The organism is Epilithonimonas hungarica (assembly GCF_900102265.1).
GTDB lineage: Bacteria > Bacteroidota > Bacteroidia > Flavobacteriales > Weeksellaceae > Epilithonimonas > Epilithonimonas hungarica.
In genome coordinates this window covers 1498996-1556666 of sequence record NZ_FNBH01000001.1, presented here as the reverse complement: position 1 = coordinate 1556666, position 57671 = coordinate 1498996, and the positions used below count along the sequence as shown (strand labels likewise).

Genomic DNA, 57671 nt, shown 5'->3' with positions numbered 1-57671 from the left:
GAAATCACTCCATCGGAATCAGTACGGTCGGAGGAATGTTTACCGGAGTTGTATTCGGGATCTTCATTATTCCGGTGATGTATGTGATCTTCCAATATCTGCACGAGCAAATGCCAAGCAAAAAGAAACGTAAGCTGAAAAAAGAAAAAGCAGCCTTGAACCTGATTTAAATTTTAAACGCAAAGGTGCAAAGTTTAAAAATCTTCGATTTTTTTTTGCGACTTGAAGAGAAGCTTATTAAGGATAAATTTTGCGTCTTTGCGATAAAAACTACATCAAAAAATCAAATTAATGACATTGTTTTGGAACAGCGAATCGCACGCAGCCCGACTTGAGCGGAAATCCTTTTTGCTTTTTTGCTAAAAAGTAAAAAGATTGCGAGCGGAAGGCGGAAATAGCTGCCCAAAAACAATAAGTAAAAAAGAACAATAAATGAATATAATAACTAAGATAAAAGAGATCTTGGTCTCAACGGTGGTCATAGCAAGTGCGGTTTCCTGTATGCCCAAATTAGCTTTGGACAAAGTGAGCCCGGAACTTCCGGAAACGTTCCAATACACGGCAACAGCCGATACAGCGAGCGTGGCAAACCTGGAATGGCGACAATTTTTCAACGACCCGATCTTGCAAGGCCTGATCGAAAAAGGAATCAAAAATAATTATGACCTGCAAATCGCCCTGAAACAGGTTGCTTCTTCGCAAGAACGATTGAAACAGGCCAAGTATATGCAATATCCGGAAGTTGGTTTTGGCGTTACTGGTCAGATCACAAGACCTTCCGACAATAGTCTGAACGGACAAAGCATAAACTTATTCCTGGGAAAAAGTTATGTTGAAGATTATAATGCAACGTTCAATTTGTCATGGGAAGCCGACATCTGGGGAAAGATCAAGAATCAGCAGGAAGTTTCCAAAATGCAGTATCTGCAGACCTATGAAGCGACAAAAGCAATCCAAACCCAGGTTGTTGCAGCAATTGCCCAAGGCTATTACAATCTCTTGATGCTCGATAAACAATTGGAAATCGCCAAATCGAATTTAGAATTAAGTAATAATACACTTAATATCACAGAAAAGATCTGGCAAAGCGGCGATGCAACGTCACTTGGTGTTCAACAATCAAAAGCGCAGAAGGAATATACCGAACTTCTGATCACACAACTTGAACAGAATATCAAAATCCAGGAAAATGCGTTGAGTATTTTGATCGGTGAAAATCCGGCCAAAATCAACAGAACGATCGAAATGTCCGACACTTCCCTACCTAAAAATCTATCTGCGGGACTTCCTGCAGCAATGGTAAGCCGTCGTCCGGATGTTCGTCAGCAGGAACTGGTCTTGTTGGAGTCCAATGCTTTGATCGGAATTGCCCAGGCTAATATGTACCCTTCTTTGAAAATCACGGCCAATGGTGGTGTGAATTCTTTCAAAATTGATAATTGGTTTCAGATCCCAGCATCGTTATTCGGCTCTGCATTAGGCGGAATCACGCAACCCATTTTCCAGAAAAGACAATTGAAAACAGACCTGAATGTCGCAAAAATCCAAAGAGAGAAAAATGTTCTGGCTTTCCGTCAATCTGTTCTGAATGCCGTTGGTGAAGTTTCCGATGCTTTGGTTTCCAATGAAAGCCTGAAAGTTCAGGAAGAAAAAGCGAGCGAGCAAGTGACAACCTTGAAATCAGGAATCCAAAGTGCAGAAAAACTTTATAAAAGTGGCCTGGTAAACTATCTGGAAGTCATTACAGCCCAGGGAAATTCTCTCCAAGCCGAATTGAATCTTGCCTCCATCAAAAGACAACGGCTCAGCAGTATTGTTGATCTGTACCGTGCACTTGGTGGCGGTTGGAAATAATAAATTTAAGTTATTTTTTGTTTGATAGATGTGGTCTTTCGGGACCGCATCTATTGTTTTATATTCTAAAATAATTAAAAAAGAGATTTAATTTGTATTATTAAATTTTCCAAATACTATTTTTGTACAATGAATCAGGATACAATTTGCGCATTAGCGACAGCCAACGGAATTGGAGCAATAGGAATTATCAGAGTTTCCGGTAATGAATCTTTTGAGATCGCCAACAAAATATTCGAAGGAAAAAATCTTGAAAAGGCCGAATCCCATACAGTGCATTACGGTTTCATAAAGGATGAAAACGAAACGATAGATGAAGTCATGATCTCTGTTTTTCATGCTCCAAAGACCTTCACGACAGAAAATTCCGTTGAGATTTCTTTTCACGGTTCGCCTTATATCGGAAAAAAAATCCTTGAAGTTCTGATCAAAAACGGAGCAAGAATGGCAAAGGCCGGAGAATTTACGATGCGAGCGTTCATGAATGGAAGAATAGACCTTTCCCAGGCCGAATCTATTGCTGACCTGATCGCATCCGAAAATGAGGCCTCCCGAAAGGTGGCGCTTAACCAATTGAAAGGCGGCATCTCCAACGAAATCTCATTCCTGCGAAATGACCTATTAAATTTCACTTCGTTAATTGAACTCGAACTTGATTTTGCGGAAGAAGATGTGGAATTTGCCGACCGGAGCGCTCTTAAATCCTTACTTCATAAAATCGAAGATAAATTAAGCTCCCTTATCGAAAGTTTCCAATACGGAAATGCCATTAAAAATGGAACGGCGGTCGCCATTATTGGTAAGCCAAATGCCGGAAAATCCACCCTTCTGAATGCTCTATTAAAAGAAGAAAGAGCAATTGTGAGCAATATTGCCGGAACAACAAGAGATACAATCGAGGAAATCCTTCATATCAAAGGTCACGCTTTCCGATTGATCGATACGGCCGGTCTACGTGAAACTGTAGACGAAATTGAAGCAATTGGTGTAAAAAAAGCCAAAGAAAAAGTTGAAAATGCCGAGATCCTGGTCTATCTCGCAGATGCCGGAACAGAGGATCTCTCGGAAGATATCGAAATGATAAAGTCTCTATTGAGAGAAGATCTGAAACTGATCATCTGTGCTACAAAAATAGATGAAGTGATCCCGACTCAATATGAAAAGTTAGAACAGATCTTCAGAAATGCAATCTCAACTGATTTTGATTTTATAAAAATATCAGCGGTTGAAAACCAAAACCTTCAGGACCTGAAAAATGAGTTGTCTTCATACATAGAACATCTGAAATCTGAAGAAGGCAATGTCGTGATCACCAACCAACGTCATTACGAGGCTTTACAGAAATCCCTCGATTCGGTTAATCGAGTCGATGAGGCCGTGAGTTCACAAATCACGACCGAGCTTTTGGCCTATGAGCTTAGAAATGCTTTAGAATATCTTGGGGAAATATCCGGAGAGTTCAGCAATGATGAAGTTTTGGGGAATATTTTTAGCAAGTTTTGTATCGGGAAGTAAAGTTGATAAATAACATCCAAATAAAATATAATAAAACACTATTAATCAGTTTGTTATTCGATTGTAAAGTTTTCTTTGTTTTGATGTTTTTTGCTACAAAACAAAAATTTTTGCGACATATTTGCGTTTGTTTATATATTTGTAGCAAATTGTAGCAAAAATGAAAGTCCATATCAGAAAACGCTCAAATTCAGCAGGAGACAAATATAATTTAGCATTGGAGGTTTACTCAGGATATTCTGTGAATGAAAACGGAAACTCGAAGCCTAAGCGAATTACAACTAAATTAGAATATTATCTCTATACAAATCCTAGAACACCTCAGCAAAGAACCCACAACAAAGAGGTGGAGAAAAAGGTGGAAATTATCCGGGCTGAGAAAGAAAAAGAGTATCTGAATAATAAATACGGTTTTAAATCTGAAACAAAAGTAAAAGCTAATTTCATTGATTACTTTGCCAGGCTCACAGAGGAGCGTATGGAGAGTATGGGGAACTACGGAAATTGGGATAGTGTGTTAAAGCATTTGAAGAAATATTCCGGAGAGAATGTCTCCTTTGATGATGTTGATGTTGCTTACTGCGAAGGTTTTAAAAATTACCTTCAAAAAATTGCAAAGACAAAATCCGGTCAGTCCCTCTCTGGGAATTCTGTAAGTTCATATTTTACAAAAATGAGAGCCGCTCTTAATCAGGCGGTAGATGACGGAATTATTCTAACAAACCCTTCCCATAAAGTTTCAACACCAAAGCCAGTTGAGAATGAACGTGAATTTTTGACTTTAGAAGAAGTTCAGGCATTATTCAAAACAGAGTGCAGATATGATGTGCTGAAACGAGCATTTTTATTTTCCTGCCTTACAGGAATGCGTTGGTCAGACGTAAATAATCTGGAATGGAAACAGGTTCAAAAAGAGAGCGAAAACTGGAAAATTAATTTTCATCAGCAAAAGACGAAAGGCTTACAATATCATTACATCAATGAGCAGGCGAGAGAATTGATGGGTAAAGAGCAGGATGGAGAGGAAAGAGTTTTCGTAGGACTTCGTTATTCTGCATATATGAATACAGCTTTGCTACAATGGTGTATGAAGGCAGGAATCTCAAAGCATATTACATTCCACTGTGGAAGACATACATACGCAACCTTACAACTTAGTTTAGGGACGGATTTGTTTACGGTTTCAAAACTTTTGGGACACAGTGAAATCCGTACAACCCAGATTTATGCTAAAGTGATCGACAAAAAGAAGATTGAGGCGGTAAATACTATTCCAAAATTTGACATTTAAAAATATGAGCAAGAATAAAAAATTAAAACTTGGGACATATTCCAATGACGGTTTAGGAATGGGTTTAGCAGATATCCAGTTCTCTGATGAAGAATTGAAAGCAGCAAATAAAATCATTAATGAAGATTTAGAGAAAATAAAAATGGATTTTACAGAACAGCTATCAAGGCTTGATGGTTTTATAAAAAATGAAATTGGAGCAATACCTCGAGCAGAGGATTTTGTGCTTTGGTTTTTTGATAAAAAGAGAATTCGAGAAACAGGAAATTACTTATCAAAGATTACTGATGAAGAGATTATTGATTATGCTAGAGAATATGTTGAATATTTGAACAATTATATATTTTCTTCTAGTGAAAAAGAGGTATTTTTGAAACTAAATTATGGTTCAAAAAATATGGAAATAATTAACTTACTATATGATAATTTGAATCCTGAAAAAATTGATGTAAACTTTTCTGACTTTAGAAATATTTTTTCATCGCAAGAAGTAATTAAAAAAATTAGATGGAAAGGGACAGAAGTACAATTCGTAAATCTCTTTACTCAGATAAAATTTGAAAATTTGAATATATACCCATTACTGTCAATGTTCTTTCTAAATTGTAAAAGTAAGTCTTTTTCTCCTGAACAGCTGTCAGTTTCTAAATCTAAAGAGACAGAGTATAGAGGTAAATCCTATGTAGAGAATATTCTAATCAAAGTAAGAGAGATTGCGAAAAGTTAAGGTAGGTATTCTTAACTATTACTAACTTTTAATTATTGACTTTCATTATACTTTTGTTTTCATAATAAAGATAATCAATATGGAAACGCAAAGTATTGAACAAAGACTTGACAAAATTGAGCAACTTCTTACAGCTCAATCCTTACAAAACAAAATCGTTCTAAACATAGATGAGGTAGCCCAATTTACAGGACTTTCTAAACTTTACCTCTACAAACTGACTTCTAAAAACGAAATCCCGCATTCCAAACCTAATGGGAAAAATGTATTCTTCAACAAAGTTGAAATTGAAAACTGGTTGTTGCGAAACCCTCAAGCTACCATTGAAGAATTAAGAAAGGAGGCAATAAATTATTCCTTGAATAAACTTAAAAATTAAGCCAAAACTCACGCAAAGATTTTCAAAATCTAATTTGCCTCCATCTATGAAGTTAATATATACCACCATACCCGTGGAAGTGTGTCAATATGCTTTAGTTAATCGTAAGGTTAACCATTTATTGATATACGTTTATCTCAAGCATATTTCAAGTGGTCATATAAAGTATGATTCTTCATTATATGGAGCGTGGGCTGTAGATTTAGGCCTTAATGGAAAAACAGTTAGGAGTTGTGTGAAGTGGCTCATTAAAAAGAAATGGATAACCGTTAATAATAAGATTCAATCATTACGAATAATAGGATATAAACAACTATGTAAAAAGCTGAAGTTTAAATCTCAATCGGCTGTAAGATATGAACCAGAAGATTTTTTAAATTTCAAAGATTTCTGTTGTGCATCTGTAGTTATTTATTATTTGTTGAAGAAACGCTTTGTAGATAGAAAACGATGGTCGGGGTCAAAAATGGGAGATTCCAGTACGAGCCATTATTCTTATCCGAAAGGCTATTATACTTTGCCTGTAAGTTATCTGGCTAAGTGTTTAGGTGTAAGTTTTTCAACAGCTAATAATTATAAGAAGAGAGCAGAAAAAGCAAGCTTAATTACAGTCAAGAAAAATCAACCATATTTTTATGATGAGAAGGGCAATAAACTCACCAATAGACATCTGATGATATATAGATATCAATATCCGGAAGAAAATATTGGGAGATTAAGAAAGGGAAAAAAATACCTTAAAAAAGTGGAGGCGGATTTTATAAAGCCTGAATTTTCAACTATGAGAAAACATTTTAAATAAGGGAAAAAATGTGAAGGTAATTAATGGGATAATTAATTAAATAGAAGATGAATCAGCAAAAGAGAGACCGAGCAGACAGGTCAGAGATAGCAATACGGATAGGCGAGATAGTCACTCTACTCTTAAAGGGCGAAAATAGAGAAGATATATTGCGTTTTAGTGCGGAAAAATTCCAAATAAAAAAGAGGATGGCTGAGAATTATCTCTCTAAAGCACAATTTCTGATTGAGAAATCAGTAGAGAAAAATATAAATTATGACTATGCCAAAGCTATCAGAAGATACGAGGAGCTTTATCAAAAATCACTAAAGGAGGGAGATTATCGTCTGGCAGTTTCAATCAACAAAGAACTTGCAAACCTGCAAGGCTTGCATAAAGTACAGATTGAACATAGTGGAGAGGTAAAATTCATTTGTAACGTGCCGGATTAAAGTAGCTTTTATTATGATTATTGATTTTTCAAAATATTACGTTCCTAAAGCAAAGCAAGAAGAAGCTCACAAATGCCGAGCTAAATATTTATTATTTGGAGGAAGTTTTGGAGCAGGCAAATCGTGGTTTCTAACTTCCGAAGCTATAAAAAATGCAATGATGTTCAAGGGTAACAGATTGGTCATTGTCAGGAAAGAATTGTCAGTTTTGAGAAGAACTACTTTAGTAACTTTTCTATCCATTTGTCCACCGGAAATAATAAAAAGCTTCAATCAAACAAGTTTAGAAGTTACTTTTATCAATGACTCTGTTTTGATTTTCATAGATGCAAATATTGCAAAAGATCCACTTTTGCAAAAAATTAAAGGGTTAGAGATTGGATGGTTCGGTATTGAAGAAGCAAATGAGGTCTCTCTTGATGTTTATAATCTTCTCAAAACTCGATTACGTTGGGTTCTTCCTAATGGAGAGAAACCTAGATATGAAGGAAGGTTGACATCAAACCCGGAGGCTTGTTGGTTAATCCCTACTTTCATTCAGTCAAAGAATATTGATGAAGTTTATATCCAAAGTGTAACGACCGATAATTATGATGAAAACAGTGAGTACGTTCAGAATTTAAAAGCTACTTTTAAAGACAATCCGAAATTACTTAGAAAATACCTGTATGGCGATTGGAGTGTAGTGGATTCAATCAATCAGCTAATACCTAGCGAAGCCATTTTAAAAAGTGCGTATGAAATTTCAGGTACAGAGGTAACTTCGCTGGGTGTGGATGTTGCCAGATATGGAGATGACAGAACAGTTTTTACTATTCTTAAAAACGGAAACATAGAATTGATAGAGAGTTACCTACAAACAGCCATTACGGAAGTTGTGACAAGAACTATTCAATTAATCAATGATTATCAGATTGACCCTAATTATGTAGGTATCGATAGCGTTGGTGTAGGTGCTGGAGTGATAGATAGTTTAAAACAACAAGGTTACAACGTTATTGAGATTTCAGGAGGAGCAAAACCAGAGGAGAACTTTCAAGAAGAGACATTCAAACCTCATAATCTGCGCTCTCAAGTTTATTGGCAACTCAGGAATGATTTTGTGAATGGAAACATCGGAAACCTCAACAATGAAGGCTTAAAACTTGAATTACAATCAATCACTTACGAGATTTATTCTGATAAGACTGTGAAGATAATAGGCAAAGATGCTATAAAAAGAATATTAGGCAAAAGTCCTGATTTAGCAGACAGCTTGGCTTATGCAAACTGGGTAAGAGAATATAGAGGAATGCCTATTTTGGCTATACCTCCTAGTGCAGGACGTTAAAATTAAAGTAACTTTAGTTTTCGTGAATTTTATATATTTGTCGTACAATTAAAAAACAAAACTATAAGACTAAAAGGTTGTAAATAACATATAGATATTGCGTTAGCAGTTCGTTTTCTTTGCTCAAATACTGGTAATATTTTAAACTAAGGAAAAATGGAATGTGAAGACGCCCCAGTCTGGGGTGTGTTCTCTTCATTTCTTTAGTGGGTTATACCAGTAACCAGAGCAAAGGATGTAAGTTGATTCACACCCTTTCTTGTTTCTAAAACTAAAATCTAATCTATATGTCAACTCTTAATTCAAAAAAAGCTTCAGCAAGGCTAATTCTAAATTTTTTCAAAGTAATATTTGGAATATCTTTCATCATTGCAGGATTAATTACAATTTTCAAAAATTCCTTTCTTGGTGGTCTGCTTATCATTCTTGTGGGCGTTTTACTATTTCCTCCGGTTTCGGAAAAATTGAAACAAAATCTTTCATTCTGGAAGCACAGACCTACAAGAATTATTTCTTTAATGGGAGTTTTTTTTCTTGCAATTATAATTTCGGCAATTCAAAGCCAAGGAAAATTACAAGCTGAAAAAAATAGTGATGCAATTAGTAAATACATAGAAGCCAACAAGAATAAGCCTTATCTTAACAATCTAAAGTTACTTGAAAAGTGGGATGATATTTTTGAATCAAAAATTACATTAGATAAATCTTATTATTATTTTGATGACTATTCCAAAGATTATAAACCTTTAGATACTTTGAAAGACGGCTCAATTACTTATGGTTTATTCCTTGAAAACAATAAAAACAAAATTTTATCTACAGAAAAATATATTAAGCCTATAAAAGAGTATGGACAACTGAAAAAATATTTTATCAAGTTTACTGTAAATAAAAAATTTGAGGTTACAAAATCTGTAGCTGTGTTTGAGAATGATAAAAAAAATGTTCAGGAAATTTCTGATCCAAACTTTGATTTGTCACAGTATGCCAATTTAAACCTCATCAAAATACAGACAGAAATGTATGAGAAAACTTTGGCAGATACACAGAAAAAACAAGATGAGGTAAGATATGCACAGGAACTAACCAACAAAAAAGCTAATTGGGAAAAAGAATGTATCAGTGGTTATGATGGTTCTTGTAAAAATTTAGTGAGATTTGTTAAACCTAATTTGCCAGACCCAAGCAGTTTTGAGCATATTGATACGGCTTTCAAAAGAATGGATGATTATGTTCTGGTAATAATGAAATATCGTACTAAAAATACTTATGGAGCATTAGTGATTGGAGTTGTTACCGCTAAAGTAAGTTATGATTGTGAAGTGTTGGAAATTAATCAATAGCATGTGACAAAGGAAATTTATGACTCTACCTCTTTTTTATAAAAAAATATTAGCTAAATGTAAGAAATATTCATTTGATATTTGAAAACTTTAAAACACAATAATTATATTAAAGAATTGATTTTAATTTCTTGGTAATCAATTAATTAAAAATTGTTAGACAAATATGCTTAAATCATTATATTTTGTATTTTTGTAAAATGGCAGATATACATTCTAAAGAGGTTAGGACTTATAATATGAGCCGGATTAGGGGAAAAGATACAAAACCGGAACTTCTGGTAAGGAAATTTTTGTTTGCCAACGGTCTGCGTTACAGGTTACATGATAAAAAATTACCGGGGAAGCCAGATATAATTTTGCCCAGATTTAAAACAGTCATTTTTGTAAACGGGTGTTTCTGGCACGGACACGAAAATTGTAAATATTTTGTTATACCAAAAACTCGGACAGAATTCTGGACAGATAAGATTGAAGGAAATAAAAAAAGAGATGAAAAAAATATCACTCAGTTAAAAAATGATGGTTGGAATGTAATAATAGTTTATGAATGTCAACTGAAAAAAGGAAGACAAGAGATAACATTAAATAATATTTTAGAAAACATACAAAAGCCGGTTATTAATTGATAAAGTATGGAAGAATTGAACTACATAGATTTATTCGCAGGAGCAGGTGGACTTTCGGAAGGATTTATCCGTGCCGGATTTAATCCAATTGCTCACGTAGAAATGAATAAAGATGCTTGTGATACTGTAAAAACAAGAACTGCTTACCATTGGTTAAAAGAAAACAAAAAAGCAAAAATATATCACGACTATCTAAAATCTGAAACAAAAAATAAAGAAGAACTTTGGAAAAAAGTACCTGAAAATCTTATAAATTCTGTTATCAATAAAGAAATTTCAAAAGAAACTTTAGATGAGATTTTTGATAAGATTGACAACGAATTAAACGGCAGAAATGTAGATTTAATTATAGGTGGGCCACCTTGTCAAGCATATTCTGTCGCTGGAAGAGCAAGAGATCCACACGGAATGAAAAGAGACCAGAGAAATTTCTTGTACAAATATTATGTTGAATTTTTAAAAAGATACCAACCCGATATGTTTGTATTTGAAAACGTACCGGGAATATTGTCTGCAAAAAATGGTGTTCATTTAGAAAATATATTCAAAGCCGTAAGAAGTGCTGGCTATGAATTAGCCTTACCTAAAAACAGGTACAAAGTGCTTAATGCAAAAAACTTTGGTGTTTTGCAGGATAGGAAACGTGTAATTATCATCGGTTGGAAAAAAGAATTAGGTTTTACTTATCCGAATTTTGATGAAACTGAACCCAAATATGAAGTTCTAAAAGATTTATTCTCTGACTTACAACCTCTGAAAAACGGAGAAGGAACTTTAAATGCAGTCGAATATTATAAACCAGCAAATGAATATTTAAAACAATCAGGTATAAGAAACGGCTTGGAGATAGTAACTCAACACATTGCCAGACCAAACAACGAAAATGACTTGGAAATTTACCGCATTGCTGTTGATGAATGGAATAACGGTAAGCGTTTGAACTATGCAAACCTACCAACACGATTAATAAAACATAATAACGTACAATCATTTACAAACCGTTTTCAGGTTGTAAACGGAAAAGGCGTTTCGCATACAGTAGTTGCACACATCGCAATGGACGGTCATTATTATATTCACCCTGATAAAAAACAAAACCGTTCTATAACTGTAAGAGAAGCCGCAAGAATACAGTCTTTTCCTGATGATTATTTCTTTGAAGGAAGTCGGACAGCAGCTTTAAAACAAATCGGTAATGCAGTTCCACCTTTGATGGCTGAAAAAATAGCTGAAAAAATAAAAAGTATGCTGACTAGATGATAAAATTTCAGTATTTCCCAAAAAGTAAAGCAATACCAGACCATCTGCAAAACGTCGTCAGTATATTTTCTCAGAAGCTTGAGAAAATTAATTCTGGTAATTTTCAGCACAGCAGTAATGATGTCCTGAATGAAGTTGCATCAGGATTGGAAAACTTGGGATTTACTATAGAAAAAAGTAAAAAAAATGCTGATAAAATTAAAGTTCCTGTTTTATTCGGAATTAATGGAAAGCTGGAAAAATATTTTGATGCAGATGGGTTTAATCCTATTACAAGAACAGTTATTGAAGTTGAGGCAGGTAGGGCTGTAACGAATTATCAGTTTCTGAAAGATTTATTTCAGGCTTGTATGATGACTGATGTTGACTATTTGGTTATTGCAGTAAGAGTTACTTATAGGAAGAATCCGGATTTCCAGAATGTAATCACATTTTTTGACACGCTTTTTGTGTCAGGAAGACTCAAACTGCCATTAAAAGGTATTCTGATAATTGGATATTAGCTATGACTGAAATTGACTATTCCCAATATAAAACTGTTCCTGCTGTACCCGAAGCTTCATCAATGATTGAAACCTTTCGGGCAATTGGATATAATATTGAAACAGCTATCGCAGATATTATCGACAACTCGATTTCTGCAAATTCAAAAAATATTTGGGTAAATTTTGAATGGTTAGGTTCTAAAACTTGGCTTTCTATCAAAGATGATGGTTTTGGGATGAATGATCCTGAATTAATTCAGGCAATGAGACCAGGAAGTAAAAATCCATTACAGGACAGAGAAAGTAAAGATTTAGGAAGATTTGGTTTAGGTTTAAAAACGGCTTCTTTTTCGCAAGCAAGAAAACTAACTGTTATAAGTAAAAAATCAGATTATAATTCCGTTTACTGGACTTGGGATTTAGACTTTGTAAATCAAACAGGAAAATGGGAGTTAATCAAATATCGACCTGATGAAAAATTTGAAAAAGATTTATCTGATTTAGTTTCAGGAACCATTGTAATTTGGAATGATATTGACAGAGTTGTCAAAAACTTTAAACAAGATGACAATAAGGCTCTTGATAAATTTCTATTGATTATGGAGCTAGTGAAAAAGCATTTATCAATGGTTTTTCATAAGTTTATGGAAAGTGGAAAAATCAATATCTATTTTCAAGGCCATAAAATAGAACCCTGGAATCCTTTTTTACTTGATGAGCCATCAACCCAAATATTTCCAGAAGAAAAAATACAAAACGGACTGGTAAAAATAGAAGGTTATGTTTTACCTCATAAAACTAAAATTTCTGAAGAAAAATACAAACAAGCTGAGGGGGCGAAAGGCTGGAATGAACAGCAAGGTTTTTATATCTACCGAAACGAAAGACTTTTGTTAGCAGGAGATTGGTTAGGGCTTTTCAGAAAGGAAGAACATTACAAACTGACAAGAATACAGATTGAACTACCTAACACATTAGATGCCGAATGGCAGATTGATATTAAAAAATCAGTAGCAAGACCACCTTTGATTTTTCGTGAGCTGATAAAGGCTTATGCTATGAAAGTCAGAGCCCAAGCCGTAGAAGTTTACAGGCATAAAGGCAAAAATGTAAAACCAATTGTCGGGCAAAAATTTGTGCCTTTATGGATTGACCACAAACGAGGAGATAAATGGTTTTATAAAATTAATCGGGAACATCCTGTTATTGAAAAAGTAAAAGAAGAAGCTCGAAATGAACCGAATAAAGCAATTGAAATGCTTATAAAGTTTATTGAAGAAACAATACCGACCAAATCAATTTTTATTAAAGAAAGTGAAGTTCCGGAATTGCAAGGCAAACCTTTTGAGGGGATTGACCATGAAATAATAAGAAATACAATGCAGGCAATGTATTCAAACCTTATTGGACAAGGAAAAATTGATGAACAAGCAAAAGCAATCATTGCAAATATAGAGCCTTTCAACAATTTTGTTCACTTTCTTGAATTTTTAAATTAAAGTAAATGGTACAACAAGTCATAAAAACAATCAGAACCTTATTACCCTCAACTGGTTCTATAACAAAACAACAGATTGAGCAAGCTGTTGATAGTGCTTTAATGATTCCTGTATATAAGGAGATTGAAAGAGATTTTCTGGTTCGTGAAGTTGAATCTTTATATAACATCAGAATGGACGACTTCCGAATTATTGAAGCAGAAGAAAGAAGGAAACCGTGGATAGGAGATGTAAAAGCGGGTATAAAATGGAATTTTTGGAACAGATACAGAGATTATTTACAAGTTGAAAAAAATTATTCTGATGTAGTTTTAAATCAGATTGATAAACTTACAGACAGAACTTTAGACGGGCTTTTTAACCCTACAGAAAACATAATAGTCAGTAAACGAGGTTTAGTCGTTGGACAGGTTCAGTCTGGAAAAACATCAAACTACACAGGATTAATTTGTAAAGCTGCTGATGCTGGTTACAAATTGATTATTGTTTTGGCTGGTATTCATAACAATTTGAGAAGTCAAACACAACTTCGTTTAGATGAAGGGTTTCTGGGTTTTGACACGCAACATCAAAGAGCATTTGACAAAAACGGTGTAACTATTGGAGTTGGAAAATTAGACCAAATTGGCATTGCTCACTCTCTTACATCAAGTTTGGATAAAGGAGATTTTACAGCTGGTGCCGCAAATTCAATGGGTATCAATTTCAACACTTCTGAACCTATAATTGCTGTTGTTAAGAAAAATTCCAAAGTTCTTGAAAGGCTTTATTTATGGCTAAATGCACAAACAGAAGACTTGCCTGATGGCAGAAAAGTTATCAGAAACAAATCGTTATTACTTATTGATGATGAGGCAGATAATGCTTCTATCAATACCAACAAAGATGATGACAGAGCTACGAGAATCAACGAACACATCAGAAACATACTAAATCTCTTTGACCGTAGTGGTTACGTTGGCTATACTGCTACGCCATTTGCCAATATATTTATCCCAATTGTGGAAGATGATTTATTTCCGAGGGATTTTATCATCAATATTCCTGCACCAACAAATTATGTTGGACCTGAAAAAGTGTTTGGAATTAAAGTTTTGGAAGATGAAGACGAATCCGAGACAGTTTTACCAATAGTAAATCGTGTTGATGATTATAAAGAATTGATACCAAATCGACACAGAGCTTTAAGAAAGAATGAAAAATATGAGCAATTATCAGAAGATAACAAAAGATTGGTAAGGCTTCCAGGCGAACTTCCTGAGTCATTACGTACAGCAATTAAGTGTTTTATTCTTACCTGTACGATAAGAAGATTGAGAGGTCAAATCAACGTACATAATTCAATGCTTGTTCACGTTAGTAGATATACTGTTTGGCAAGCTCATATTAAGACACTTGTCGAAAATACTTTTGATTTCTATCGCAGAGGAATTGAAATGAAGATTCCGTCAGTCTTGGACGAAATCCGTAAAACATTTGAGGAAGATAAAGAGTACTCTTACGAATACAAAGGGGAAACAATTACCGAAACTTACAAAAGTTATAAAACAGTTTCTCAAACCATTTCCGATACAATGCCTGATGTTGATACTTTGGTAAGTGTTCACGATTGGAAAGATGTTTTGCCACATTTACACAATGCTGTGGCAAAAATTGAAGTAAAAGAAATTAACGGAGGTTCAGGAGATGCGTTAAATTATTTTGACCATAAAAATGGACTTTCTGTAATTGCAATCGGAGGAGATAAACTATCAAGAGGTTTGACTTTAGAAGGCTTGTCCGTTAGTTATTACTTACGTGCTTCAAGAATGTACGATACTTTAATGCAAATGGGTCGCTGGTTTGGTTATAGACCGGGATATGTTGATTTATGCAGATTGTTTACAAGCCGAGAACTGAACGAATGGTTTTGTCATATAACATTGGCTTCCGAAGAATTAAGAAGTGAATTTGATTATATGTCGGAAGTGGCTGGAAGTACACCCGAACAATATGCTTTACGAGTAAGAACACATCCAGGCGTTTTGCAAATTTCTGCTTCAAATAAAATCCGAAGAGCCGTAAATATTGATGTTTCTTGGTCTGGCAGGTTGGTAGAATCTTATCAATTACAGAAAAATCCAGTTATAATTAGTGCTAATTTAAACGTTACTAAAAATCTCATCAATTCACTTTCAGAATCATTTGAAACAAGACACAACCATTTTTTATGGAGAAATGTCCCTGTAGATTTGGTAAGACCATTTTTCCAGCGTTTCAAAGTTTCTGAAAACCTGAAAAAAACAGAGCCGTCCAAATTATTGGATTATATTGATATTTCGGTAAAAAGCAACGAACTGACCAATTGGAGTGTGGCATTAGTAACTAAAAGTAATGCAAATTCTTCTTATGATTTCAATGCTTCAAATGGAATTAATCAGGTTGGTTGCGTAATTCGTTCTAACGACAAAAATAAGAATGATGAACACAATTTACATATCATAAAAAATCACATAATAAGACCAAAAGATGAATTTTTTGATTTGAGTAAAGAGGATTACGACAGAGCATTGGAAAGAACAAAAGCCTATTTCAGAAATCAAAATAGTGAATACAAAAATGATTTTCCGAAAGGAGAAATTGTAAGAAACGAGTTCAGAAGTCCTAAAAATCCATTATTGCTTTTGTATTTAATTGATGCAGAAAATGCAAGGATGCCAGCAGGAAGTGAACCGATTGTTGGTTTTGCTGTTAGTTTTCCGAAAAGTCAATACAGCCATTCTGTTTCGTATGCGGTACATCAGCAGTTACTACCATTATTTGATATTGATGACAACTTAGATGATATTGAAGATGACGAAGATTAATCAGATATGGGAAGAATTAGCCAATGATAAATCTTTCACTAAAGGTTTATTGCTTCGCAGATATTCAGGTTCAGTTTTGCCTGATGTATATGTTGCTATGCAACACCCTGAAAAATTATTGTGTATTTGTGTTTCGATAAGTGATGCTATTGAAGTAAATATTTCTAATTTCTCAAACTTACAGGAAATAGAAGTTGATTTATATCCCTCGCCTACTGAAACAGCAAAGAATGTATTGGTTTTTAAGCTACTCAATTTTCAGCACAAAGATATTTTCACAGTTTTGTGTGAGGACTTGATTAATAGTATTGCTAATGAAACCAACGAAAGAAAGTTAGTCAAAGAAATACTGAACCGGTTTGAAAAATGGAAATCTTTATTCAGTAAAATTGGATTACAGGGATTAACAGCAGAAGAACAAAGAGGTTTATACGGAGAACTTTATTTTTTGAGAAAGTTTTTGCAGTCAAAAAATAATCATCTTGCAGTTGTCAATACTTGGATTGGTACAGAAATGCAGGTAAGAGATTTTCAAAGTCAGAACTGGGCAGTTGAAGTAAAAACCACACACGGAAACAATCATCAGAAAGTACATATCAGCAGTGAAAGACAGTTAGATACAACCAACATAGGAAGTTTGTTTCTATATCATATTTCACTGGAAAGAATGCAGAATTCGGGAGAAACCCTGAACAATATTGTAGATTCCATCAGTGAAATACTACAATCAGAAATCATTGCCCTGAATAAATTCAAAAGCAAACTTTACGAAACAGGATATTTCGATTTACAAAGAAACCTCTATAACGAAATCGGTTATTTTATTCGTCAGGATGTTTTCTACAAAGTAGAAAATGATTTTCCAAGAATTGAAGAAAACGACATCAGAATTGGTGTTGGAGATGTGAAATACTCTATTATCCTATCGCAATGCACTTCGTTTACAATTGATGAAGATTTAGTTTTTAATACCACAGAGCCCTAAACTATGAGTACAGTTTCGGAAAATATAGAACTTTTAAAATTCTATCAAAATCTTGTTCAGGATATAAGAGCAACTCAACTAAGTGAAGAAGACGGAGGAAATACCGAGCAGATTTTCACACAAATAGCTGTTGATTTATTAGCTTCTGCCGGAGAAACTGAAAATGTACGCTTGGCTTACGATAAAAAGGGAATCGGAACTAAAAACCAACACCAGATAAATGCTTATTCTATTTCTGATAATTACGAAACACTTGATTTGTTTATCACGGTTTTAAAGGGAACAGAAGAACCTGCAAGAACTACCTCAGCTGAAGTTGAAACTGCACAAAAAAGAATCCTGAATTTTTTCAGAAAAGGTATTTACAAAGATTATGTAAACGAAATTGAAGAATCATCAGACATTTTCCAATTAGCAAACGAGCTGGCATCAAGTCAGGAATTGAGAGAAAACCTTGTAAGGGTAAATGCAATTATTCTTACAGATGGAACTTTTCCCAATGATGCACCCATGTCAGATTCAATCAGTAGTTTTTCTGTTTATACGAGAATTGTAGATTTGAATTATCTCTACAACATTACTGAAAAATCTCACATCCCTATTGAACTGGATTTTAAAGCTGATGGTTTTGAAATCCCTTGTATTGAATCGCCTTCTGAAAATGAAGATTACAAATCATATCTGGCTATAATGCCAGGAACAGCCCTGGCAAATATTTATGAACGCTTTGGTTCACGTTTGTTAGAGCAAAATGTGCGTTCATTTTTACAGTTTGCAGGAAAAATCAATAAAGGAATCCGAACAACGATATTAAAAGAACCTCAAATGTTTCTTGCTTTCAATAACGGAATTGCCGCAACAGCAAACCATATTGAACTCGAAAAAGACAGTCAGGGAAAAGGGTTGATTATTTCAAAAGTAAGTGATTTACAGATTGTAAACGGAGGTCAAACGACGGCTTCTATTTATCACACATTCAAAAAAGATAAAGCCGACGTTTCCAATATCTTTGTACAGGTTAAACTTTCTGTTGTCAAAAACAAAGAAAACTTCGGAGAAATAGTATCACGGATTGCGGAATATGCTAATACCCAAAATAAAGTTTCTGTTGCAGACCTGAGCAGTAACAGACCTTTCCATATTCACTTCGAGAAACTGTCGAGAACTATCGTAACACCGCATTCCGAAAAGAACCCGACACAAACAAAATGGTTCTATGAAAGAGCAAGAGGACAATATAAAAATGCAAGGCTGAAAGACGGTTTTACAAGAGCACGACAAAAAGCATTTGACTTGAAACACCCAAGACATCAGATGTTTACTAAAGAACAGTTGGCAAAATATATTAATGCTTATCAAGAAGTTTACGATGGCAAAAGATTAGTTGTAGCACCTCATTTTGTAATCAAGAATGTCAAAAACTATAACCAGTTTATTTTGCACAACACCAATGCAAAAATTGAAAACAATAACATCTATTATGAAGATGCTATTGCAAAAGCTATTATTTACAAAACCTGTGAAAAGTTATATGGAGTAAAACCTAATGCAATCGGAGATTTGAGGTTTATTACAGTACCTTATGCAATTACATATCTTGGTTTTAAAATTGATTATAAACTTGACCTATACAAAATCTGGAAAAATCAGAGTGTTTCCGATGAACTGAATGCTTTCTTGTATAATTTAATGATAAAAATGGACGATTTCCTAAAAACAAACAGTTCTGAATCATTGATTGAAATGTGGGCAAGAAAAGAAGTCTGCTGGGAAATGGTAAAACAACAGGATTTTGATTTAGATTATGATTCTATAAAAGATGATTTCGTTAATGAAAAAACATCTGTAAAAAGAAACTTAATTTCATCAGACGAAGCCGAACAACAAGAAAAAGAAGAAAACCTCGAAAAAATCAAATCCATTCCTTACGAAATTTGGAAAAAGATTGAAAATTGGGGAAGTGAAACACAGAATTTGTCTGCCAATATGCAGAATGTAGTCTTTACAATCGCAGGTAGAATCAGAAGTAACAATAAACTTTTGGACAATGAAATTGCAAATGGTCTGAAAATAATAGATGTTGTAATTGACAAAGCACCTGAAATTTTATTTGATATAGACAATCTTCCTGAAACACCTAAAAAGCAAGAAAGTCAAGCAGAAATAACACTTGAACTTATTCGGAAAATAGTTCAGTGGGATAAACGAAACAAACGACTGAAAGGTTTTGAATATACGTTTATGAATGAACTTGCAGAAGAACGCAAACCACTAACAGACAGAAACAAAGCGATTGCAAAACTGAATTTGGGAAAAGTAAAAAAATATGGATTTTCCGAAAAATAACATTCATCAGTTTAGAAATTCCTTTAATGAAGTTTATACTTTAATCGGTTCTTCTGAAACTTTGCCTGATAATTTACCCAATGTAAGGGTTTGCAGATTTTGTGGGAAAAATGAAAACGAAGTTTATTTTAAAAAAATTGCTCACGCCTGTCCTGAATTGTTAGGGCAAAATAATCTTGTTATCTATGATGAATGTGATTCGTGTAATGAAAAATTCAGCAAGTATGAAAGCCATTTATCTAAATTCTTCCTGCCATATTTATCAGTTGTAGGAGTAAAAGGCAAAAAGAAAATCCCTGATTTTCAATCAAGGAAAGATAATGAAGATGAAAATACAAGAACGTCTCTAAAATATACAGATGACGGAAAAATCATCCTTTATCTAAATTCTTTGGATGATTATAAAGTAGATGTAGAAAACAAAACTATGTCTATACGTTTCAGAAATCCTGCAATAAAACCGATATATGTATATAAAGCATTACTCAAAATAGCTCTTTCTTTCCTTCCTCAGTGTAAGGTACAGAAATATCAATTGTTATTTGATTGGTTACAAAATGAAAATACTGAAATTGTGTTTTTCTCAACATTGTTTATTACAAAATTAACACGTAAAAAATTTGGTAAGCCCTCTGTTCAGTTGTATGAAGCAAATAAAATCTTTACAGATAAGGACTTTCATCCTGAATTAACTTTGGTTGTAAATTTTGCTAATATTGTAGCTCAGATCTATTTGCCTTTATCCGAGTCTTTTGATTATCCTAAATCAGATGGAAAGTCCCCAATTCTTGAATTATACCCTGCGTTTATTTATAATGTTGATTCTGAAAAACACAAAGGCTCAGACAGGCCAATAACAGTGAACTATAGGTTTGAAAGCATTGATTTACATTCCGAAAGGAGTAGTATTAGAGATGAGGTTATAAATTTTACTTTTGAATCAGGCAGTTTTAATATTAGTAAATCGAATTAATATAAAGTATTTTCCTATATTTGATACTATCAAATGATACTATCATAAATGAAGCCACCTTATACAATTACCGACAATATTATAACGTTAATAGCTTCTATCTCTGAAAAGATAGGAGAGATTAATGCTAATCATTTATACAAACCAACTACCGAATTAAGAAAGAAAAATAGAATTAAAACGATTCAATCCTCTTTAGAAATTGAAGGTAACACAATGACGGAGGAACAGATTAGTGCACTTTTAGAACATAAAAGAGTAATCGCTCCACAAAAGGATATTATTGAGGTTCAAAATGCAATTCAAGTGTATGAACATTTGAGACAATTTAATCCATATCAGATTAAAGATTTAGAAAAGGCTCACGGAATATTAATGCAGAATTTGATAGATAATGCAGGTAAATTGAGAACATCCAATGTCGGTATCGTAAAAGGCTCAAAAATTGAACATCTCGCTCCAAGCGGAACAATGGTCAACGGATTGATGAAAGACCTATTTAAGTATCTTAAAAATGATGGGGATTTAATTCTGATTAAAAGTTGCGTTTTCCATTATGAATTTGAATTCATTCATCCGTTTGTGGATGGAAACGGAAGAATGGGCAGATTATGGCAGACATTGATTTTAATGCAGCAATATCCTGTATTTGAATTTCTCCCAGTTGAAAGTCTGATAAAACAAAATCAGAAAGAGTATTATACCAGACTTTCGGAATCTGATAAAAGCGGAAATTCAACTCCATTCATCACTTTTATGTTGAGGCTTATTTTAGAGGCTTTAGAGCAACTTTTGCAATCTCAGAACAAAATACTCAATACGGAAGAAAGAGTTGCTTTATTTAAAGAAAAAGTGGGTAATTCAAGATTCGGTAGAAAGGAATATTTGCAGAACTTTAAAAATATTTCTGCGCCTACTGCAAGCCGGGATTTGAAGTGGGCGGTTGATAATGAAATTTTGCTTAAATTTGGGGAACAAAGACTTACCGAGTACCAATTCAAAATGTAGTTTTTGACTTTCTTTGACCTATGATATTCCTTTATTTATTGAGGTTTTGCTACATATTTGCTACTATAACTTTGTAAACAATTATTAATACTGGCCTTTATACTTTCTGTATCGGGAAATAATTTAGCTTTACAATATATATTCTACGACAAACAAAGCCATTCCCGCTATGAAAATCCATAAAAAAATGCCTTGCAACAATGGTTTTATACCGACAGATTTTATTACTGATCTTGATAATCCTGCACCAATCAAGAATAAAGTTAAGGTTAAACCGGTTTTAGCGATTCCGACAATGGCAGGAGCAATGCTTTTCAATTCGGGAACGTAGGTGTTTAAAATCATTGCAACAATAAAAAGACCAATGAAATAAGGAATTTTTATTTTCCTGCTCTTATTTTTAAAGATAAAACCCGCAAAAAAGGCCAGCGGAATAATCCATAAAGCTCTGGCCAATTTTATGGTCGTTGCTACTTCCAGAGCTATATTACCATATTTGCTGGCTGCACCTACAACCGAGCTTGTATCGTGAATGGCAATGGCACACCAAGTCCCGAACTGCGTCTGAGAGAGATTGAGAGAATGACCAATCATTGGGAAAATAAATAATGCAATTGCATTCAGTATGAAAACAGTTCCCAATGCTACGGAAATCTGCTTTTCGTCAGCCTTGATAACCGGAGCAATCGCTGCAATAGCACTACCTCCGCAAATAGCTGTCCCACTGTTGATGAGAAAGGAAGTTTTATTTTCAGTTTTAAAGATCTTACCCAAAAAATATCCTAAAATCAATGTGCTGAAAATGGAAAACAAAGTAAAAACAATCCCGTCTTTCCCGGCTGCAACTGCACTGTGGGCATTCATTCCGAAACCAAGGCCAACCACGGAAAACTGCAGTAAAAAATGGGTGACTTTATGATTATATTTGAGATAAGGATGTCCTGTCAGCTGGGCAATAAAAAGACCCAGAAACAAAGCCAAACCCGGCTCTACGTATGAAGTGCAGCATAATAAAAGACAAACGAAAAATACTATTTTCTGAAAAGTATTTCCAAAGAAAAAAATAAATTCATTGTTATTTACAGATGATTGATGGTTTTGCATATTCTTATTTTTAATGCAAATTTCCATAATCATAATTGATGAATTTTATCGTAAATAATTATATTCGATAACCAGAAGTTATTAAAAAACATTAACTCTTGAGATAGTTTTTGAAAAAATTGGACAATGCATCATTTTGGCCATGCAGTTCGATAAATCTGAATTTCCGAAGGATTTTCCCTTCTTTCAGTTCAATAATTTTCAGGGTGTTTTCTTTCAGTTCCTTCAATATGGAATGTATGGAAACCATTGCCAGACAATCGCTTTCCAGCACATAATTTTTGATGGCTTCTGTGCTTCCCAACTGCATTTCCGGTTGTAACTGTGAAATTTTGATTTGATTATTGAGCAGATATTCTGCAATAACCTCTAATGTTCCCGAACCGTTTTCGCGCAGAACCAATGGATAATCCATAAGTTTTTTTACAGAAATGGTTTCTTTAGAAATTCCGGTGCCAAAGTTTTTTCCAATCAATACGATTTCGTCTTCCAGAAAATCTTCATAACGGACTTCCGGAATTTTCCCTGAATCCTCAATAATTCCGAGATTAATTTCCTTCTTTAACAGTGATTGTTGAATTTCCGAACTGTTCCCTGTTGTCATACGAATTTTGATTTCCGGGAATTTCTGATGAAATTTTGCCAAAAACCGAGGCATCACATATTGCGAAATCGTGGAGCTTGCTCCAATTCTCAGTTCACCACGGAAATTTTGCGAAAGATGACTTATTTCAAAACTCACTTCACGGGAAAGTTTCTGCATTTTTTCTGCATAATCTAGCAGGAGTTTTCCGGCTTCGGTAAGCCTTACATTACGATTTCCGCTTCTTTCAAAAAGCGCAACTTTATATCTGGCTTCCAATTCTTTGATGTGTTTGGTAACCGCTGGCTGGCTTATGAAAAGCTCTTCCGATGCTTTAGAAAAGCTCAGCAACCGGGCAACGGTATAAAAAACGAGTAATCTGAATTCCATTTTTTATTGTTCCAACCACTTTTTGAAGCCGGAGACTTTATTTTTACTGATGATGATATCCTCTTCCGGTTCCGGCTCAATGACGATCTTCAGCTGATTTTTCCTGTAGATCAGAATGCTTTTAATCGCTTTGATATTAATGATAAATTGACGGTTTGCCCTATAAAAATGCTCTGTTTCCAAGGTTTTTCCAACCTCATAAGACTTGTTGCAGAATAGTATTTTCTGTTTCCGGTGGTACATATCATCACCGAATTATCTTCTATTGCAAAGTATGAAATATCAGAAACTTCCAGAGAGATAAGCTCGTCCTTATGATAGATGTTGATGCGTTTTCTGATGGATTGTATTCCTGCATCTTCATCAGAACTTTTTTCCGGAATCAACATTAATTTTTCCTGCTGGTGCTTCAGCTGCTGATTCAAAGCAGAAAGTGTATTGACTTCGAGATTTAAATTATTGATTTCTCTATTTTTTTCTTTTTCGAAGTTTTGATAGATCAACCGGATCACAAAAAAGCTTATCCCTAAAAGAAGAAAAGAAGTTACCAAAAAGGTCAGTAGAAAATTTTTATACAAAGCCGAAATTTCCTGGTTCAGGACTTCTATATTGGCATGAGAAGCGAGCATCCAGTTGCTTCCCGAAACAGGATAAACACTCACGATCTCGGAACTTCGGTTCTTAGATTCAGGAAAATTCCGGATTCCAGAATTTCCTTTTCCTTCTGTCAGGATATCGCTGAATTTAGCAAACATATTATTTTCCGAAAGAAATCCGGAATTATTTCCATCTATTTTCTGACCAATCAGAGCAGGATCCGGATGACAAAGCTCGATTCCTTTTGTGTTGTACATACAAATGAAACCACTTTGTGTATCAGTATTGACAATACTGTTCTGCAGGTTTTGGATTACTTTTTCAGGAGAAATCCCTTCTCTCAGTTGCAGTTCCAAAAGTTTTCCCACTTCACGAGATTCCCGCTTTCCGGATTCTAGCTTGCTGCTTAGCAAATTGTTTTTTGAGGATTGGTACAGATAACGAAAAGAAAAGAAACTGCATATTAAAATTAAAATGCTAATGGTAATGAAAGTCAGCAGATACAATTGGTCTCTTTTCACTTTTTAAAATATTAATGAATCTAAATTACGTTTTTTGTACAAATTGCATTGACCATTCAGCCTTTAAAATTCCTTTTTAAGACTTAATTTTACCTTTTCACCGATTTGACCATAATGAAAAGTATTGATTTGCAGTAACTTTGTTTCAACATTTAAAAATTGAGTGTATGAAGGTATACAATAAAATTATCATTGCTTTATTGGCCGTTTTTATTATGATTCAGTTTTTCCGTCCGGAAGAAATTCATAAAGGAATTCCAATGAAACCGCTTGCAGGTGTTCCGAAAAATGTAAATGCCATTTTACAACATTCCTGTTTCGACTGTCATTCTTCGCAGACCGACTGGCGTTGGTATAACAAGATCACCCCTGCCAATTACCTGGTGGCTTTTCATATCCGTGAAGGCAGAAATGCACTGGACTTTTCCAAATTCAATGATCTGCCGAAACCGCAGCAAAATTCTACAATCTATTATGCTGTCAACAAAATTCTTTCAGGAGAAATGCCTCTTCCGGAATATACCGCCATTCATTCTTCTGCAAGATTATCAGAAAATGATCTTCAGATCCTGAAACAATATGCGTTATCCCTAACTGCCAGAAAACCATCGGAAAGCTCTTCCAATTCTGCAAAGGATAAGATTAAATTCAACCAAAAAGTCAAAAACTCACCTAACGGATTGGCTTATATTCCGGGTTTCAGAAACTGGAAAGCGATCAGTACAACCGATCGTTTCGATAATGGGACGTTGAGGATCATTTACGGAAATGAGGTAGCTGTAAAAGTTATTGATAATGGAAATATCAATCCCTGGCCGGATGGAACCATTCTCGCAAAAGCTGCATGGAAATCAAATGTGAATGCCGACGGGAATATAACTATAGGTGATTTTGTACAGGTCGAACTGATGGTAAAAGATTCCCGAAAATATGTAAAAACCAAAGGTTGGGGTTGGGGAAGATGGAAAGGAATGGATCTGAAACCTTATGGTGATATGCCGGATTTTGATAAGGAATGTATCGAATGTCACAAACCCATGGACAACAGGGATCATACATTTACCTCACCTTTATATCTTATTACTCAACTTAAAAAAATCCAGCAAAAATGAAAAATATAGTGCTTTATAGCTTACTTCTATGGATATTATCTTCATGTCAGAAAGAAAATATACAGGCCATCAATAAGGAAGCTTCCATCGAAAATCAGGGCGATCTGAAAGAAAATCCGTTGTTGCTTCAACCTATTACATCATCCATTCAGACTAAAGAGAAAACAATGTCTACATTATATGGTAATTCAGTGGCTTTCGAAGATGCAATGAAAATAGATTCGGTACAATACAGGAAAAATGCGGTTTTGTATGAAGTTACCTGGCAGCAAAAACCTGATGAAGTTTGGTTTGGCGGAAATATTCCAAAAGAAATACAATCTGTGGAAAGGCTTATCTTTGATGATAATGGCAATCCTGTTTACCAATTGTATAAAGGAAAAAATTTACAAAAAGTGTATTCCGATGCGAAGGCCTCCCATTTGCGGACGAAATATATTCTGTCACAAATACCGGCAGTTTCACCATGAATATTAATGTTATATATTCTATTGACATTTTATTTGGGAGTTGTACCCCCAGATCTGTGATTATGATCTAACATCACTTCTTCAATACAAAATAAAGAAAAGCATAGTGTACGGATCTATATTGATTGTACTGAACCAGTCTTGAAAAACAAAATCTAATATTTTCTATTCTTATCGGCAAACATACATTTAAATGTAACAACTTAGGTGACAATATACTTAAATGTACCAGTTATAGCATTTATCTAAAACATCACGTTTACGACGAGATATAAACAATTTAGATTGAATTTTGATATGTAGAATTCTATTTTTTGATTTGGTAGACTAAAGTATATAATTGCCAAAATAGATTTTCAAAATAGTCCCTACTGCAATGATTTTTTAGTGAAGTAAAAATTACTAAATATAAGAATCAAATTGTTTCATAAAGATATTACTTCGTACAGAGCATTTATCCTACATGTTTTACTGACCGTCGGTGATATCAAGATCCTCTAAAGAACTTTTACCACCTGGGGTATCCGATCTTTTGATGACACTGATCTCTCTATTTAGCTCGATGACAACTGCCAAAACATCATCTAAGCTTTCAATTCCTGCCTGACGTACTACAGCGTAGATCTCATCAACTGTTATGGCCTCGGTGTTCATATTGTCTTTGAGGTATTTGCCCTTATAGAACAGTAAGCGTGGAGAGGAATTGATCAGGTGTTCCATCTTATCGGATGTACTGGCCAATTTCGCGAACAGGTATTGTAAAGCTATTATAAGAAATAACACCATTACACCTTCTGCCAATGGGACCATCGCAAGCATCATATAGGCCAATGTGGAACCTAGAGCGACCGTGACCACAAAATCAAAAGCGTTGAACTTAGCCAGTGTCCTTTTTCCTGAGATCCTGATGAAAAGGAATAGGATAACAAAAGAGGCAGTCGTCATCAATGCGACCTGTCCAAGCTTTTCCCAATTTTCAAATAACAAATCTTTCATTTACTATCTTTATCATTATTGTTTATAAAATAATGCCAGAAATGAACTGAAATGAAAATGGTCTTCACACAAATGTTTACCGTGTAATCTCTTGCGTCAAAGTTGTCTATCACCTTTGTGAACATATGCAATACTAGCTGTTACTATTTCATCTGTCCTTTCTAAATGTCAAACCTGCAAAGTCAACCACTTTTTGATCGTCTTTTTCAGAGAAGCTAACATTAAATCCTCCAAAACCCGCATTTATGCCACAAGTAACAGTGTGATCATGTGTTATTATACGTAAAGGTATATGTCTTATACTACCAAATGTTGTAAGCTTCATCATCAAAACGTTGTCTTCCGATATATAAATTTCAACTTCTTTGAATTTTGTATCGCCAATCAGCATTTGATATCCGAAATGCCTGTATTTTCCAGTTTTATTCTCCCACACAGAGCGATCAACGTTTTTGAGTTTCAGTCCGGATTCGTACTCACGATCTCCAATTCTTTGAAATAAAAAATTTTCGTTGTTAACTTTCTTGAAAACAAATCTTTTGTTGCTCCTTTCCACTAAGCTATCATTTGGAAATATTTCAACAGGCAGAAATTCATCCCTCGATAAAGGAGTGAGAAAATATTGTCTTTCCCCATCAATAAGCCTAAGACGGTCTTTTTCTAAAATGACCTTTATATAACCTTCGTCTTGAGCATAATTACCTAGATACCTTTTCAGGCTGTGTCGGGATAATCTGATCGGAGTTGAAGAACTATGGATCTTTCCTGTTATGGGAGCAGGAAACAGGTCGCTGATACTCAATTGGTACTTGTTCAGGAAACTGAAACAAAATTCTTCTGCAATAGCGCCACCTTCTGCTGAGTTTGTCATTACAATTACCGCAAATTTACTTTTGGGAATCAATAGCAGTTTTGCTTGTGCAAATCCGGCACTTCCTGCGTGATACACAGCAAAATTGGAATCATTCTTAAACATAAACCAGCCTAACCCTTTTTTATTACTTTCAATAGGTACATTTTGGTTTTGCAGTGAAAACATTTCACGAATAGTTGGGGAATCTATTATCGAAGAACTTTCTTCGTTATAGGCTTTCATCAGTTCGATCGCATATTTGGAAAAGTCATTGATGTTGGTATAGATCCCGCCGGATGCAATATCCCGCAATTCATATTCTTCCACTTCATTTCCACCAAGATAGATCTTCGAACGATATGGTAAACTATCCATTGCAAATCCGGATCGGCTCATTCCAAGCGGGGCAAAAATATTTTGATGGACATAGTCCGCATAATCTTGTTTGCTTACTGCTTTCACCAAAGTTCCTAAAATATTATAACCTGCATTTGAATATAAACCTACCATACCTGGCGGATAGGTAATATAGGTATTATTGATATAATCTAACACGTCGGTGTACTTTCCAGATCTCAGATCTGAATTCTTCCATATGTCGGGTTGAATACCTGATGTGTGGGTAAGAACGGATCTTATCGTAATATCCTTTATGTCAATATTTTTTGTTTTAGGTCTGAAATCGGTCAGATAGCTGTTTAATGGATCGTTTATATTTAATGATCCTTTTTGCTGAAGCTGCATCACGCTTAACGAAGTAAATGTTTTGGTTATTGAGCCCATATTGACAACCGTATTGGTTGTCATGGGTACTTTGTTCAATTTGTCTGCGTATCCAAATCCGTTTGACCAGATCACTGAATCATTGACGATGATGGCAGCACTTATACCAACGATGTTTTTGTTTTGCAGCAGATTCTTATTAAAGAATTCGTCAGATGATTGCACGAGTTTCCTAATACTGAAGCTGCTATCTGTCTGTGCTTCAGTCTTTGAAAAAATAAAAAACACAAAAAATATAATTGATGATCTACTTAATTTTTTGAATGGCATCCTTATTCAAGTTTCAGTGGTTTTACAATAACCCTTGTTAGCTACTGGCTTTATCTATTCTCAATCTTTTCCAAGCTAATTATAATTTTTTCATCTTTAGGAAGTAAATATTGTAAACGAACAAATCCCAATTGTTCATTGAAATACGATATTAAAAAAGTTTCTCCAATTTTTGAGGAACAACTCGATCTTGTCTCAATTGTATTTATGGTACCGAATGGTAATATGATCTTTTTATCTTTTAGCGTGTTTTCATAAACACATTTCAGGTTCAATTTACCTTTCCAGGTAATATCTTTTAATTCGTTCCAATGTTCACCAATTTTTAAATTCCATTTGTATTTTTTAGACTCATTAGGTTTTACGTATGGAAATGGCGAAAATTGTAATATTTGGAAAGCATTCATTCTGAAAGGATGCAACCAGACATTCGTATTATTTTCTATAACACCGGTAAGTTCACTGGTTATTGTTTTCTTTTCAGAATTTAAATGAGATAAAATAATTTCTGTCTGGCTATAATCCGGGTGGTCTTGGAATATCGGACCTTTTGTTTTCAGTGTTTTGATACTCAACAGATCAATTGCTTTATCATCTTTTGAATCATATTTTAATAATGAAAAAATACTGTCATTGTCAATTTTATATTTCAACGTATCATTTCCTTTAACTATCTGATAAGTATAAAAGTATTCTCTATTGGATAAATATATTTTATTATCATAATTATAAGGATTTTCATTGTCATTATTTTGTGGATTCTCAATAAAAATACCTTTAGATGAAATGCAGGAGTTCAGTAATAGTATTAGACTCAAAAAGCTGATCGATCTTATCATTTCAGATGTGTATAGAATTTGTATTAGCTTGCAGATAATGGAAAAAGAATTGACAAAGTGCCAGAAGGAGACTTCCGATAGGCGTTCAAATCTACATTATATGCTCATAACTATTTGTTTTTGAAGGTTTCAAATTCAAATATAGTTATTTAAAGAAGCCGAATAGAGAAAAAGTGAATTATAGCGTACGAAATTACCCATCGTCAATTTTTTGCTCAATTAACTATTTTTAGAAGTGCGGGCAAAAATGAAGGAAAGGTCCAGTTTCAACCAAACGAGGCTAATACATTTTCAATGCAGTGAAATTACAGAAAGAAAACGTAATTGAAAAGTAGTCGCGACCAAATATTACAAATAGAGAATAAGAGTGTAAATAAGGTTCTATTTTGCCATATTAGTTATCTTATCCAATATTTGCTTTTTCCGGTTCTCTAAAGTTCCGCTTACTTCCAAAATTTCGTTGCTGAAATCTCCGATCCAGTCTTCTAAAATATCATTTACTTCTTGTCTTAGATTCGGCAGATCCGATCCCTGACAACCTATTAGATCGACTTTTTCTATGGGGATAAAAATCAAAAGGTCAATCTCAGCAATTGCCGTGGTCATCTCTTCGTAGAGATCGGATATATTTTTCTTTTTACCAACCGCATAGACATACGCCAAAAGGTCTGATGGACAACGGTCAAAAATCACATTGTCTCCACTATTCTGTAGCTGTTCTACAGAAAAATTGAATTGCTCAATATAATCGTCCAATGTCGGTATCTCTGAAAATAGATATCCTTCCTCCTCAAGTTGTAAGTAAGGTTCATTTATAAATTCGTAATAAGGTAAACTATCAGCAATCTCTTCCGCCAAAGTTGTTTTTCCGACTCTATGGGAGCCTGTAAAAGCTATTCGCATAATTAATATATAGACCTTTTTAATTCAGTGTTTCTCCAAAAGTTATCAAATTATTATCGGGGTCAAGAATGGAGAATTCTTTTTGTCCCCAAGGTTTTTCCGCTAAATTTCCATTGGAATGTATTGGAACTTTATTTTCGATGAAACTATTGTACAAATTTTCAATGGATGTTGTACGGATATAAATCTGTCCATAGTTTTCGTCCGGAACAAGGTTTTTAAATTCAAAAAAATGCAATTGCAGATCATCTTTCTGTAACATTAAGTAATGATCAAATTCATTTCCGAAAACCGTAAAACCTAATTTCTTATAAAAATCTGAAGTCAATTCTTTTTGCCTCATTGGCAATTTTGCAATAATATCAGTAATCATTTTTTTTCTTTCAAATTTCTATAATTAATCTTGAAGCAACACTTGATTGAAATCAAAAAAACACATTAGCTCTTACCCGGCTCAAAGTTTCCTGGCGCATTTTCAAATAGGAAGCTATCATATTCAAAGGAAAAATTTTAATGATCTGAGGTTTGTTGTTAAGCAGGTAATTATACTTTTCACTCGGATTCAAATTGCTGTCATAAATATGGATTTTAGCAGACAACGAATTGAAGATCTTGTTAAGTTGCAAAAAGTTTTGAGAAATCGAGATCAGTTTATGTAAGTTTTCCAGATTTAGCTCTACAATTTCAGATTTAGCAAATGCCTTTATCATTGTATTGGATGGAATTTGATTCGTCAAACTATCAAAACTGAAAACCCAATCATTCTGAATATTTAGATCGATAATCTTTTCTTCATCATCTATCTTCTGGACTTGAAAAAGAGCTCCGGCTTTGATAAAGAAAATCGATTTTGAAATTTCACCTTCAGAAAGAAGAATCTCATTTTTTTCAACGGTTTTGACTTCAATATTTTGATTAAACAATTGTAGTTCAAAATCTGAAAAAACACCTAAGCTTCTTAACATATTCTAATAATTAGTGATCAGCTATCAAATTTACACAATAATCAATTCTCTTCAATCTCTTTCAGTCTATTATTTGGCTCAGATCGATGTCATCGTCGTAAGAATAATGATATAATGTAACAGATTGATTATTACGATTGTCATTAGTATAAATAACCACTAAATATTTCAGATGAAAAAGTCATTTCGGATCATAAAACTTATGTCACTTCTGTTTGCAGTATTATCTTCAAAACAACTGACTGCTCAAAACACCACAGACAGTATTGATATATTCATCAAACAAAAAATGGTACAGTCGAACATTCCTGGTCTTCAGTTGGCAATTATACGGAATGGAAAAATTGATAAACTTCAAAATTACGGTCTTGCAAGCCTGGAACATCAGGTAGCAACAAGTTCAGGAACAACCTTTTCGATTAATTCTATGACCAAAGCTTTTGTAGGGGTAGCAATAATGCAGTTGCAGGAACAGGGTAAATTAAACGTAAAGGATCCGATATCCATATACATTGACGACATTCCTGACGAATGGAAATCTATAAGGATCGATCAGCTTTTAAGCAATACTTCCGGTCTTCCTAATAATATAGACGAAAAAGAACAGGTATTGGGGAATGGTGATGAAAATCGCAACTGGGAAATGGTAAGAAAATTACCAATGGAATTTAGTCCCGGAGACAAATTCAGTTACAATCAGACAGGATATTATATTTTAGGAAGAATCATAACCAAACTCAGCGGCCAGCATTTCACAAAGTTCATTGAAGAAAATCAATTCAGGCCGTGCGTTATGGTCTCCACTCGTTTTGGCGATTCTTAGACCTTAACGAAAATATATATTTTGATGAAGGGACATATTGGATCAGCCCTGAGGCTACATCCCAAAATTCCGAAAATATTTTCTGGAATATTTCCACAAATGATACATTAGGGAACTTCTTCCATGTTAACAGAAATGACGGTAATGGTTGGGTTAAATTCGATATTAATGGAGGTTTTAATGCTGTTTATCACCTTTCAGGAAACTGTGTTCCCATGCCAGTTAAAATCAGCACCGTGGATGGTGGAACCGCTAATTTGCTTATAGGTCAGACTTTAGCACTTAAAGCTACATCCAATGGAAACCCGCTAAATGAAATCAGTTGGGCTATAGAGTCTGGTGATTCTGGAATAATTAACTCTACTGGCATAGTAACTGGGGTTAAAGAAGGTAAAATCATAATTAAGGCCTCACTCATAAATTCCCCTCAAACTTTTGGATTATTTGAGGTAACTGTACTTGATCCAAATGCCTGTAAAAAAGAGGTTATTTCAAATGATCTTGAAGATGGTTTTGTATTTGCTGGAGATTCTAATCAAAGACTTGCCGTTGATATCGATGTACCTTCTGGCAGCAACTTTACTATTAATTCTGTCCAACCAACAGTAATTAATTATGCGACAAGTTTCAAATTTACTTTCTACAAAGATAATAATGGCCTTCCAGGTGAAATTATCAATACACAGAACGGATCTATAGATCACGATGAGGTTACAGGTCTTAATTTTGAATATTATTTCCACCGTTATAATGTTAAGTTAGACTCACCAGTAACTTTTACAGAAGGTAAATATTGGATGGAAATAGAATCAGATGCTTTGGGCTGGGAGTCTACAACACTTGGACCATTGGGACTTGCCGGTGCAGCACTTAATGACAATAATTCTGAATGGCACCTTATAGAAGGAGAAAACGAATTTGTTTATTCATTAAATGGAATTTGTATATCTGATGAGTTATCAACTAATGAAAATTTCTCCAAGACCGGATTAACATATTATCCAAATCCAGTTAATGATGATCTTTCGGTATATGCTAATAAAAATATTGTTTCAATAGAGGTATTTAACTTTGCAGGTCAAAAAGCAATTTCTAAAACTTTCAATAGCAAAGATACCAGACTTGATGTTTCAAAATTATTACCTGGTGTATACATTGTAAATGCTAGATTAATGGATGGAACAACCAAAACTTTTAAAATAATTAAAAAGTGATGTTGTCCATAATCAGAACCGCTCGTAATAATGAGCGGTTTTGATTCCATTAAAATGAAAAAAGGAATATGAAAAGATATTACCCACTATTTATATTTTTGATACTTCTGTCTTGCACCGAAAAGGAAGATATTATTTTAGGGAAATGGAAATTGACCGAGATATCTACAAATGATGAAGATGGGAATATCCAATTTGAAAAAACTTTAAATGAGAAATTTATTACCTTTTATTATGATGGAAAATATTTTATTGAAGGAACTATACTTGTAAATTCAAAAAACGAAAAAATAGAACGAAAAGGAATCTATAAAGACTCTAAAATGCAGAAAGACTTTAAAATATTATATCCTGAGAGAAAAAAAAGTAAAAACTATTTGATGCTGAAAATTAAAGACAAAAACATCTACATCCAGTATCCATATGACTATCCAATATATGAAAAGTATGAAAAAACATAGTATGAAGAAATCATCATTAAAAAAATAGGTGACGATATACCTAAGTGTACCAAGTCATATTTCTATAAAAATTTTAATTTTGCAACTTTTATATAATCAAATTAGATCGATCACAAAGACAAATAATGTTTTATCTTTTGAAAGGTTTTGGTATGATTTTAATGAGAAATCACTGAATCTAAATATCTGTGACCTTGAAAAAAAAATTAGTCGCATTTTTTGCTACGGCAGGAGCTGCAGCAGTTGTGATCTACCTCTCGGGATACCACTATATTTTTAAAGCCATTGCCAAGAATATCGCTCCTGGCCCAATTACGCCTTCAAGCGATGATGAAGAGAAATTTCCTTCACATCTTGTTTCCAATGCCGCATCAAAAGCCTGGCGGAAACATCCACAATATAATTCTTCCATATTAACAGAAACTTTAACAAAAGAGCTTAAAAAGACCCGAGCTTCTTCGTTACTGGTCATTAAAGATAATGAACTGTTCTTCGAACAATATTGGAAAGACCATCATCCGCCTTCTTTGATGAACTCTTTTTCTATGGCCAAAGGTATATTGTCTTTATTGGTCGGATGTGCGATCAAAGATGGGAGCATTGTGTCAGAGAATCAATTGGTCTCCGACCTGATTCCCGAATACCGAAATGATCCATACGGAAAGCATTTGACAATTCGTCACCTGATGACCATGCAGGCGGGTTATGACTGGAAAGAAGAATATAATCATCCTTTTGCGGAGAATTCGAAACAGTATTTTGTTGAAGACCTTGAAGAGCAGGCGCTCAATGTAGCATTCAAAGAAATGCCAGGGCAGAAGTATGAATATCAAAGTGTGGCAGCACAGGTATTGGGAATTGTACTGAAAAGAGCAGTTGGCAAGCCTCTCTCTGACTATCTTTCGCAAAAGCTATGGAAGCCTTTGCAAATGGAATATGCCGCCAAATGGAGTGTTGACAATAAGGGAATGGAAAAAGCTTTTTGCTGCATCCATGCAACATCACGAGATTTTGCGAAAATTGGCCAACTTATTCTACAGGAAGGTAAATGGCAGGGTCAGCAGATCATAGGTAAAGACTTCTGCGCCAAGATGCTGACACCCACAGAAGAGAATGATGCTTTTGGATTCACTATCTGGGCAGATGACGATAGCCCGGTGAAATGCAGATTTTTTTATGGTTTTCTGGGTCAATTCATTATAGTAATTCCTGGTAAGAATCTGATCATTGTCAAAACAGGTTTTTATAACAGGCTGGACGTTGATGAAAAGAAGAGGCCTTTGCAAGTCAATATCTTGGTCAAAGAAATTAGCGCATTGGTTGCCGGAAGAGAATTATAAATCGCTTTGTCCTGATAGTTGATTTCCATTTCAATACTATTCAATATGCGAATGTAGAATTGTTATAGGTCTTTGATCCACAAAAGACCACGACCCTTTCTAATGTGTAAACCTTTTCAACTCTACGAGGTTTCTAAAACACCCTACTCTCCTGCCGTTTGCAGTTCTATTTTAAAAGCAGCCTAAAATAAATTCTGAATAATATAAAATGTGCATCGACAGATCTAGTTCTTGAATGCAGTGCCAATTTTCCGGACAGGATCTTTTCTCCTCTATGAACGATCGCAAAATAACAATATGGTTTCCCATCCGATCGTTCGATAGGTGATGCATAAACTGTTACGGCAATAGACCAACTTTTCTTCCAATGAGTAAGCTGTCATCCCACCTTTGTGGAATTGCGAAGGTCTTTCATCCCTTACATTAGAACATCTTCGATCTGGATATTGGTGGAAATTGTGGAATACATTTTGAATATCTGCTGTGAAATAAACCAGATGCAAAATATATATCCTAAAACTATTGCGCTGATCGGTGGTGGACCTGCCGCACTAATGATGATAAAACATCTTTCTGAGCGTAATGATACAGTCTCCGCAATACTCATATTTGAAAAGAATGACCGACTGGGTGTAGGTATGCCTTATGGCAAAGGTGGCTCGAACAATGAACATGTCGCCAATGTTTCTGCCAGTGAACTTCCAAATTTTGCTGTCAGCTTTGAAGACTACATTACCAAGCATCCGACCAATGAACATCCGGATTACTTTGCCAAAGGTAGCTTTAATCCCAATCAGGTGATCCCCAGGCTGCTGCTGGGAAACTACTTGGAATATCTATTCGACCATTACATCAAGGTCCTGAGAAAAAAAAGTATGGAAGTAGTCTTCAGAACCAACTGCAGAGTTGTCGATATTGAGACAGCTGCAGATCGACCATATAAGATCATTACTGAAACTGAGGATCGTCATCCAGCGGATATTATTGTTGTATGTACAGGTCACCACTGGCCAACAACCTATGAGGATGTAGTCAAAGGCTGGTACGATTCTCCCTATCCGCCTTCGAAGTTCACTTCACCTTTCAACGGTCCAGTTGCGATCAGAGGCACTTCTTTAACTGCTGTGGATGCTGTTAAAACATTATCAAGACTCAATGGAAATTTTGAAACCGGTCAAGATGACCTGTTAAGCTATCATCTGAACCCTGCATGCGACCGGTTTAAAATAACATTATTTTCAACGGGCGGGTTCTTGCCGGCCCTTCGTTTTCACTCGGATGGTGAAGCATATTCGAGTTCTTGGGTAATGTCACTGCAGGATATCTATAATTATAAAAGTAAGAACGGTGGATTTGTTGATCTCGATCATGTTTTTGATCTCAATTTCAAATGCCCGCTGAAATCTAAAGACCCTGCGTTCTATGACAAAATAAAGGACCTAGATATGGAGGGATTTGTCGCGGAAATGATGAAGCTCCGAAAAGCGCTGGACAGTTTTGATCTTTTCAAAGCCGAATACAGGGAGGCTGAAAGATCGATCAAGCACCAGCAATCCATCAGTTGGAAAGAAACTTTAGCAGCTTTCAGCTATGCCATGAACTACCCGGCCAAACATTTTTCCGCCGAAGATATGCTCCGTCTGAGAAAAACAATGATGCCGCTGATCTCCGTAATAATTGCTTCACTTCCTCAGTCATCATATAAAGAATTGATAGCATTGTACGAAGCAGGCCTGCTGGACCTGGTACAAGTGGACCAAGAAAGTCGCGTGGTACCAAATGGAAATTCCGGAGCAGTCTATCATTACACCTCCGTGGATAACGAAGCTATGGAGGAATACTACCCCATGTTCATTGATGCTATTGGGCAACGACCTTTAAATTTACCTGACCTGCCTTTCGAAGGCCTTAAGAAGGCCAAGTTATTAAGTTCAGCATATCTTGACTTTAGGGATAATCAGAATGCAATCGAATTGCAAGAAAAAGACGAAGCACAAGTTTACAAAGGTTATAATGATAACTACTATTTAAAATTACCCGGGCTGAAGATTAATGATCTTTTCCAGGCTTTGGACCCTTACGGACAGATCATCAGCAACCTTTACATTATGGCCGTACCTTTTATAGGTGGACTTAATCCCGACTACTCAGGACTCGACTTCTGTGATACGGCAGCAGAACGAATCGTAGATTCACTTCCATTGGCAACAATGAACGAAGACATAATCGATCTAAAGGATGTCGCAAGCTAGATAAAACTGTTATCAGTTAAATATCTACACATTTTAATGTGGCAAATTCAAAGTATTTGGAACCATATCATTATTTACATCTGCGCTCAACAGCTTTATACAATCAACAATATTTATTTAATAGTAAAACTCATACTTTAGATAAAGATGCTATCTGGTACAGTTAAGTATATAATGGTCTTATTTTTTTCTACGCATTGTATAATTTCCGATGTGGAAACTTAGATTTTGGCTTATATTTTTCTTACTTTTAAAGAACAACTTACTTAATATGAAAAATCCATTACTTTTTATTTTGCTTTCATTATTTCTTCTAAACTGTGACAACAAAGACAAAACAAACGATCTGGCCTTAAGGGAACAGCAACTATTGGAAAAAGAAAAATCATTCGCACAGAAGGAAGCAGAATACCAATCACTCCTTAAAATGAGGGACAGTATTTTCAACAAACAACATTCAGATTCCATTAAGATTATTAAATGGCCAGATGAAATTGCAGGTTCTTGGACAGGAAAAGTAATCTGTACAGAATCCAATTGCAGTGATTATGTAGTTGGAGATCAACGTACCGATACGTGGGAATTTGCCAGTGATTCGATACAGCTGTTCAGCAAGATCATCAATAACAACAATCTGATACGGTTATATTCCGGAAAGTTCGAGAATAATGAGGTCAAACTTAATTTTAAAACAGATTCCACCGCAAAAAAACAGGTGGATATGAATGTTCTTCTGAACGATATTTCAGATACAAAAATGAAAGGAATAAGAACCATCGCCGTTGATAATTGTATGGCGAAGTTCTCCGTAGAATTGGTACGTTCTAAAAAATAAACACAAATGACTTTACTAAGTATACACAACCTTAGCCTTCCCATTGAGGATCCGGTACTGAAGTTTCTTTTGGTGCTTATCATTATTTTGGCAGCACCACTTTTACTCAACAAAATAAAAGTTCCACATCTGTTGGGATTAATTATCGCTGGAGCTGTAATCGGACCAAACGGATTTAATGTTCTGTCCAGAGACAGCAGTATTGTCGTTACGGGGACAACCGGATTGCTCTATATCATGTTTTTGGCCGGATTGGAAATCGATATGGGAGATTTCAAGAAAAATAAATGGAAAAGTCTCACCTTTGGGCTTTATACATTTATTGTTCCTTTTGTTTTAGGCTATTTGGGTGGAATTTACATTTTAGATTTTTCGGTATTAACCTCTATACTTTTTGCAAGTCTATTTTCGTCGCATACGTTAATCGCCTATCCTCTAGTCAGTAAATTAGGTATTGCTAAAAATTCTGCAGTTAATATTACCGTAGGTGGAACTATGATCACGGATGTTTTGGCGCTTTTGGTTCTTGCCATTATTGTAGGAATGTCTCAGGGCGATGTCGGAACAGAATTCTGGGTAAAACTTTCAGTTTCCTTTATCGTTTTTGCATTAGTTGTTTTATTGATCTTTCCCATAATTGGAAGATGGTTTTTCAAAAAAGTTGATGATAAGATTTCGCAGTATATTTTTGTATTGGTAATGATCTATCTTGCTGCTTTATTGGCAGAATTCGCAGGTGTTGAAGCAATTATAGGAGCGTTCTTTGCCGGATTGGCCTTAAACAGACTGATTCCGCATACTTCTTCATTAATGAACCGTGTAGAATTTGTCGGAAATGCTATTTTCATTCCTTTCTTTCTGATCAGTGTAGGAATGCTGATCGATTTTAAAGTTTTTTTTAAAAGCTGGGAAACTTTGGAAGTTGCAGGAATTATGCTCGTAGCTTCGATTGGAGGAAAATATCTTTCTGCAGTTGCTACCCAAAAAACATTCAGATTGACCAAAGATGAAGGAAAACTTGTTTTCGGGCTCAGCTCCGCTTCGGCAGCAGCAACTTTGGCGTCTGTAATGGTCGGATATAACATTATTCTTTCTGAAACCGAAACCGGAGAACCTATCAGATTGTTAAACGAACACGTTTTAAATGGAAGTATTTTATTGATTCTTGTTTCGTGTACAATTTCATCATTCGTCTCAATGTCGAGTGCACAGAAAATCGCAGAACAGGATAATGAAGAAACCGTTTCAGGAAACAGTCACGAAAGGGAAAATATTCTTTTAGCATTAAATCACGAGGCAACTGTTGAAAGAATGGTCAATCTTGGAATTTTAATTAAAGCCCATTCCAATACAGAAAACCTATTTGCCTTGAACGTCATTAATGAAGATAAAAATGAATCTTCTGTAAAAAACGCAGAAAAGCTCTTACACCATGCAACAGATACCGCAGCCGCAGCAGATGTGAAAGTTCAGTCATTGAAAAGATATGACAATGATGTAATTAATGGAGTAAACAACGTCATTAAAGAACAGAATATAACCGATCTGATCATAGGGCTGGAAGATGAGAAAGGCTTCTCCCCTTCTTTTGCTTACAATTTATATAATGGTTATCTGCAAAGTGATGATGTAAATGTTTTGGTGTATCATGCCGCACAACCTTTATCCACCATAAAAAGATATGCGGTAATGATTCCTGAAAAAGCACATAAAGAAGCCGGTTTTTTTCATGCGTTATTAAGGGTATGGAATATTGCAAGAAATTCAGGCGCTACAATTACATTTTATGCTTCGGAAGAAATTATCGATATTCTGCAGAGAATAATCAAGAAAGCCAATATCGAAGCAGAGTTCATTATTATGAACACTTGGAAGGACGGCGAAAAGACAGCAATTCAATTAAAAGATAATGAAGCCCTCATCACATTTATGGCAAAAAAGGGAATGAGGTCTTATATTCCGCAGATGCGATTGATTCCGGAATTGCTAAACCGATATCTAAATGACAAAAATTATCTTCTGATCTTCCCATTCTCTGAGTTTGATAACATCAATTCTGAGAAACGATCTGTAGGAAATCATGACGATTTTATAGAGATAGGAAATATAATCAAGAAGATTTTCAGGTGAGTAAAATTACTTCATAAAGACAATTAATACCAATAGCAACAGTTTTGTAGATTTAAATATTGTTAAAAGTCCAAGTCCAGTATTAAATATTATCTCATTAAATCATACGTTTTCAAATCAGCAATTGATTGGTACATTAAAAAATATGTTGCCTTACTTATTATAACAATGAGAAAACTCCCAATAATTGGGAGTTTAATTATCTCATACGATGATGTTATTTATTGATCGTACATAGAGAATGTCTTTGCATTATTTATTATCTGCAATAAAAAAATCATCAGCACTTTCTGATATCGGGATGTAAAGCCTCTCCCATTCTTTGCTTTTTACCATATCCCAGCTATGTCCTGTACCTTTCAGATCCTCAGCAAGTAGGACAGTCCCTGGTTTTATCATAAAAGTAGAGCCATCGGTAACTTTGAATCTAATGTTTCCTTTTATCGTAATCACATACTGCCTTCTGGGGGCCGGATGGGCATTTTTTTCCCATTCCTCTGTCTTGTTGCTTACCCAGAATGTACTTGTATTCATATGTTTTAGGGTGGGAATCTTTCCTTTCTCGAATGTACATGACCCGTCCGGGTTATTGATCAGTCTTATCGCGGGAATGAACTCGCTGGTTTCCTCAGCTTTTACGCTTACATGTTTGTGTTCTTTGTGTTGTGCATCCATAACGCCAAAAGTACCCATTACTAAAACAAGGCTCAAGCCTTTAATCATATTTTTCATTTTTTTTTGAATTGAATTAAGTTTTAATTATAAACAGTATCGTGAACCATCATTTTGTCAAAATATGGTTTGTATTTTGTGACCAGGACCAAATGCTCTGGAAGTTTACCATAGGCTTCCAGCTCTTCCAGGCTATCGAATTCCATAGAGGCATTGTAAGTGAAAGTATTATCGAGAACAGCTCTGGGCGTAGAGTTTGCCGGTCTTCCAAAGCGGAGGTTTTTCTGATAGGGCAACTTTCCTAATCCTCTGAAAAAATTTTCAAACTCTTTCACCTCGGCTTCGGAAAGGTCTTTTTTAAGCCAAAACAAGAGGTAATGAAAGTAAACTTTTTTCTTTTTTTCGGGTTTATTAAATTTTGGAAAAGCCGACGCCAGCATATTTCCCGAGATCAGCAAAAGTGCCGAAGCCTGTAGTGAGCGAAATAAAAATTTTCTTCTTTCCATTGTAAAAATATTTTAATTAAAGTCTATCCTGTATTTCAGAACAAACTGCCATTTTCTGTCCGAGGCCACTGCACCATTGGCCGCATCGTTGGTATAGACGGGTCTGTTCTGAGCATTGAAGGTCAGTCTGGAAGACATTCCATTCATCAACAAGGAAATCCCTGCATCGTATATTACCGCATTATCCTTCAAAGCTTCGAGGTTGGACAATTGTACTCCCACGGCCGGCTGCAGCTGTAGATCTTTTTTATCCTTATTGAAATATGGGAGCGTCCCTCCTAGCTGCATGTAGTAGGTATTTCCCGTGCCGATGACCGGCATAGCGTTTCCTGCACCATTCAGGCTTGCCTGTGTAGCATCTACCCCAGTGGCCGGGTTGTTCGTTCCCACGTAGCGTACATAGTTCGGCCCGTAATCATTGTGCATTGCCATTGCATAAGCACTTACAGATGTCCCTTTATCCTTGTTAAGCGGAGCATCGTAGAATAGATCGACCGCAAGGCTTCTCATGTCGTCATTGACAGTATTTTTACTACTGTCCAGATGCCACATTGCGTCATGGATATAATCGAAACCGGCTCCCAGGCTCAGCACATTCTTCTTTCCAACATAGGTCCCGGAATTAAAAGGCGTAGAGATGTTTTCCTTATCCAAAAAAGCATATCTGAAATACCCTGAAAAATCTTTCCTTGGAGCACTTTTGCTAAAGGTGGCCACATTGAGTTTCGGATCGGCCGTCGCCATTGTATATGGATCCGCAAGAACCATTCGGTAATCGAATTTTCCTAGCTGTCCTTTGATATATGCGCTCAATTCTCTTACCGTATAATCGGTTGTCCCCGCATTGGAAGTTGCATAAGCGGGCAGGTCATACAATAGGGTATTCAAAGGCCCCGTGGTAAAGCGTGATAAGCCTCTCCAAGTGGAACGGCCTGCTCCGAGGGCAACCTTATCGCTAAAGGAGTATTCTGCGTAAGCATCCAACAGGTCAAAATAGTTACTGCTTTTTGCATTCAGGTTCACATTGGTGGTCCCGCCCTGTAAAACGAACATCAACTTCTCCGTTGGCTTATAGGTCATTTTCACCCTCACTCTTCTCAATGAAAGGTCTGACATCTGTGATTCAGCCTCATTGTTGACAAGACTCCCGGGATTCAGCTGTGTGTAGCGCGCCCATATCTCTGCATAGCCACTGAACGACAGGTATCTTGTATGTTCATCGTTCAGATAATGTGTAAGTGGCGGGTTGTTGAAATCATTTTTTTTCTGCGCTTCTACTTTAGAACCTAAACCAAGCGCCGATAATATAATTAGCCCGAGTTTAAAATATTTTCTGTCCATGATTTTCTTTATCTAAATTTTTGTTTGCTTTTGACAGGACAAAATTAGATTCGAAAAAGCAGGAAGGCCATTAGAAAACTATTAGAAAACCTTTAGAAATCCATTAAAGTTATTCGTCATCTGGCCTGAAATCAAAATAAGAAATACCTTTGTAGAGATTTTGAACATAAGCTCACCACTGAAATAAAAATTGATTGTGTCTAACCTAAAAATTTACATGTGATTTTCTGATGAAAATTCTAATTATAGAAGATAACGCCCGTGTATCCTCACTTTTAAAGAGGGGATTGGAAAGCCAAGGCTACCAGATCTATATTTCGGAGGATGCAGAAGACGCTTTGGTCATAATAAAGAAGATCATGTTTGACCTGATCATTACCGATATCATGCTGCCAAAAATGAATGGCATCGAACTGAGTAAGATGATCAAGCAATCGTATCCTGACATTCCTATCATTATGCTGACTGCTTTAGGAACCATTGACGAAAAAATCGAAGGTTTTGACGCGGGTGCCGATGATTATATGGTAAAACCTTTTGAGATAAGGGAATTATATGCCAGAATAAAAGCTGTTTTGCTAAGAAAATCATCTGTAATGCCTAAAAGCGAATCCTCCAGCGAGATCGAATACCGGAATCTGAAGATCAATAAGAAGACCAATCAGGTATTCCGGAATAAAAAGGAGATCAGCCTGTCGCCGAAAGAATTCAAACTCCTGCTTTTTATGATGACCAATCCGGACAGGATACTGAGCCGTGAAGAAATTGCGGAAAATGTATGGGGAAACCATTTTGATACAGGTACCAACTATATTGATGTCTACATCGCCTACCTGAGAAAGAAGATCGACAAGGATCACGAAGAAAAACTCATCCATACAAGACCAGGAATGGGATTTATTTTCACTTTTAATCTATAAATCACTTGCAATTTGGAACGTCCGATGAAAATAGCCACCAGAACAGCCCTTAATTATGCCATTCTTACGGCTGGAATCCTCTTTGTTTTTGCCTATGTGGTCTATTTTATTTCCGAGAAAAACCGTCAGGATGAGTTCATCGACCGTTTGGGCTATAAGATCACCTGGAGGTCCGAGTTTATTTTCGATGCCGACACCGATTCTTTAAAAATCATGGAACTTCACAAGCGCAACAAAAAGCTTTTGAATGAGGCGGACATCAGTGTTTATAACAGTCAAAAACAATTGATATTTACTGATATCAGACCTTCCTCCAAGAATCAGTATTATCTGGGAAAACTGATCCGTACCGGTAAAAACAGAATAACATGGCAGAGAAAAGAGCGACAATATATGGGAGTCAAATACAAATTTGAAAACAAAACGTACTATATTATCGGAAGTGCCATTGATGTGACCGGAATGGCACACATCGCAGAATTCAAGAAAGATATCATAGTGACATATATTATTTCGATCCTTATTATTTTTATTATAGGTTTTATTTTCTCTTACTATACTTTAAAACCTTTAAAGGATATTATCATTCAGATCCGTGACATTTCCGAACATAACCTCAACAAAAGACTTGTTGTGCCAAAGGCAAAAGACGAAATTTATGAGTTGACCGAAACTTTTAACTCGACGTTCAACCGATTGGAGAAATCGTTCAATAACCACAGGCAGTTTGTGACCACTATCTCACACGAGTTCCGCACCCCGCTTTCCATTCTTATTACAGAACTGGAACTGGCCAAAGAGCTGAATGTGACAGTGGAGGACTACAAAACATCTATCGATAATGCCTTGCAGGATGCCAATCATGCCTCGCAACTTTCGTCAGCACTTTTGGATTTTGCAAGGGCGAGCTATGATGTTTCGCAGATCAGTTTTGTAGACCTTCGTATGGATGAGATCCTGGCTGATGCTATATTGGCTTTATTTCGGAAAAACAAAGACTATAAGATCGATATCAATTATATGAGCAATGATGCGGATAAGGATGAGAGCAATTACGATTTTCGAGGAAACCCTTACCTTTTAGAGATTGCCTTTCTCAATCTTATGGAAAATGCCTGCAAATATTCGTCTGACCATCATTGCAATGTTGAGATGGAGGCGAAGAACAGTGCTATTACCATACGTTTTATCGATAAAGGTATAGGAATATCGGAAGAGGACCAGGAAAAGATATTCGACCTTTTCTACAGAGGGAACAATAAAAATTATGAAAAAGGAAATGGTATCGGATTATCGATCGTAAAAAGGATCACCGAAATCCATCAAGGGAGACTGTATCTGAATTCCAGACCAGGCATGGGAACTATTTTCTGCCTCCAATTTGACCCCGCTCTAGCTTTTGTAACAAAAAAGTGAATGATCTCTGGGGAATATCATATCTACATACATCATATTTAACTGTAAAAACACCGACGTTGGGCATATAAAATTACTCCGGCGAAAATCAAATATTAAAGTGACAATATACTATCTCGTAAATTGTAGTGCATTGTCACCATATTTGTGTGACATTTTGATGTTTGATATATAATTAAAAATAATCGATCATGCCGAAACTATAATAATTTATCTTAATAACTCCAGAAACTCCACTGTACGCCATTATATACAGCCAATGTTTTGATCCCTCCGTTATCTACCAGGGCCATAGTTCCTGGCGCTGGATTTACAATACTTTGATACGAAGGAACTATTGGCAATACCATAGCTTTGTTTGTAGACTCCAGAACCAATACACCATCTGCTGCAGAAGTACTATTCCCTATGATGACCTTTGCCGTCGGGTTTTCCCTGGAAGAAGGCTGGATACCTAGATACGACGAAACGTCTGCCGGCTGGACACTTAGATCCACCCAAGTCGTTCCATTATAATATTTAACTTTTGCAGCCGTCGGAACAGATGCATCCAGTATAATACTACCAGCCGTCGATATTGCTGACTTATCTGTTACATAAGGGAGAATAAGGCCTTTGTTTCCTGTATTTGGAAATTCCATGAGCACAGAAGTCTTATCCGATGCTGTTCCTGCATTGTTTCCAAAGATCACCTGAGAAGATACTTTACTTAGACAAAGTACAAACAATAATACCGTTAAATTCTTTTTCATTTTAAGGACAAGTTTTTCTATTATAACATTTCCAACCAATCGTTGCATTCACATATACCTTGAGACAGTTATCCGTCGTATCATATACCATCATCCCTTCTACTGGATTTGTAATATTCGCAAGTCCCGCAGTCGATACCCTAGTTGGAACAAAAGGCTTTTTAGTAGACTCCAAAGCCAGGTAGCCTCCTTTTCTTACCATTGGCCAATTATCGCTTTCTGTACCCGATCTTCCAAGCGTTGTGATCCCAGTTTGCGTATTCAGGGCTGTTCCACTTGTCACAGCGCTTTCCAGACAATAAAGCGACATAGAATTGGTACTGTAAGCCGAGAATGCCACATCACTATCACCCGAAAGTAACTGTATAAATTTTACTGCGCTTGTGTAATTGGAAGATGTAATTCCGAAATCGCTCAATTTAAAGGTCAGGACCCTTACATCTCTTGTTGTATTAGAAAATCCATTTGGTGTATAATACATATGAGGGCAGGAACCTGCGGAGTAAAAATTCCAAAGTGCTAATCCTGAAGGTGTGACAGAGGAGAAATTGATCTGCTTTTCCACACCGATCGTGTTCCCATTCAAATCAGTGAACTTGAAAATATCATAGGTGGAACTTGGTGCACCTACCTGTGTAACAATAATATCCGGGATATCGTCATTGATACAGTTAGGATTGATATCAGCCAAAACATTCACATAAAATGTCAATTCTTGTTTTGGGATATTAAAAACAGCTGTACCCAAATTCAGCCCGTGCTCACCATCTCTCAGATAATACCCTAAAGGAACATCGCAGCCAAGAGAAGGAGCCACCGTCTGGTTCTGCTCTACCCCATTTATGAATCTTGGCATCCCTACAAGAAAATTAGCGGCTGTACTTAGAACAGAGAATGAAGTTGGAAACGCTCTGTAATTTTCAAATACAGGGCTTATACCATGAGAAGTAAGTGCTACATCGTTAACCCCGGTCGCATAAGTTACACCATTTACAGTTAAACCGATCAGATTATTATTATCCCTGGAAGTGACATATCCAGTATTTGATTGAGAAACCCAATAGCCATTGTAATCACCATAAATTGCAGAAGGTCTTACCTGGCCAAATAATAAACAACATGTGAAAAAAGCGAGACAATCATAAACATTTACATTAAAAATCCTATTCATTTGAGAAATATTTTATAAATCTATTTCATCATTGTGCGTATGGGTTGCAAATATATTAAAATCTTACAAAAACCTCAATTAATAAGATATTAATTCATTATAATACTATTATGTTTTAAATCATATAAAAAATAATTAATTATTATTGATTAAATTAAAAAAAATACTATAGGATGATTTTTACACATCGAAAAGCAATTACGAATAGTTATCATTATATTTGCACGAAATTTTTAAGACAATGAATGCATTTATCGAAGAGCTAAAATGGCGCGGACTTTTTTCTGACATGACGCCGGGAACGGAAGATCAACTAGATAAAGAGATGACAAAAGCTTACATCGGGTTTGACCCAACTGCAGATTCTTTGCATATCGGAAGCCTTATCCAGATCAAGATCCTGGCCCACTTCCAACAGCACGGCCATCAACCGATCGCTTTGGTTGGAGGAGCAACAGGAATGATCGGCGACCCTTCCGGTAAATCAGCAGAACGTAATCTTTTGAGTGAGGAAACGCTACTCTATTACGTTGATTGTCTGAAAAACCAGTTATCAAGATTCTTAGAATTTGATGGCAATGGAAATAACAAAGCCATCCTTGTAAACAATTACGATTGGATGAAGAATTTTACCTTCCTGGATTTTGCCAAAAATATAGGAAAACACATCACTGTAAACTATATGATGGCAAAAGATTCTGTAAAAAAACGTTTCTCAGGAGAGTCCGGCGTTGACGGAATGAGCTTTACAGAGTTCACTTACCAGCTTTTGCAGGGCTACGATTACCTTCATCTTTATCAGAACGAGGGCGTAAAACTTCAAATGGGAGGTTCCGATCAGTGGGGAAACATCACCACAGGAACAGAATTGATCAGAAGAAAAGCGCAAGGCGAGGCTTACGCATTGACAGTTCCGTTGATCACGAAAGCAGATGGCTCCAAATTCGGAAAGTCTGAAAGTGGCGAGAATTATTGGCTCGACGCGAAGAAAACCTCACCTTACAAATTCTACCAATTCTGGCTAAATGCGACAGATACTGACGCAGAAAGATTCATTAAATTCTATACTTTCCTGCCAAAAGAAGAAATAGAAACTTTGATCGAAGAACATAGAGCCGCTGCTCACGAGCGTAAACTTCAGAAAAAATTGGCTGAGGAAGTCACGATCTGGGTCCATGGAAAAGAAGAATATGAAAAAGCCCTGAAAGCTTCCCAAATCCTTTTCGGGCAATCCACTGCGGAAGATCTAATCAGCTTGGATGAGGAATTATTCCTTCAGGTTTTCGATGGAGTTCCTCAAAAAGAATTGTCAAAAGAAGAAGCGATCGGAAGTAATATCGTTGATCTGATCTCTGAAAAAACAAGTTTCCTTAAATCCAAAGGAGAGGCTAAAAGAGAATTAGCAGGAAACTCAATTTCTATCAACAAGACCAAAGTCGGAGAAGATTATTCTGTTTCTGAAAGCGATCTGATAGATGGAAAATTCCTTCTTATCCAAAAAGGTAAAAAGAATTATTTCATAGTCTCAGTAAATTAAAACAAACCGTACATTTTAATCATTGTACTTAATATAAGATATGGACCTACAGTATCTCGTAAGAGAACCTCAAAATATCACACCGGAAACCCCAATCCTTTTTATGCTTCATGGTTATGGGAGCAATGAAGAAGACCTGTTCAGCTTTGTTCCAACTCTGCCTGAGGATTGGATCGTCGTGAGTTTCCGAGCTCCGAGAAATTCAAATTATGGTGGATATGCATGGTTTGATATCAATTTCAACGAACCATCTAATTTCCTAGATGAAAATGAAGGAAATGATGCCGTAAAATCGGTAATGGAAAACATCATGGCCATCACCAACAAATATGGCTTAACCAACAATCCGACACATCTTTGTGGATTCAGCCAAGGCGGCATCATCGTCTATTCTCTAGCATTACAATATCCGGAACTGTTCTCAAAAATTGCCTGTTTGAGTTCTTTCCCGGAAGAAAAAATGTTGAAGAATATTGTAAAGGACAAAAAGAAATATGAAAAGCTACGTTTTTTCATTTCCCATGGAACAGACGATGCCGTGATTCCCCTAGAATGGGGAAGAAAAGCTGCTGACCTTTTATATGACCTGAGTGCTTATTTTTCCTTCCGGGAGTATATGAGCGGACATGGGGTAAACCAGAAAAACTATCTTGACCTGATGGAGTTTTTCAAGAAATAAAACGTTGGATCTTAGCTTTTAGAGTTCATACTAAATCCAAAATAACAAGATCCCGAACATCATTGATATTCGGGATTTTTTTATGATTAAGAATTCAATTTTTTTTACGAATTCATCAAGTCTTCTATTTCCTCAACTGTAATTGGGATATTCTCCATTAGATTAAATGGTTTTCCGGAAGATTGGATCACATAATCATCCTCGATCCTTACTCCAAATCCTTCTGCTGGAATATAGAAACCCGGCTCATTTGTGAAAACCATATTTTCTACAAAATCATCCGTCAAAATCCCATAATCATGCGTATCCAGTCCCATATGATGAGAGGTTCCGTGCATCATATATTTCTTGTAGGCCGGCCATTTCGGGTCTTCATTTTGAACGTCAGCTTTGTCGATCAATCCTAATTGCAACAACTCAGAAGTATAAACCTCTCCCATTTCTTTATGGAATCTGTGCCAGTTGTTTCCTGCAACCAAACGGCTCTCAGCTTCAACTTTGCATCTTAAAACGGAATTGTAGATATCCTTCTGTCTATCGGAATATTTTCCATTTACAGGAATGGTCCTTGTAAGATCGCTGGAATAATTTGCATATTCTGCACCTACGTCCAAAAGAATCAGATCTCCATCCTTACATTGCATATTGTTAGCGATGTAATGTAAGACATTAGAATTGTCCCCACTTGCGATGATGGGTGTATATGCAAATCCTTTGCTTCTATTTTTTACAAATTCGTGAAGAAGTTCAGCCTCTATCTCGTATTCCCAAACGCCCGGTTTTACAAAGTTCAACAATCTTCTGATCCCTTTTTCCGTAAGATCACAAGCAATCTGTATCAATGCTAATTCTTCAGGTTCTTTGATACTTCTTAAACGCTGAAGAATCGGGTTGCTTCTTTTATAATTATGCATTGGGAAATCTGCCTGAACTTTTTTGATGAAACGATCTTCTCTCAGTTCCGTTTCAACAGCATTTCTGTAATGTTCATTTTTGTTCAGATAAACATTTTCCGCTTCGTACATCAAGCTTTTAAATATTTTATCAAAATCTGTTAACCAATAGACAGTTTTGATACCAGAAACTTCATAAGCCTTTTCCTTTGTCAGCTTCTCTCCTTCCCAAACCGCGATATGGTCATTGGTTTCTCTTAAAAACAAAATTTCTCTGTTCTCTTCCAAATAGGCATCCGGAAAGATTACCAAGATGCTCTCTTCCTGATCAACGCCACTCAGATAAAAAATATCCCTGTGTTGTTGAAAGGGCATCGTAGAATCTGCACTGATCGGATAGATATCATTGGAGTTGAAAACGGCCAAAGATTTTGGCAATAATTTTTCAGCGAATTTCTTTCTGTTTTTTACGAATAGTGAACTTGGGATTTGTTCGTATTTTGTCGTCATTATAAAATTGATTTTGATAAAAGCCGATTTCTTTTTTAAGAAAGGCCTAATTAAAAAAGTGACCCAAATTTACAAAACATCAAAGACCGAGCTTAAGATTTGTCCATAAATTTTTCATAAAATGCAATTTAACATAACATTTATCTTAATTTTATATATATTTGAGATACAAAACACACCTTCAATGAAGACACGGCATTATGTCTTACTTATTTTTTCGCTTTTCATCCTCAGCATATTAAGCTATACGATCAGCATCAACAAAGACAGAAAGGATATATCCCTTCCAAATGCTTCTGTTAATTATGATATCCACAAAGACATCCTCTATAAAAAAACACCTGAAAACAAAGAACTAAAATTAGACATTTATCAGCCTAAGAACATTCATAAAAAAACACCTGTTGTCATATATCTGCATGGCGGGGCCTGGGTAAGAAGTGACAAAAGTGTGATCACCAAAAACTTCCGACAATATGTACTTTCGGAGATGATCAAGAACAACTATACGGTCATAAGCATCGATTACACTTTACTAAACAAAAAAATACACCTAGACAAGCCTCTGCAAGATTGTAAAGATGTTCTTGCATGGATAAGAGAAAATGCCGAAATCTATCAATTAGATATGGACAACATTGGTATTTGGGGTGCTTCTTCTGGGGCTCATCTTGCCCTGCTTACCGCTTACAACCAAGAGCCCGAAACTCTCCCAAAGTTGAATTATGCTGTGAATTTTTACGGTCCAACCGATTTGAATGAGTTGTTCAGAACCGATGCAAATCCTGTCGCCCTTGAAATTTTCAAACTATATGCTCGTGGCCAGTTCATGTTGAGACATAAAAAGATATTAGAATTGACAGGCTATAATATTGAGAATCAGAAGAAGCAAGCAATCAAAGAATGTAACATCTACTCTCCTTTAACATATGTCTCGAAAGAAACAATCCCAACCTTGATATTTCATGGAACCAATGATGACGTTGTTGATATATCACAGTCTGAATTATTGAAAAATGCCATGGAAAACAATAAGATCTATCACAAATATTATATCATAAACAATGCAAAACACACCTTCAGCAATATCAATTTACATGAAGCAAAAGATATAGCCAGGAAAACTGTAGATTTTATGAACTCGATGATAAAAGAGACCAATGGTGTTGATTAATTTTAATTTTTTTAAAAGAATATATTCAATATTCACAGTTCTGATTTTGACCATGGTGAACGCCCAGATCACTTTCAAGATCATAATATTGCCCGAGAATACAAATCAAAATTCAAAAATATTTTTAGCGTCAAATCTCAATAACTGGAATCCGAATGACAATCTGTTCGAATTCAAAAAAGATACAGAAGGCTATTTCAAATTAACAATCCCTGCTCCATCCCAGAAAATAGAATATAAAATAACGCAGGGAAACTGGGAAACGGCAGAAGATCATCCGAATAGAATTCTAGAGATCCCTGATTCTTCAACAATCATTGAATTAGAAATCCAAAATTGGTCAACACAAACCAAAAAGGAACATACAGCTACTTCCAATGTCAAAATACTAAGTGAAAATTTCAATATTCCACAACTTAATACAACCCGGAAAATCTGGATATATCTTCCTCCTGACTATGAAACATCTGGCAAAAGATATCCCGTTGCCTACATGCAAGACGGACAAAATCTCTTTGATGATTTTACCAGTTTTTCCGGAGAATGGAGTGTTGACGAAACCATGAATGAAATTTTCGCGGAGGCCAAACAATCCGCCATTATAATCGGGATCGATAACGGTGGTGACAAACGATTGGCAGAATACTCACCTTGGAATAATAAAAAATACAAGACCCAAGGTAAGGGTGACCTTTATATAGAATTTCTTACAAAAACGCTCAAACCTTACATTGATAGAAATTACCGGACACAGAAGCAACCATCAAAAACACTAATTATAGGAAGCTCTATGGGCGGTCTGATTTCACTGTATGCTTCCGTAAAATACCCTGGTACTTTTGGTAAGGTTGGAATTTTCAGTCCGGCCTTTTGGTTTGTTTCCAGAGATCTGAATAAATATTTGAATCTTAATAAAAATAACCTGAAACATTCTAAATTCTATTTTGTTGCCGGAAAAAATGAAGACGAAACAATGGTTCCGGAAATAAAATCTGTCCAATCCGAACTTTTAAAAAAATCTGTTTCGAAAGACAATATCGTTATTAAAATAGATGAGGACGGAACACATTCTGAAAACTATTGGAAAAGAGAACTGAAGCAGGCTCTACTTTGGTTGACAAAATAGAATTATTTTCGACCCAGTAAAAAATCCTGAATCTGAAAGCCATATCAAAATGAGAATAGGCACATCCAGAACAAGATCGATATTGGAACAGATCCGGAATAGTAGGAAGAGATAGCTGTCAAAAAATTCAAACAAAAACACTAAATTTGCAGACTTATGGAAAGCAACAGACAAAGAAAAGTAGCGCAGATCATTCAGGAGGACATGGCAGAGATCTTTCGCAAACAGGCATCAGAAAGCAAACAGAGCTTTTTGGTATCGGTTTCTGACGTAAAAGTAACAGCCGATCTAAGTATCGCAAAAATATATCTGAGTATTTTTCCGGCAGAACTTAGAAAGCCGATCATGAAAGAGATCAATACCAATAATGCTTTTTACCGCAATTATATCGGACAAAAAATGGCAAAACAGGTGCGTATCATTCCGCAATTGGCATTTTACATAGACACAAGTCTGGACGATGTAGAACGCATAGAAAGAGAACTAAAAGGTGAAGGCGATAATCCAATTCTATAATTCTCAACACTATTGAAAAATGCTTTTTACATAGCATCCCGATATCTGATCTCTAAAAAAGGAAGTACAGCGGTAACCTTCATTACTTGGCTAGCGGCTTTTGCAATGGTAGCTGCTGTGGCAGCGATGTTTATCATAGTTTCAGTTTTCTCCGGTCTGGAAGAGCTGAATAAAGATATGATCGCCAACTTGCATGCTGACCTTACAATAAAAAGCAGAACAGGAAAGGTCTTACCAAACATAAATACAATTCAAAACTCCTTAAAGAAAAATTCAGAGATCGCTTATTTTTCCAAACTTATTGAGGAAAAGGCATATCTGAGTTACAAAAACAATGGAGAAATTGCTTATCTAAGAGGCGTGGACTCTGCTTACACGAACGTGAATCCCATCAATGAGAATATCTATTACGGAAAATATCCGGACTTCAAATATAGCAATGAGGTGATCATGGAAAATAGTCTGGACAACAGACTTTCTCTTCCCGTGAACTCTAGTCAGGATTTTGCGACGATACTAATGCCAAAACCAGGAAAAGGAATCATCCAGCAGGAAAACGACATCTTCAATAAAAAAGATATCTTCGTAAGCGGAATTTTTCCGGGAAATGACCAATTAGACAATTATATAATCGCTCCAATAGAACTGGCACAGCAACTTCTGGGACTCCCTAGATCAGCTTGCTACCAGATCGTGATCAAATTGAAAAATCCCAATAATGCAGAAATTGTCAAATCTAATTTATCTAAGGAATTAGGTGATAAAATAAGCATCAATACAAAATCTGAGGAAAATGCGGCATTTTGGAAAATGATCAATACAGAAAAACTGATGATCTACCTGATCTTTGGTTTGGTCATTTTCATTACGACCTTTAACTTGGCCGGAGCAATCACCATTTTGCAATTGGACAAAAAAGAACAGGCCAAATCATTGGTCGCATTAGGTTTTAATAAACAAAACCTTCGTATGATCTATTTCTTCACGGGACTTTTGATCGTTTTTTTCGGTATCATTGCCGGACTTGTTATAGGATCTACCCTTTCTATAATGCAAATCTACACAGGTTTTTTCCGTGCAAGTGAAACTTTGCCTTTCCCTATTAAGATAGAGCTGATCAATTACATCATCGTTTCCGGAGTTGCCTTATTTTTCGGTTTATCTATATCTTGGATATTTTCAAAGGTCAATAAAAAGTATCTTACAGAGAATTAAACATTATTTATTGTTAATAAAATATCATAAAAATATTTATTCTAAGTTTTCAGATAATTTATCTGATTTTTTTTATTAATCATATATTATGATATCTTTTTTATAGATTATTCGATAATTTTATTTCATTATTAAAAAACAATCTGTATTGTTAATAATTATTTCATTTTCTTTATAAATATAATTTATACATTTACCGCCCCATAATTTTTTGAAAATGAAAAAATGTATTTTAATTTTTGGTCTTGGAATATTTAGTTTTTCCAACGCACAAATCCCCACAGGTTATTATGACGGAACCGCTGGATTAACTGGCTATGCTTTAAAAACAAAGCTCGCCCAGATTATTACTTCTGGATATAGTCAGCATACTTATGATGCTCTGGATGATGAATATCCAAAAAGCGATGCAGATAAATACTATGAAAAAGACAATACAATACTTGATATTTATTCTGAAAATCCAACCGGGACCGATCCTTACAATTATACCTTCGGAGTGAAAAAATGCGGTAACTATTCTGTAGAGGGCGATTGTTATAACAAAGAGCATACAGTCCCACAGAGTTTATTCAATGAAAAACTCCCGATGAAGAGTGATATCCACCACATTCTACCAACTGACGGTAAAGTAAACGGAATGAGAAGTAATTATCCTTATGGCAAAGTTAACAATCCCTCTATCACCTCTAAAAACGGATCAAAATTAGGACCGAATGCTACACCAGGCTCCACATATAATGGATCTGTTTTTGAACCCATTAATGAATTCAAAGGGGATGTTGCCAGATGTCTTCTGTATTTTGTGACAAGGTATGAGAATCAATTATCAGGGTTCTCTAGCGGAAATATTTTAAATACAGGCAACATTAATCAGGGACTAGTAACCTGGGAACTTAATTTACTATTATCATGGCATCAGCAAGATCCTGTTTCTCAAAAAGAAATTGATAGAAACAATGCAGCTTATGACTATCAGAAAAACAGAAATCCCTTCATAGATCATCCGGAATGGGTTACATCCATTTGGGGATCTTCTCCGTTGGCTGTTGATGACGCTTCTTTCTCCAAAAACCTTATCATTGCCCCAAACCCCATAAAAGACAATGTCATAAACATAACTGGGAATAAGGATTTAAAGCAATTTAAAAAAGCTCTTATTTACAATATGATTGGTCAGAACGTTCAGACAGTCGACAACCCTTTCCAAGATGGAAATACAATCAAGCTAAACAATCTTCCAAAAGGAATGTATATACTGAAGACTGGTGAGCTTAATACAAAATTCATTATAGATTAAAATTACATTAATTTATTTTAAGAACAAAAAATTACCTTTGTCCTTTCTTTATTAAAACATCAATTAAAATCCACAATTACAGTATATTTATATCGTATTATATTTTTACAATTTTAACATTCCCTTTCTTGAAATGAAAAAATATTTTTTTTTATTAATTATAGGCATATTTGGTGTTCTAAATGCACAAATCCCTACAGGCTATTATGATGGAACCAATGGACTCACAGGTGCTACACTAAAATCCAAGCTTAGCCAGATTATTACGAATGGACACCGAGATATGGGTTATGGCACTGGCAATACTGGTCTTTGGAAAGCATACCAAACAACCGACCGCGATAAGTATTATGAAAAAGATAATACCATTTTGGATATGTATTCTGAAAATCCAGCGGCCAATACTACACCGGGTGTTAGTAATGACCCTTATGAATTCATAATCGGGCAATCCAGTGCTGGGGGAAACCAGTGTGGAAGCACTAACCAAAATAATGAAGGCTTTTGCTATAACAGAGAACACTCCCTACCAAAATCTTTTTTTGGAGGACAAACTGCTGTTCCTATGGCAAATGATGCTAACTTTGTAATTCCTACAGATTATTACGTCAATTCTAAACGCGGAAATCTGAATTATGGTGAAGTAGGAACCACATCTCAAACATTTTTGAACGGAACAAAGATAGGAACCAGCAAAATATCAGGATTTTCTGGATCTGTTTTTGAACCAATCAACGAGTTTAAAGGAGATATGGCACGGATGCATTTATATTTTATCACAAGATATGAAAACTCTTTA

Annotated in this window: 55 protein-coding genes (2 of these 55 only partly in view); 38 read left to right on the top strand and 17 right to left on the bottom strand. The window is 35.5% G+C overall.

Features of this window, described 5'->3' with window-relative positions; genetic code table 11:
- From BLT30_RS07140 to BLT30_RS07050, 19 genes are all read left to right on the top strand, one after another.
- Positions 1-170, top strand: the 3' end of a protein-coding gene (locus BLT30_RS07140; RefSeq protein ID WP_089872740.1) for an efflux RND transporter permease subunit. It extends 3001 nt beyond the left edge of the window; the window shows 170 of its 3171 coding nt (coding positions 3002-3171); the start codon falls outside the window, past its left edge; it ends in the stop codon at positions 168-170.
- Between the two features lie 262 nt (positions 171-432).
- Positions 433-1854, top strand: a complete 1422-nt coding sequence (locus BLT30_RS07135; RefSeq protein WP_089872738.1) for an efflux transporter outer membrane subunit — start codon at positions 433-435, stop codon at positions 1852-1854.
- A gap of 129 nt (positions 1855-1983) precedes the next feature.
- Positions 1984-3369 carry a tRNA uridine-5-carboxymethylaminomethyl(34) synthesis GTPase MnmE gene (mnmE, locus tag BLT30_RS07130; protein ID WP_089872737.1) on the top strand — a complete coding sequence of 462 codons (1386 nt, stop codon included), beginning with the start codon at positions 1984-1986 and terminating at the stop codon, positions 3367-3369.
- A gap of 160 nt (positions 3370-3529) precedes the next feature.
- Positions 3530-4660, top strand: a complete 1131-nt coding sequence (locus BLT30_RS07125) for a site-specific integrase (RefSeq protein ID WP_089872735.1) — start codon at positions 3530-3532, stop codon at positions 4658-4660.
- Between the two features lie 4 nt (positions 4661-4664).
- Positions 4665-5387 carry a hypothetical protein gene (locus tag BLT30_RS07120; RefSeq protein ID WP_089872733.1) on the top strand — a complete coding sequence of 241 codons (723 nt, stop codon included), beginning with the start codon at positions 4665-4667 and terminating at the stop codon, positions 5385-5387.
- A gap of 79 nt (positions 5388-5466) precedes the next feature.
- The gene (locus tag BLT30_RS07115; RefSeq protein ID WP_089872730.1) at positions 5467-5766 is read left to right on the top strand and encodes a helix-turn-helix transcriptional regulator; all 300 of its coding nucleotides are present in this window, start codon (positions 5467-5469) and stop codon (positions 5764-5766) included.
- A 46-nt stretch (positions 5767-5812) separates the two neighbouring features.
- Positions 5813-6568, top strand: a complete 756-nt coding sequence (locus tag BLT30_RS07110) for a hypothetical protein (protein WP_089872728.1) — start codon at positions 5813-5815, stop codon at positions 6566-6568.
- A 47-nt stretch (positions 6569-6615) separates the two neighbouring features.
- Entirely contained in the window at positions 6616-6999 is a 384-nt protein-coding gene (locus BLT30_RS07105; protein ID WP_245707134.1) for a hypothetical protein, read from the top strand.
- Between the two features lie 13 nt (positions 7000-7012).
- Complete coding sequence (locus tag BLT30_RS07100) at positions 7013-8329, top strand: phage terminase large subunit (protein WP_089872726.1); 1317 nt, start codon at positions 7013-7015, stop codon at positions 8327-8329.
- Positions 8330-8793: 464 nt separating this feature from the next.
- The gene (locus tag BLT30_RS07095) at positions 8794-9672 is read left to right on the top strand and encodes a hypothetical protein (RefSeq protein ID WP_139166598.1); all 879 of its coding nucleotides are present in this window, start codon (positions 8794-8796) and stop codon (positions 9670-9672) included.
- Between the two features lie 200 nt (positions 9673-9872).
- Complete coding sequence (locus tag BLT30_RS07090) at positions 9873-10301, top strand: very short patch repair endonuclease (RefSeq protein ID WP_089872721.1); 429 nt, start codon at positions 9873-9875, stop codon at positions 10299-10301.
- Positions 10302-10307: 6 nt separating this feature from the next.
- Entirely contained in the window at positions 10308-11561 is a 1254-nt protein-coding gene (locus tag BLT30_RS07085) for a DNA cytosine methyltransferase (RefSeq protein ID WP_089872720.1), read from the top strand.
- A complete protein-coding gene (locus tag BLT30_RS07080) occupies positions 11558-12064 on the top strand; it encodes a hypothetical protein (protein WP_089872718.1) in 507 nt (168 codons plus the stop codon). The genes BLT30_RS07085 and BLT30_RS07080 overlap by 4 nt, the downstream gene beginning before the upstream one ends.
- Before the next feature lie 2 nt (positions 12065-12066).
- Complete coding sequence (locus BLT30_RS07075) at positions 12067-13545, top strand: ATP-binding protein (RefSeq protein WP_089872716.1); 1479 nt, start codon at positions 12067-12069, stop codon at positions 13543-13545.
- Between the two features lie 5 nt (positions 13546-13550).
- Positions 13551-16391, top strand: coding sequence for a Z1 domain-containing protein (locus BLT30_RS07070; protein WP_089872714.1), 2841 nt, complete (start codon positions 13551-13553; stop codon positions 16389-16391).
- Positions 16378-17376 carry a PD-(D/E)XK motif protein gene (locus tag BLT30_RS07065; RefSeq protein ID WP_175487142.1) on the top strand — a complete coding sequence of 333 codons (999 nt, stop codon included), beginning with the start codon at positions 16378-16380 and terminating at the stop codon, positions 17374-17376. Before BLT30_RS07070 ends, BLT30_RS07065 begins: the two co-directional genes overlap by 14 nt.
- A 3-nt stretch (positions 17377-17379) precedes the next feature.
- Positions 17380-19722 carry an AIPR family protein gene (locus BLT30_RS07060; protein WP_089872710.1) on the top strand — a complete coding sequence of 781 codons (2343 nt, stop codon included), beginning with the start codon at positions 17380-17382 and terminating at the stop codon, positions 19720-19722.
- Positions 19703-20695, top strand: a complete 993-nt coding sequence (locus BLT30_RS07055; RefSeq protein WP_089872708.1) for a hypothetical protein — start codon at positions 19703-19705, stop codon at positions 20693-20695. Before BLT30_RS07060 ends, BLT30_RS07055 begins: the two co-directional genes overlap by 20 nt.
- A 48-nt stretch (positions 20696-20743) precedes the next feature.
- Positions 20744-21703: a Fic family protein gene (locus BLT30_RS07050; protein WP_089872706.1), complete on the top strand. Its 960-nt coding sequence runs from the start codon at positions 20744-20746 to the stop codon at positions 21701-21703.
- A 129-nt stretch (positions 21704-21832) separates the two neighbouring features.
- Here BLT30_RS07050 and BLT30_RS07045 read toward each other — a convergent pair whose 3' ends face one another.
- From BLT30_RS07045 to BLT30_RS18345, 4 genes are all read right to left on the bottom strand, one after another.
- Positions 21833-22807 (bottom strand): YeiH family protein, encoded by a 975-nt coding sequence (locus BLT30_RS07045; protein WP_089872704.1) that lies wholly within the window; start codon positions 22805-22807, stop codon positions 21833-21835.
- Between the two features lie 91 nt (positions 22808-22898).
- A complete protein-coding gene (locus BLT30_RS07040) occupies positions 22899-23780 on the bottom strand; it encodes a LysR family transcriptional regulator (RefSeq protein ID WP_089872702.1) in 882 nt (293 codons plus the stop codon).
- Positions 23781-23783: 3 nt separating this feature from the next.
- Complete coding sequence (locus BLT30_RS18470) at positions 23784-23963, bottom strand: LytTR family transcriptional regulator DNA-binding domain-containing protein (RefSeq protein WP_394332191.1); 180 nt, start codon at positions 23961-23963, stop codon at positions 23784-23786.
- Positions 23891-24898, bottom strand: coding sequence for a LytTR family transcriptional regulator (locus tag BLT30_RS18345; protein ID WP_245707133.1), 1008 nt, complete (start codon positions 24896-24898; stop codon positions 23891-23893). The genes BLT30_RS18470 and BLT30_RS18345 overlap by 73 nt, the downstream gene beginning before the upstream one ends.
- 167 nt (positions 24899-25065) lie before the next feature.
- On the opposite strand from BLT30_RS18345, the gene BLT30_RS07030 reads away from it, so the two are divergent.
- Entirely contained in the window at positions 25066-26010 is a 945-nt protein-coding gene (locus BLT30_RS07030) for a heme-binding domain-containing protein (RefSeq protein WP_089872698.1), read from the top strand.
- Positions 26007-26480 carry a hypothetical protein gene (locus BLT30_RS07025; RefSeq protein ID WP_089872696.1) on the top strand — a complete coding sequence of 158 codons (474 nt, stop codon included), beginning with the start codon at positions 26007-26009 and terminating at the stop codon, positions 26478-26480. Before BLT30_RS07030 ends, BLT30_RS07025 begins: the two co-directional genes overlap by 4 nt.
- Before the next feature lie 468 nt (positions 26481-26948).
- On the opposite strand, the gene BLT30_RS07020 is transcribed toward BLT30_RS07025, so the two are convergent.
- The 6 genes from BLT30_RS07020 to BLT30_RS06995 all read right to left on the bottom strand — a co-directional run bounded on the left by BLT30_RS07020 (position 26949) and on the right by BLT30_RS06995 (position 32089).
- Positions 26949-27476 carry a DUF421 domain-containing protein gene (locus BLT30_RS07020; RefSeq protein ID WP_089872694.1) on the bottom strand — a complete coding sequence of 176 codons (528 nt, stop codon included), beginning with the start codon at positions 27474-27476 and terminating at the stop codon, positions 26949-26951.
- 148 nt (positions 27477-27624) lie between these two features.
- A complete protein-coding gene (locus tag BLT30_RS07015) occupies positions 27625-29277 on the bottom strand; it encodes a serine hydrolase domain-containing protein (protein ID WP_175487141.1) in 1653 nt (550 codons plus the stop codon).
- A 155-nt stretch (positions 29278-29432) separates the two neighbouring features.
- Positions 29433-30221 (bottom strand): hypothetical protein, encoded by a 789-nt coding sequence (locus BLT30_RS07010; RefSeq protein WP_089872690.1) that lies wholly within the window; start codon positions 30219-30221, stop codon positions 29433-29435.
- Positions 30222-30602: 381 nt separating this feature from the next.
- Positions 30603-31124, bottom strand: a complete 522-nt coding sequence (locus BLT30_RS07005) for an AAA family ATPase (RefSeq protein WP_089872688.1) — start codon at positions 31122-31124, stop codon at positions 30603-30605.
- Positions 31125-31143: 19 nt separating this feature from the next.
- Positions 31144-31497: a bleomycin resistance protein gene (locus tag BLT30_RS07000; protein ID WP_089872686.1), complete on the bottom strand. Its 354-nt coding sequence runs from the start codon at positions 31495-31497 to the stop codon at positions 31144-31146.
- 52 nt (positions 31498-31549) lie between these two features.
- Complete coding sequence (locus tag BLT30_RS06995) at positions 31550-32089, bottom strand: Crp/Fnr family transcriptional regulator (RefSeq protein ID WP_089872684.1); 540 nt, start codon at positions 32087-32089, stop codon at positions 31550-31552.
- 172 nt (positions 32090-32261) lie between these two features.
- Here BLT30_RS06995 and BLT30_RS06990 point away from each other — a divergent pair, with 172 nt between their 5' ends.
- The 4 genes from BLT30_RS06990 (at position 32262) to BLT30_RS06975 (ending at position 35927) form a co-directional block, all read left to right on the top strand.
- Complete coding sequence (locus BLT30_RS06990) at positions 32262-32912, top strand: serine hydrolase domain-containing protein (protein ID WP_089872682.1); 651 nt, start codon at positions 32262-32264, stop codon at positions 32910-32912.
- On the top strand, positions 32876-34126 hold the full coding sequence (locus BLT30_RS06985) for a T9SS type A sorting domain-containing protein (RefSeq protein ID WP_089872680.1): 1251 nt from the start codon (positions 32876-32878) through the stop codon (positions 34124-34126). Before BLT30_RS06990 ends, BLT30_RS06985 begins: the two co-directional genes overlap by 37 nt.
- Before the next feature lie 68 nt (positions 34127-34194).
- On the top strand, positions 34195-34587 hold the full coding sequence (locus tag BLT30_RS06980) for a hypothetical protein (protein WP_089872677.1): 393 nt from the start codon (positions 34195-34197) through the stop codon (positions 34585-34587).
- Between the two features lie 194 nt (positions 34588-34781).
- Positions 34782-35927: a serine hydrolase domain-containing protein gene (locus BLT30_RS06975; protein ID WP_175487140.1), complete on the top strand. Its 1146-nt coding sequence runs from the start codon at positions 34782-34784 to the stop codon at positions 35925-35927.
- Positions 35928-36345: 418 nt separating this feature from the next.
- Here the strand turns inward: BLT30_RS06975 and BLT30_RS18340 are convergent, their stop codons facing one another.
- Positions 36346-36534 carry a hypothetical protein gene (locus BLT30_RS18340; protein WP_245707142.1) on the bottom strand — a complete coding sequence of 63 codons (189 nt, stop codon included), beginning with the start codon at positions 36532-36534 and terminating at the stop codon, positions 36346-36348.
- Here BLT30_RS18340 and BLT30_RS06970 point away from each other — a divergent pair.
- The 3 genes from BLT30_RS06970 (at position 36482) to BLT30_RS06960 (ending at position 41144) form a co-directional block, all read left to right on the top strand.
- Positions 36482-38179: an FAD/NAD(P)-binding protein gene (locus tag BLT30_RS06970; protein WP_317040520.1), complete on the top strand. Its 1698-nt coding sequence runs from the start codon at positions 36482-36484 to the stop codon at positions 38177-38179. The two genes, BLT30_RS18340 and BLT30_RS06970, sit on opposite strands and share 53 nt — an antisense overlap.
- A gap of 271 nt (positions 38180-38450) precedes the next feature.
- The gene (locus tag BLT30_RS06965; RefSeq protein WP_089872671.1) at positions 38451-39014 is read left to right on the top strand and encodes a hypothetical protein; all 564 of its coding nucleotides are present in this window, start codon (positions 38451-38453) and stop codon (positions 39012-39014) included.
- Positions 39015-39020: 6 nt separating this feature from the next.
- Positions 39021-41144, top strand: coding sequence for a cation:proton antiporter (locus BLT30_RS06960; protein WP_089872669.1), 2124 nt, complete (start codon positions 39021-39023; stop codon positions 41142-41144).
- Between the two features lie 252 nt (positions 41145-41396).
- On the opposite strand, the gene BLT30_RS06955 is transcribed toward BLT30_RS06960, so the two are convergent.
- The 3 genes from BLT30_RS06955 to BLT30_RS06945 are packed head-to-tail and all read right to left on the bottom strand — an operon-like array spanning position 41397 to position 43663.
- The gene (locus BLT30_RS06955) at positions 41397-41876 is read right to left on the bottom strand and encodes a cupin domain-containing protein (RefSeq protein ID WP_245707132.1); all 480 of its coding nucleotides are present in this window, start codon (positions 41874-41876) and stop codon (positions 41397-41399) included.
- A 23-nt stretch (positions 41877-41899) separates the two neighbouring features.
- Positions 41900-42322, bottom strand: coding sequence for a Dabb family protein (locus BLT30_RS06950; protein WP_089872667.1), 423 nt, complete (start codon positions 42320-42322; stop codon positions 41900-41902).
- A 12-nt stretch (positions 42323-42334) separates the two neighbouring features.
- A complete protein-coding gene (locus tag BLT30_RS06945; protein WP_089872665.1) occupies positions 42335-43663 on the bottom strand; it encodes a hypothetical protein in 1329 nt (442 codons plus the stop codon).
- Between the two features lie 230 nt (positions 43664-43893).
- Here BLT30_RS06945 and BLT30_RS06940 point away from each other — a divergent pair, with 230 nt between their 5' ends.
- Positions 43894-44583: a response regulator transcription factor gene (locus BLT30_RS06940; protein ID WP_089872663.1), complete on the top strand. Its 690-nt coding sequence runs from the start codon at positions 43894-43896 to the stop codon at positions 44581-44583.
- A gap of 24 nt (positions 44584-44607) precedes the next feature.
- Positions 44608-45999, top strand: coding sequence for a HAMP domain-containing sensor histidine kinase (locus BLT30_RS06935; protein WP_089872661.1), 1392 nt, complete (start codon positions 44608-44610; stop codon positions 45997-45999).
- Positions 46000-46214: 215 nt separating this feature from the next.
- Here BLT30_RS06935 and BLT30_RS06930 read toward each other — a convergent pair whose 3' ends face one another.
- A complete protein-coding gene (locus BLT30_RS06930; protein ID WP_139166592.1) occupies positions 46215-46751 on the bottom strand; it encodes a hypothetical protein in 537 nt (178 codons plus the stop codon).
- A gap of 1 nt (position 46752) precedes the next feature.
- Positions 46753-47922 carry a hypothetical protein gene (locus BLT30_RS06925; RefSeq protein ID WP_089872656.1) on the bottom strand — a complete coding sequence of 390 codons (1170 nt, stop codon included), beginning with the start codon at positions 47920-47922 and terminating at the stop codon, positions 46753-46755.
- Positions 47923-48163: 241 nt separating this feature from the next.
- Between BLT30_RS06925 and tyrS the strand changes: the two genes are divergently transcribed.
- The gene (gene tyrS / locus BLT30_RS06920; RefSeq protein ID WP_089872654.1) at positions 48164-49459 is read left to right on the top strand and encodes a tyrosine--tRNA ligase; all 1296 of its coding nucleotides are present in this window, start codon (positions 48164-48166) and stop codon (positions 49457-49459) included.
- 40 nt (positions 49460-49499) lie between these two features.
- Positions 49500-50138, top strand: a complete 639-nt coding sequence (locus BLT30_RS06915; RefSeq protein WP_089872652.1) for an alpha/beta hydrolase — start codon at positions 49500-49502, stop codon at positions 50136-50138.
- Positions 50139-50242: 104 nt separating this feature from the next.
- Here the strand turns inward: BLT30_RS06915 and BLT30_RS06910 are convergent, their stop codons facing one another.
- Positions 50243-51541: an aminopeptidase P family protein gene (locus BLT30_RS06910; protein WP_089872650.1), complete on the bottom strand. Its 1299-nt coding sequence runs from the start codon at positions 51539-51541 to the stop codon at positions 50243-50245.
- A 184-nt stretch (positions 51542-51725) separates the two neighbouring features.
- Here BLT30_RS06910 and BLT30_RS06905 point away from each other — a divergent pair, with 184 nt between their 5' ends.
- From BLT30_RS06905 to BLT30_RS06880, 6 genes are all read left to right on the top strand, one after another.
- A complete protein-coding gene (locus tag BLT30_RS06905; RefSeq protein ID WP_175487139.1) occupies positions 51726-52715 on the top strand; it encodes an alpha/beta hydrolase in 990 nt (329 codons plus the stop codon).
- A gap of 52 nt (positions 52716-52767) precedes the next feature.
- Positions 52768-53841: an alpha/beta hydrolase gene (locus BLT30_RS06900; RefSeq protein ID WP_245707140.1), complete on the top strand. Its 1074-nt coding sequence runs from the start codon at positions 52768-52770 to the stop codon at positions 53839-53841.
- A 156-nt stretch (positions 53842-53997) separates the two neighbouring features.
- The gene (gene rbfA / locus BLT30_RS06895; RefSeq protein WP_089872644.1) at positions 53998-54357 is read left to right on the top strand and encodes a 30S ribosome-binding factor RbfA; all 360 of its coding nucleotides are present in this window, start codon (positions 53998-54000) and stop codon (positions 54355-54357) included.
- A gap of 12 nt (positions 54358-54369) precedes the next feature.
- A complete protein-coding gene (locus tag BLT30_RS06890; RefSeq protein ID WP_089872642.1) occupies positions 54370-55572 on the top strand; it encodes an ABC transporter permease in 1203 nt (400 codons plus the stop codon).
- 217 nt (positions 55573-55789) lie between these two features.
- Positions 55790-56872, top strand: coding sequence for an endonuclease (locus BLT30_RS06885; protein ID WP_089872640.1), 1083 nt, complete (start codon positions 55790-55792; stop codon positions 56870-56872).
- Positions 56873-57005: 133 nt separating this feature from the next.
- Positions 57006-57671: the 5' portion of an endonuclease gene (locus tag BLT30_RS06880; RefSeq protein WP_089872638.1), read on the top strand. 477 nt of this gene lie beyond the right edge of the window; 666 of the gene's 1143 nt are visible here — the first part of the coding sequence; its start codon is at positions 57006-57008; the stop codon falls past the right edge of the window.

Bases quoted from the DNA above. Each gene is read 5' to 3' on its own strand.
- BLT30_RS07025 (WP_089872696.1), top strand. From the start codon at position 26,007: ATGAAAAATATAGTGCTTTATAGCTTACTTCTATGGATATTATCTTCA.
- BLT30_RS07125 (WP_089872735.1), top strand. From the start codon at position 3,530: ATGAAAGTCCATATCAGAAAACGCTCAAATTCAGCAGGAGACAAATAT.
- BLT30_RS07000 (WP_089872686.1), bottom strand. From the start codon at position 31,497: ATGATTACTGATATTATTGCAAAATTGCCAATGAGGCAAAAAGAATTG.
- BLT30_RS06955 (WP_245707132.1), bottom strand. From the start codon at position 41,876: ATGAAAAATATGATTAAAGGCTTGAGCCTTGTTTTAGTAATGGGTACT.
- BLT30_RS18340 (WP_245707142.1), bottom strand. From the start codon at position 36,534: ATGAGTATTGCGGAGACTGTATCATTACGCTCAGAAAGATGTTTTATC.
- BLT30_RS06925 (WP_089872656.1), bottom strand. From the start codon at position 47,922: ATGAATAGGATTTTTAATGTAAATGTTTATGATTGTCTCGCTTTTTTC.
- BLT30_RS07020 (WP_089872694.1), bottom strand. From the start codon at position 27,476: ATGAAAGATTTGTTATTTGAAAATTGGGAAAAGCTTGGACAGGTCGCA.
- BLT30_RS07075 (WP_089872716.1), top strand. From the start codon at position 12,067: ATGACTGAAATTGACTATTCCCAATATAAAACTGTTCCTGCTGTACCC.
- BLT30_RS06945 (WP_089872665.1), bottom strand. From the start codon at position 43,663: ATGGACAGAAAATATTTTAAACTCGGGCTAATTATATTATCGGCGCTT.
- BLT30_RS06980 (WP_089872677.1), top strand. From the start codon at position 34,195: ATGAAAAGATATTACCCACTATTTATATTTTTGATACTTCTGTCTTGC.
- BLT30_RS07080 (WP_089872718.1), top strand. From the start codon at position 11,558: ATGATAAAATTTCAGTATTTCCCAAAAAGTAAAGCAATACCAGACCAT.
- BLT30_RS07135 (WP_089872738.1), top strand. From the start codon at position 433: ATGAATATAATAACTAAGATAAAAGAGATCTTGGTCTCAACGGTGGTC.
- BLT30_RS07110 (WP_089872728.1), top strand. From the start codon at position 5,813: ATGAAGTTAATATATACCACCATACCCGTGGAAGTGTGTCAATATGCT.
- BLT30_RS07085 (WP_089872720.1), top strand. From the start codon at position 10,308: ATGGAAGAATTGAACTACATAGATTTATTCGCAGGAGCAGGTGGACTT.
- BLT30_RS06995 (WP_089872684.1), bottom strand. From the start codon at position 32,089: ATGTTAAGAAGCTTAGGTGTTTTTTCAGATTTTGAACTACAATTGTTT.
- BLT30_RS07050 (WP_089872706.1), top strand. From the start codon at position 20,744: ATGAAGCCACCTTATACAATTACCGACAATATTATAACGTTAATAGCT.
- BLT30_RS07065 (WP_175487142.1), top strand. From the start codon at position 16,378: ATGACGAAGATTAATCAGATATGGGAAGAATTAGCCAATGATAAATCT.
- BLT30_RS06930 (WP_139166592.1), bottom strand. From the start codon at position 46,751: ATGAAAAAGAATTTAACGGTATTATTGTTTGTACTTTGTCTAAGTAAA.
- BLT30_RS07105 (WP_245707134.1), top strand. From the start codon at position 6,616: ATGAATCAGCAAAAGAGAGACCGAGCAGACAGGTCAGAGATAGCAATA.
- BLT30_RS07090 (WP_089872721.1), top strand. From the start codon at position 9,873: ATGGCAGATATACATTCTAAAGAGGTTAGGACTTATAATATGAGCCGG.
- BLT30_RS07040 (WP_089872702.1), bottom strand. From the start codon at position 23,780: ATGGAATTCAGATTACTCGTTTTTTATACCGTTGCCCGGTTGCTGAGC.
- BLT30_RS06970 (WP_317040520.1), top strand. From the start codon at position 36,482: ATGATGATAAAACATCTTTCTGAGCGTAATGATACAGTCTCCGCAATA.
- tyrS (WP_089872654.1), top strand. From the start codon at position 48,164: ATGAATGCATTTATCGAAGAGCTAAAATGGCGCGGACTTTTTTCTGAC.
- BLT30_RS07100 (WP_089872726.1), top strand. From the start codon at position 7,013: ATGATTATTGATTTTTCAAAATATTACGTTCCTAAAGCAAAGCAAGAA.
- BLT30_RS07045 (WP_089872704.1), bottom strand. From the start codon at position 22,807: ATGCAAAACCATCAATCATCTGTAAATAACAATGAATTTATTTTTTTC.
- BLT30_RS06960 (WP_089872669.1), top strand. From the start codon at position 39,021: ATGACTTTACTAAGTATACACAACCTTAGCCTTCCCATTGAGGATCCG.
- BLT30_RS06915 (WP_089872652.1), top strand. From the start codon at position 49,500: ATGGACCTACAGTATCTCGTAAGAGAACCTCAAAATATCACACCGGAA.
- BLT30_RS07060 (WP_089872710.1), top strand. From the start codon at position 17,380: ATGAGTACAGTTTCGGAAAATATAGAACTTTTAAAATTCTATCAAAAT.
- BLT30_RS07120 (WP_089872733.1), top strand. From the start codon at position 4,665: ATGAGCAAGAATAAAAAATTAAAACTTGGGACATATTCCAATGACGGT.
- BLT30_RS06905 (WP_175487139.1), top strand. From the start codon at position 51,726: ATGAAGACACGGCATTATGTCTTACTTATTTTTTCGCTTTTCATCCTC.
- rbfA (WP_089872644.1), top strand. From the start codon at position 53,998: ATGGAAAGCAACAGACAAAGAAAAGTAGCGCAGATCATTCAGGAGGAC.
- BLT30_RS07010 (WP_089872690.1), bottom strand. From the start codon at position 30,221: ATGATAAGATCGATCAGCTTTTTGAGTCTAATACTATTACTGAACTCC.
- BLT30_RS06940 (WP_089872663.1), top strand. From the start codon at position 43,894: ATGAAAATTCTAATTATAGAAGATAACGCCCGTGTATCCTCACTTTTA.
- BLT30_RS07030 (WP_089872698.1), top strand. From the start codon at position 25,066: ATGAAGGTATACAATAAAATTATCATTGCTTTATTGGCCGTTTTTATT.
- BLT30_RS07005 (WP_089872688.1), bottom strand. From the start codon at position 31,124: ATGCGAATAGCTTTTACAGGCTCCCATAGAGTCGGAAAAACAACTTTG.
- BLT30_RS06990 (WP_089872682.1), top strand. From the start codon at position 32,262: ATGAAAAAGTCATTTCGGATCATAAAACTTATGTCACTTCTGTTTGCA.
- BLT30_RS07115 (WP_089872730.1), top strand. From the start codon at position 5,467: ATGGAAACGCAAAGTATTGAACAAAGACTTGACAAAATTGAGCAACTT.
- mnmE (WP_089872737.1), top strand. From the start codon at position 1,984: ATGAATCAGGATACAATTTGCGCATTAGCGACAGCCAACGGAATTGGA.
- BLT30_RS06900 (WP_245707140.1), top strand. From the start codon at position 52,768: ATGGTGAACGCCCAGATCACTTTCAAGATCATAATATTGCCCGAGAAT.
- BLT30_RS06950 (WP_089872667.1), bottom strand. From the start codon at position 42,322: ATGGAAAGAAGAAAATTTTTATTTCGCTCACTACAGGCTTCGGCACTT.
- BLT30_RS06965 (WP_089872671.1), top strand. From the start codon at position 38,451: ATGAAAAATCCATTACTTTTTATTTTGCTTTCATTATTTCTTCTAAAC.
- BLT30_RS06910 (WP_089872650.1), bottom strand. From the start codon at position 51,541: ATGACGACAAAATACGAACAAATCCCAAGTTCACTATTCGTAAAAAAC.
- BLT30_RS06885 (WP_089872640.1), top strand. From the start codon at position 55,790: ATGAAAAAATGTATTTTAATTTTTGGTCTTGGAATATTTAGTTTTTCC.
- BLT30_RS06935 (WP_089872661.1), top strand. From the start codon at position 44,608: ATGAAAATAGCCACCAGAACAGCCCTTAATTATGCCATTCTTACGGCT.
- BLT30_RS07070 (WP_089872714.1), top strand. From the start codon at position 13,551: ATGGTACAACAAGTCATAAAAACAATCAGAACCTTATTACCCTCAACT.
- BLT30_RS07055 (WP_089872708.1), top strand. From the start codon at position 19,703: ATGGATTTTCCGAAAAATAACATTCATCAGTTTAGAAATTCCTTTAAT.